This window comes from Paraglaciecola sp. (genome assembly GCF_051252315.1).
Taxonomy (GTDB): Bacteria; Pseudomonadota; Gammaproteobacteria; order Enterobacterales; family Alteromonadaceae; genus Paraglaciecola.
Window position 1 is genome coordinate 1 of sequence record NZ_JBPOFP010000021.1, and the last position, 50,947, is coordinate 50,947.

The 50,947-nt window shown below is 39.4% G+C and carries 42 protein-coding genes; 20 read left to right on the plus strand and 22 right to left on the minus strand.

Annotated features, from left to right (window positions below):
* Positions 1-315: GTPase-activating protein (locus tag ACSHXM_RS06050; protein WP_435687844.1), on the minus strand; the 315-nt coding region annotated here is incomplete at its 3' end.
* Positions 316-789: 474 nt separating this feature from the next.
* On the minus strand, positions 790-1,413 hold the full coding sequence (locus ACSHXM_RS06055; protein ID WP_435687845.1) for a c-type cytochrome: 624 nt from the start codon (positions 1,411-1,413) through the stop codon (positions 790-792).
* 278 nt (positions 1,414-1,691) lie between these two features.
* Between ACSHXM_RS06055 and yihA the strand changes: the two genes are divergently transcribed.
* Complete coding sequence (gene yihA, locus ACSHXM_RS06060; protein ID WP_435687846.1) at positions 1,692-2,294, plus strand: ribosome biogenesis GTP-binding protein YihA/YsxC; 603 nt, start codon at positions 1,692-1,694, stop codon at positions 2,292-2,294.
* A 409-nt stretch (positions 2,295-2,703) separates the two neighbouring features.
* On the opposite strand, the gene polA is transcribed toward yihA, so the two are convergent.
* The gene (gene polA, locus ACSHXM_RS06065) at positions 2,704-5,448 is read right to left on the minus strand and encodes a DNA polymerase I (RefSeq protein ID WP_435687847.1); all 2,745 of its coding nucleotides are present in this window, start codon (positions 5,446-5,448) and stop codon (positions 2,704-2,706) included.
* Between the two features lie 582 nt (positions 5,449-6,030).
* Between polA and ACSHXM_RS06070 the strand changes: the two genes are divergently transcribed.
* On the plus strand, positions 6,031-7,482 hold the full coding sequence (locus ACSHXM_RS06070) for a TrkH family potassium uptake protein (protein ID WP_435687848.1): 1,452 nt from the start codon (positions 6,031-6,033) through the stop codon (positions 7,480-7,482).
* A 59-nt stretch (positions 7,483-7,541) separates the two neighbouring features.
* On the opposite strand, the gene ACSHXM_RS06075 is transcribed toward ACSHXM_RS06070, so the two are convergent.
* From ACSHXM_RS06075 to def, 5 genes are all read right to left on the minus strand, one after another.
* A complete protein-coding gene (locus tag ACSHXM_RS06075; protein WP_435687849.1) occupies positions 7,542-8,900 on the minus strand; it encodes a CsgG/HfaB family protein in 1,359 nt (452 codons plus the stop codon).
* Between the two features lie 189 nt (positions 8,901-9,089).
* Positions 9,090-10,469 carry a Trk system potassium transporter TrkA gene (gene trkA / locus ACSHXM_RS06080; RefSeq protein ID WP_435687850.1) on the minus strand — a complete coding sequence of 460 codons (1,380 nt, stop codon included), beginning with the start codon at positions 10,467-10,469 and terminating at the stop codon, positions 9,090-9,092.
* A 28-nt stretch (positions 10,470-10,497) separates the two neighbouring features.
* Positions 10,498-11,814 (minus strand): 16S rRNA (cytosine(967)-C(5))-methyltransferase RsmB, encoded by a 1,317-nt coding sequence (gene rsmB, locus ACSHXM_RS06085; RefSeq protein WP_435687851.1) that lies wholly within the window; start codon positions 11,812-11,814, stop codon positions 10,498-10,500.
* Between the two features lie 9 nt (positions 11,815-11,823).
* On the minus strand, positions 11,824-12,783 hold the full coding sequence (fmt, locus tag ACSHXM_RS06090; protein ID WP_435687852.1) for a methionyl-tRNA formyltransferase: 960 nt from the start codon (positions 12,781-12,783) through the stop codon (positions 11,824-11,826).
* A gap of 8 nt (positions 12,784-12,791) precedes the next feature.
* Entirely contained in the window at positions 12,792-13,301 is a 510-nt protein-coding gene (def, locus tag ACSHXM_RS06095) for a peptide deformylase (protein WP_435687853.1), read from the minus strand.
* A 211-nt stretch (positions 13,302-13,512) separates the two neighbouring features.
* Between def and ACSHXM_RS06100 the strand changes: the two genes are divergently transcribed.
* From ACSHXM_RS06100 to ACSHXM_RS06135, 8 genes are all read left to right on the plus strand, one after another.
* Positions 13,513-14,592, plus strand: coding sequence for a LysM peptidoglycan-binding domain-containing protein (locus ACSHXM_RS06100; RefSeq protein WP_435687854.1), 1,080 nt, complete (start codon positions 13,513-13,515; stop codon positions 14,590-14,592).
* Between the two features lie 15 nt (positions 14,593-14,607).
* Positions 14,608-15,750, plus strand: coding sequence for a DNA-processing protein DprA (dprA, locus tag ACSHXM_RS06105; protein ID WP_435687855.1), 1,143 nt, complete (start codon positions 14,608-14,610; stop codon positions 15,748-15,750).
* A gap of 1 nt (position 15,751) precedes the next feature.
* Positions 15,752-16,228 (plus strand): DUF494 family protein, encoded by a 477-nt coding sequence (locus ACSHXM_RS06110; RefSeq protein WP_435687856.1) that lies wholly within the window; start codon positions 15,752-15,754, stop codon positions 16,226-16,228.
* 42 nt (positions 16,229-16,270) lie between these two features.
* Complete coding sequence (locus ACSHXM_RS06115; RefSeq protein WP_435687857.1) at positions 16,271-16,849, plus strand: topoisomerase DNA-binding C4 zinc finger domain-containing protein; 579 nt, start codon at positions 16,271-16,273, stop codon at positions 16,847-16,849.
* A gap of 66 nt (positions 16,850-16,915) precedes the next feature.
* On the plus strand, positions 16,916-17,479 hold the full coding sequence (locus ACSHXM_RS06120; RefSeq protein ID WP_435687858.1) for a Sua5/YciO/YrdC/YwlC family protein: 564 nt from the start codon (positions 16,916-16,918) through the stop codon (positions 17,477-17,479).
* 4 nt (positions 17,480-17,483) lie between these two features.
* Positions 17,484-18,401, plus strand: coding sequence for an oxygen-dependent coproporphyrinogen oxidase (gene hemF / locus ACSHXM_RS06125; RefSeq protein ID WP_435687859.1), 918 nt, complete (start codon positions 17,484-17,486; stop codon positions 18,399-18,401).
* The gene (aroE, locus tag ACSHXM_RS06130; protein ID WP_435687860.1) at positions 18,401-19,252 is read left to right on the plus strand and encodes a shikimate dehydrogenase; all 852 of its coding nucleotides are present in this window, start codon (positions 18,401-18,403) and stop codon (positions 19,250-19,252) included. The genes hemF and aroE overlap by 1 nt, the downstream gene beginning before the upstream one ends.
* 7 nt (positions 19,253-19,259) lie before the next feature.
* On the plus strand, positions 19,260-20,042 hold the full coding sequence (locus ACSHXM_RS06135) for a PhzF family phenazine biosynthesis protein (RefSeq protein WP_435687861.1): 783 nt from the start codon (positions 19,260-19,262) through the stop codon (positions 20,040-20,042).
* 153 nt (positions 20,043-20,195) lie between these two features.
* Here ACSHXM_RS06135 and ACSHXM_RS06140 read toward each other — a convergent pair whose 3' ends face one another.
* Genes ACSHXM_RS06140 through ACSHXM_RS06155 form a run of 4 tightly spaced genes read right to left on the minus strand, consistent with a single transcriptional unit; the run spans position 20,196 to position 27,497 of the window.
* A complete protein-coding gene (locus ACSHXM_RS06140; RefSeq protein WP_435687862.1) occupies positions 20,196-21,299 on the minus strand; it encodes a Gfo/Idh/MocA family protein in 1,104 nt (367 codons plus the stop codon).
* Positions 21,299-22,678 (minus strand): divalent metal cation transporter, encoded by a 1,380-nt coding sequence (locus ACSHXM_RS06145; protein ID WP_435687863.1) that lies wholly within the window; start codon positions 22,676-22,678, stop codon positions 21,299-21,301. Before ACSHXM_RS06145 ends, ACSHXM_RS06140 begins: the two co-directional genes overlap by 1 nt.
* A 41-nt stretch (positions 22,679-22,719) precedes the next feature.
* A complete protein-coding gene (locus ACSHXM_RS06150) occupies positions 22,720-23,871 on the minus strand; it encodes a Gfo/Idh/MocA family protein (protein WP_435687864.1) in 1,152 nt (383 codons plus the stop codon).
* A gap of 5 nt (positions 23,872-23,876) precedes the next feature.
* Positions 23,877-27,497: a PVC-type heme-binding CxxCH protein gene (locus ACSHXM_RS06155; RefSeq protein WP_435687865.1), complete on the minus strand. Its 3,621-nt coding sequence runs from the start codon at positions 27,495-27,497 to the stop codon at positions 23,877-23,879.
* Positions 27,498-27,724: 227 nt separating this feature from the next.
* Between ACSHXM_RS06155 and ACSHXM_RS06160 the strand changes: the two genes are divergently transcribed.
* The 5 genes from ACSHXM_RS06160 to ACSHXM_RS06180 all read left to right on the plus strand — a co-directional run bounded on the left by ACSHXM_RS06160 (position 27,725) and on the right by ACSHXM_RS06180 (position 32,482).
* Positions 27,725-29,188: a sulfatase gene (locus tag ACSHXM_RS06160; protein WP_435687866.1), complete on the plus strand. Its 1,464-nt coding sequence runs from the start codon at positions 27,725-27,727 to the stop codon at positions 29,186-29,188.
* 9 nt (positions 29,189-29,197) lie between these two features.
* The gene (locus ACSHXM_RS06165) at positions 29,198-30,148 is read left to right on the plus strand and encodes a 3-keto-disaccharide hydrolase (protein WP_435687867.1); all 951 of its coding nucleotides are present in this window, start codon (positions 29,198-29,200) and stop codon (positions 30,146-30,148) included.
* A gap of 8 nt (positions 30,149-30,156) precedes the next feature.
* Positions 30,157-31,662, plus strand: coding sequence for a sulfatase family protein (locus tag ACSHXM_RS06170; RefSeq protein ID WP_435687868.1), 1,506 nt, complete (start codon positions 30,157-30,159; stop codon positions 31,660-31,662).
* Positions 31,663-31,756: 94 nt separating this feature from the next.
* Positions 31,757-31,918 carry a DUF2986 domain-containing protein gene (locus ACSHXM_RS06175; RefSeq protein ID WP_435687869.1) on the plus strand — a complete coding sequence of 54 codons (162 nt, stop codon included), beginning with the start codon at positions 31,757-31,759 and terminating at the stop codon, positions 31,916-31,918.
* Between the two features lie 75 nt (positions 31,919-31,993).
* Positions 31,994-32,482, plus strand: a complete 489-nt coding sequence (locus ACSHXM_RS06180; RefSeq protein ID WP_435687870.1) for a DUF4274 domain-containing protein — start codon at positions 31,994-31,996, stop codon at positions 32,480-32,482.
* Between the two features lie 104 nt (positions 32,483-32,586).
* On the opposite strand, the gene ACSHXM_RS06185 is transcribed toward ACSHXM_RS06180, so the two are convergent.
* Positions 32,587-33,630 (minus strand): helix-turn-helix domain-containing protein, encoded by a 1,044-nt coding sequence (locus tag ACSHXM_RS06185; protein WP_435687871.1) that lies wholly within the window; start codon positions 33,628-33,630, stop codon positions 32,587-32,589.
* A gap of 114 nt (positions 33,631-33,744) precedes the next feature.
* Here ACSHXM_RS06185 and ACSHXM_RS06190 point away from each other — a divergent pair, with 114 nt between their 5' ends.
* Positions 33,745-35,211, plus strand: a complete 1,467-nt coding sequence (locus ACSHXM_RS06190) for an amidohydrolase family protein (protein ID WP_435687872.1) — start codon at positions 33,745-33,747, stop codon at positions 35,209-35,211.
* A 116-nt stretch (positions 35,212-35,327) separates the two neighbouring features.
* Here ACSHXM_RS06190 and ACSHXM_RS06195 read toward each other — a convergent pair whose 3' ends face one another.
* Positions 35,328-35,876 (minus strand): DUF4760 domain-containing protein, encoded by a 549-nt coding sequence (locus tag ACSHXM_RS06195; RefSeq protein WP_435687873.1) that lies wholly within the window; start codon positions 35,874-35,876, stop codon positions 35,328-35,330.
* Positions 35,873-36,097 carry a hypothetical protein gene (locus tag ACSHXM_RS06200; protein WP_435687874.1) on the minus strand — a complete coding sequence of 75 codons (225 nt, stop codon included), beginning with the start codon at positions 36,095-36,097 and terminating at the stop codon, positions 35,873-35,875. The genes ACSHXM_RS06195 and ACSHXM_RS06200 overlap by 4 nt, the downstream gene beginning before the upstream one ends.
* Before the next feature lie 92 nt (positions 36,098-36,189).
* On the opposite strand from ACSHXM_RS06200, the gene ACSHXM_RS06205 reads away from it, so the two are divergent.
* Positions 36,190-37,032, plus strand: a complete 843-nt coding sequence (locus tag ACSHXM_RS06205; RefSeq protein WP_435687875.1) for a hypothetical protein — start codon at positions 36,190-36,192, stop codon at positions 37,030-37,032.
* Positions 37,033-37,048: 16 nt separating this feature from the next.
* Here ACSHXM_RS06205 and ACSHXM_RS06210 read toward each other — a convergent pair whose 3' ends face one another.
* Positions 37,049-37,846, minus strand: coding sequence for a caspase family protein (locus ACSHXM_RS06210; protein WP_435687876.1), 798 nt, complete (start codon positions 37,844-37,846; stop codon positions 37,049-37,051).
* Between the two features lie 344 nt (positions 37,847-38,190).
* Here ACSHXM_RS06210 and ACSHXM_RS06215 point away from each other — a divergent pair, with 344 nt between their 5' ends.
* Together ACSHXM_RS06215 and ACSHXM_RS06220 are read left to right on the plus strand one after the other, a co-directional pair.
* The gene (locus ACSHXM_RS06215) at positions 38,191-39,387 is read left to right on the plus strand and encodes an aldo/keto reductase (RefSeq protein WP_435687877.1); all 1,197 of its coding nucleotides are present in this window, start codon (positions 38,191-38,193) and stop codon (positions 39,385-39,387) included.
* Between the two features lie 362 nt (positions 39,388-39,749).
* Positions 39,750-40,454, plus strand: coding sequence for a FadR/GntR family transcriptional regulator (locus ACSHXM_RS06220; RefSeq protein ID WP_435687878.1), 705 nt, complete (start codon positions 39,750-39,752; stop codon positions 40,452-40,454).
* 23 nt (positions 40,455-40,477) lie between these two features.
* On the opposite strand, the gene ACSHXM_RS06225 is transcribed toward ACSHXM_RS06220, so the two are convergent.
* The 5 genes from ACSHXM_RS06225 to ACSHXM_RS06245 form a co-directional block, all read right to left on the minus strand.
* Positions 40,478-41,668: a hypothetical protein gene (locus ACSHXM_RS06225; protein ID WP_435687879.1), complete on the minus strand. Its 1,191-nt coding sequence runs from the start codon at positions 41,666-41,668 to the stop codon at positions 40,478-40,480.
* Between the two features lie 165 nt (positions 41,669-41,833).
* Positions 41,834-43,270, minus strand: a complete 1,437-nt coding sequence (locus tag ACSHXM_RS06230; protein ID WP_435687880.1) for a DUF1501 domain-containing protein — start codon at positions 43,268-43,270, stop codon at positions 41,834-41,836.
* Positions 43,271-43,285: 15 nt separating this feature from the next.
* The gene (locus ACSHXM_RS06235; protein ID WP_435687881.1) at positions 43,286-46,537 is read right to left on the minus strand and encodes a DUF1553 domain-containing protein; all 3,252 of its coding nucleotides are present in this window, start codon (positions 46,535-46,537) and stop codon (positions 43,286-43,288) included.
* Between the two features lie 4 nt (positions 46,538-46,541).
* Positions 46,542-47,756: a 6-bladed beta-propeller gene (locus ACSHXM_RS06240; protein ID WP_435687882.1), complete on the minus strand. Its 1,215-nt coding sequence runs from the start codon at positions 47,754-47,756 to the stop codon at positions 46,542-46,544.
* Positions 47,756-49,186 carry a c-type cytochrome domain-containing protein gene (locus ACSHXM_RS06245; RefSeq protein ID WP_435687883.1) on the minus strand — a complete coding sequence of 477 codons (1,431 nt, stop codon included), beginning with the start codon at positions 49,184-49,186 and terminating at the stop codon, positions 47,756-47,758. The genes ACSHXM_RS06240 and ACSHXM_RS06245 overlap by 1 nt, the downstream gene beginning before the upstream one ends.
* A gap of 315 nt (positions 49,187-49,501) precedes the next feature.
* Here ACSHXM_RS06245 and ACSHXM_RS06250 point away from each other — a divergent pair, with 315 nt between their 5' ends.
* On the plus strand, positions 49,502-50,104 hold the full coding sequence (locus tag ACSHXM_RS06250; RefSeq protein WP_435687884.1) for a PEP-CTERM sorting domain-containing protein: 603 nt from the start codon (positions 49,502-49,504) through the stop codon (positions 50,102-50,104).
* Between the two features lie 84 nt (positions 50,105-50,188).
* Here the strand turns inward: ACSHXM_RS06250 and ACSHXM_RS06255 are convergent, their stop codons facing one another.
* The gene (locus ACSHXM_RS06255; RefSeq protein WP_435687885.1) at positions 50,189-50,728 is read right to left on the minus strand and encodes a gamma carbonic anhydrase family protein; all 540 of its coding nucleotides are present in this window, start codon (positions 50,726-50,728) and stop codon (positions 50,189-50,191) included.
* Positions 50,729-50,947 lie beyond the last annotated feature (219 nt).

Here is a 50,947-nt window from a genome sequence, read left to right on the forward strand (position 1 = left end):
AGTAAGTACAGTGTCTTTATCTATTGCTTCTAATTCTTTTGCAGGAGAAAAGTGTTTAACTTTATTCGTTGTTGATGATTTTTTAGGTTTAGTCGAATCGGCAAACAAATCGATAGGCTTTTTACTGCCATGGCGTGGATCTTTTTGCACTTTAGTATTAGTCGAGTTAGAAGATATGACCGCTTCACTATTTCTATTACCAGCTGGTTTACCTTTGTGTTTTCTAACTCGTTGTTCTTTAGGTTTACGTACATTTGAAGTTATTTTAGGTGTGCCTATTTGACCAACCTTACGTGACTTTTTCTTTCTTGGCATTATGTAACTCACTTACCATGCATAGCTATAATAGGTCGTGATTCTACATTAGTTTTAATGGGAACATTGAATTTTTAGCAGAAAAAAAGCGATAGCCGAAACTATCGCTTTTTCAAAAATAAGAGTGTCAGCAGACACTTCTCCCAAGATTTGCTCTTCCTGAACAATTATTCCTTTTAATCTTCACTTTATATTTTTATTTACGAAGACTAATTGTGATCATCCTGATGCATTATTATTCGTCCGTGTCTTTTTCTCAAAGACATCAGTATCTAAGGTCAATTAGTATTGCCTTAGCTCTTCCTTGACAAGCTAGTGCTTGCATTTCCTTGTTGTTTTATTCGGTCGAAAGAATACATGATTAACAAATATTTACAACTTATTTACAAATTTTACTGGTAAATAATTCTATAGGGTAATTTTAGTTCTCTTACGCTTGCTGTTTCGAGGTTAATTACCCTTTATTTACGTTATTTAATGTAAACCTGCAACATAGTGTGACAGAACATCTATATCGTTATCTGTCATCTTTTTGGCAATATCTTCCATCATTCCGTTAACAGAGTTTGCTCTGTCACCACTTCTGAAAGCTTTTAGTTGTGCATTAATATATTCAGAATGTTGACCGCTAATATCAGGGAAGCCTGAAAGGCTTGTTCCATTTCCTCTTGGACCGTGACAAGCGATACAAGCAGTAATGCCTCGTTCTAGGTCTCCACCTGTATATAACTTAGATCCTAAAGCAACTGCATCTTCAGGTGTTTCTCCAGCAGTAGCCGTTTGGCTAGAAAAATAGGCTGAAATATCTAATATGTCTTGTTCAGAGAGCGGGGCGGCCATTCCATTCATTACTGCATTATTACGACCTTCTTTGCCACCGGTTTGACTGGCTAGTTTAAATTCAGTTAATTGTTTAACTAAATAATTAGCATGTTGTCCAGCAAGCTTTGGATTCATAGCTATTAAACTATTACCATCAGCGCCATGACAAGCACCACAAGCTACAGATTTAGCTTTACCTTTCTCGGCATCGCCTTGAGCAATTGATGGGGCACTAAATCCCATAAGTAAACAAACTAGTAGGCCTATATTTTTCATTTTTATCTCATTAAGCATTTGATTAGTGGATTAATCTTTAGTTTATAACGGAGTATTTTACACATTTACACGACGAGTAAAATATATTCGTGAGATAAGTTGTGTTTTTGATACATTTATAATGAATAATTTTTGTTAAAAGTGCATTAATTGATTAATTAGCACTTAATAAAAACAACCTTCAATTTTGCAGTAGCGCGGATTTTGACGTAAGACGAGTATATAATAGTGGGAATATAATTTAAGGCGATGCAATTTATCGCTTGTTAGGAGTTTTTGTGAGTCATTACAGTCAAGTTAAGTTTAGTATTAGTGCACCGGACATCACTCATTTAGGGCCTGATGAAGGAATTGAAATTGCTTTTGCAGGACGTTCCAATGCGGGTAAGTCAAGTGCTCTTAATAAGTTAACTAGACAAAAAAGTTTAGCCAGAACCAGTAAGACCCCGGGCCGAACACAACTAATTAACGTTTTTGAATTAGATGAAGGCAGGCGACTAGTCGATTTACCTGGTTATGGCTTTGCGCAAGTGCCAATGGAAGTTAAGAAAAAGTGGCAAAAGTCTTTAGGTGAGTATTTACAAAAACGTGAAAGTATAAAGGGGCTGATTGTACTAATGGATATTCGGCATCCCTTTAAAGATTTAGATCAGGAACTGATTCACTGGGCTGTTGCTGCAAATTTACCTGTCTTAGCCTTGTTAACTAAAGCCGATAAACTGAAATCAGGTAAACGTAAAGCGCAAGTTTTAATGGCGAGAGAAGCTGCAATGGCTTTTTGTGGGGATGTAACGGTTGAGGCATTTTCTTCTTCAAATGGTATTGGCTTAGAACATCTACAACAAAAATTAGATTTTTGGTTCGGTATTTCTAGAGATTGATTTTTTTCAAAAAAAAGCCCTAAACAGAAATTTAGGGCAAGCACTTTGAGAAACACATAAAAACCAATAATACTGACCTTACAATTTCAAATTTGTTCCCTCATCTATGGTATTTTTTTTAAATAAAAAAAAGCCCTACTAATTTAGTAGGGCAAAACACATAGAGACACACAAAAACTAATAGTAAGAGTGCCAGTAAATCATTAAGTTCAAATTTAATTTAACTTTTTTTAAGACAAAAAAAACCTCGGCAAATGCCGAGGTTTAAGCAAAGGTTAGATAAATCTTACCTCTGTACCCTACATTTCTAAGTTTAATGGATAATCACTAAATAAGCCAAGCCGTTTTGTAATTAAATTACAAAAAATAGCGTGTTTTTTGTAATTTAATAAACGATTAGTGGACTTTTCTAGTGCGCTTGATCCCAATTTTCACCCTTTCCGGCTTCGACAATTAGAGGTACATCAAGGGATACAGCGTTTTCCATTAGTTCAATTATGGTTTTCTGGTGGTCCTCTAAATTTTGTTGTTTAATTTCAAATACAAGTTCATCGTGTACTTGCATAATCATAGTCACCTCGTTATTGCCTAAACTTACTATCCATTCATCTACTGCTAACATCGCCTTTTTTATAATATCCGCTGCTGTACCTTGCATTGGTGCGTTAATGGCGGCTCTTTCTGCTGCTTTTCTGCGCATCCCATTACTAGCGTTTATTTCAGGTAAATATAACCTGCGACCAAAAACAGTAGAAACGTAGCCTTTTTCTTTAGCTAATATTCGTGTGTCTTCCATGTAGGTTAAAACTGCTGGGTAACGTTCAAAGTATAGATCCATGTATTTTTGAGCATCATGACGTGGAATGTTAAGTTGTCGGGATAAACCAAAAGCAGACATTCCATAAATTAATCCAAAATTGATAGCTTTTGCGTTTCTTCTTTGTTCTATAGTCACTTCATTTAGAGGGGTATCAAAGACTTCAGATGCCGTAGCGGTGTGAATATCTTTTCCTTCAGCAAAGGCTTTGAGTAATCCTTTGTCTCCAGATAGGTGAGCCATAATTCGTAATTCAATTTGAGAGTAGTCAGCTGCCACTATTTCATAACCTTCTCTGGCTACGAACGCTTGCCTCACTCTACGGCCTTCCTCTGTGCGAATTGGGATGTTTTGTAAGTTGGGTTCGGTTGACGATAAGCGGCCTGTTGCCGCGATAGCTTGATGATAAGACGTGTGTACACGCCCTGTACGCATGTTTATCATCTTCGGTAACTTATCTGTATACGTGTTTTTTAATTTACTTAATCCCCTGTATTCCATCAAAATTTTAGGAAGTGGGTAATTGATGGCTAATTCTTGAAGGACTTCTTCAGCTGTAGATGGAGCACCTTTTGGCGTTTTTTTCAAAACTGGTAAATCCATTTTCTCGTATAGTATTTCTTGTAATTGTTTAGGTGAGCTTAAGTTAAACTCTTTTTCTGCTAATTCATGCGCTTCTTTTTCTAGTTTAATTATTCTTGAAGCTAAGTCTTGGCTTTGTTGAGCAAGTTTTTGACTATCAATCAATACTCCAAATTGTTCCATTTTTGCCAAAACTGAAGAGAGTGGTAATTCAATTTCTTCAAATACTTTGGCTAAATCGGGCTCTGCTTTTAATTTTTCCCAAATGACATTGTGTAGACGAAGCGTTATGTCAGCATCTTCGGCTGCATATGGGGCAGCTTTTTCTAAGTCAATTTGATTAAAAGTAAGTTGTTTTGCTCCTTTACCAGCAATATCTTCAAAATGTATGGTAGATAACCCAAGATAAGTATCAGCTAGCGCATCCATATTGTGTTTCGTGACCACACTATTTAATACGTAAGATTCAAGCATAGTATCAAAGGCGATGCCTTTTAGTTCTATGTCGTAATTTGCTAATACATTTTTGTCATACTTAAGGTGTTGGCCCACTTTTTTGATCTGGGTATTTTCAAGAATTGGTTTTAATTTTTCTAATACATACTCTTTATTTAACTGTTCAGGCGCATCAAGGTAGTCGTGACCAAATGGTACATAGGCTGCTTCATTTTCTGCAATTGAGAATGACACACCAACTAACTCTGCTTCCATATAATTTAAGCTGGTCGTTTCAGTATCAAAAGCAAATAATTTTGCTGATTGTAGTTTTTCTAGCCACAATTCAAACTCTGCTTGAGTAAGTATACAATGGTAATTTGTTTTAGTTGTAGCTGCTGTTGGTGTGGGTATCTGCTCCTTCGTCGAATCAGTATTTGCATTTTTTTCAGCATCTGCAACTAAGCGTTTTAATTCAAACTTTTTGCCAAGTTCAATTAATTGTTCAGTATTTTGAGCTGTCGCGGCTAAATCTTGAACTTGGGTGGGGAGATCTACATCTAATTTAATGGTGGCTAATTCATAAGAAAGTGGCAGTTGTTCTAGTGCTTCACGTAAATACTCACCAATTTTTCCTTTTACGTTATCCGCGTTTTCAATTACTTGGTCCAGCGTTTTATGTTCAGCCAACCATTTAACCGCTGTTTTTGGACCACATTTATTTACACCAGGAATATTATCGACTTTGTCACCCATTAGTGCCAAATAATCTATTATTTGATTGGGTTTAACGCCAAACTTTTCGAATACACCTGCTTCATCTAACTCAACATTTGTCATGGTATTAATTAGTCGCACATGGGGTGTGACTAATTGAGCCATGTCTTTATCTCCAGTTGAAATAACGGTTTCTATACCTAATTCAGAAGCTTGATGAGCATAAGTGCCTATTACGTCGTCGGCTTCAACCCCTTCAATTACTAAAAGGGGTAATCCCATTGCTTCTATTATTTGGTGTAATGGGGCTATTTGAGTTCTTAAATCATCCGGCATTGGTGGGCGGTTGGCTTTATATTCTGGATATAGATCATTTCGAAAGGTTTTGCCTTTTGCATCAAACACCACCACTACATTTCCATTTGGATAATCTTTTTGTAAGCTTTTGATCATATTGAGCACACCTGTGATTGCCCCCGTAGGCTGTCCATATGAAGTGGATAACGCTTGTAAATAAGGCACGTGATAGGCTCTAAACAAATAAGATGAACCATCCACTAAAATTAATGGACTGGATGGGGTCAAGTTTGTTTGGTTTGTCATAATAAAAGCTCAGTAAAAATTAAAAGGTTTATGGGTATAGTGCAGCATGCCACAAGAGATGTTTTGCATCTATTTTATTAATGGAGTAATTCTGTGGATAACTAAGTAGATAAAATTTAATTAGAGATATTAAATGTAGGATAACTGTTATAGTTAATGACGCGATATTGTTATGTAAATCAATGTATTACTATATAAATATTAGCTAGTGTATAAGTCATAATTGGTAAATGTAAAATGTGGATAACATTATTGCTAAATTTGTTCAGACTTATAAAGCGACGTAAAAGATACACACTTATTCATTCAGTTAATAGCTCTTTTTTAAAATATTTATGTCGTAATTAACAATAGATAAAATCAAAATATTATAAGGCCTTAATTCAAAGGTCTATAGAGTAGTTTAAGACTACTATTTATGGTTAAAATACATAGGGTGTATGTAAGTACTAACTACTTTAGGTGTCGCGAAATAATTCAATTTTCTCTTTTTATTTAGCGCTAGGCGGACAATAATTAACATTAATGAAAAATGTCATCTCAAAATTGAGTCAATTAATCAAAATGAGTCTGAGTTAAAGCATGCAGTATCGAACTATTATTCGAATTTTAGGATTATTAATTGCTTTACTTAGCGTCACAATGATCCCCCCAGCAATTGTTTCTGTTATCTATGAAGACGGTAGTGGTTTGCCGTTTTTACTTGCATTCGTTTTATGTTTGGCAACCGGGTTGATTATTTGGTATCCAAATAGAAGATTTAAGTTTGATTTAAGGGCAAAAGAAGGTTTTCTAATTGTCGTGTTATTTTGGACTGTATTGGCTAGTTTCGGCGCTTTACCATTTTTATTGCTAGAACAGCCTAATATGTCTACAACAGATGCCTTTTTCGAGTCTTTCTCTGGACTGACAACAACGGGTGCTACTGTCATTGAAGGTATCGACTACCTACCTAAAGCTATCCAATTTTACCGTCAACAATTGCAGTGGCTTGGCGGTATGGGAATTATCGTGTTAGCCGTAGCAATCTTGCCAATATTGGGTGTGGGAGGGATGCAGTTGTATAGAGCAGAAACACCTGGCCCTGTGAAAGATTCAAAAATGACGCCTAGAATTGCCGACACTGCTAAACATCTTTGGTATATCTATTTGTCACTCACTACAGCCTGCACAATATCTTACTGGGCTGTGGGGATGAATTGGTTTGACGCTATATGCCATGCGTTCTCTACCATCGCAATTGGCGGGTTTAGTACTTACGATGCGAGCTTGGGGCATTTTGATAGCGTGGGTGTAAATATTGTTTGTGTCGTGTTTTTATGGATCGCGGCTTTAAATTTTGCGTTACATTATGCAGCCGCTACAGGACGCTCTCTAAAAGGGTATATATATGATCCTGAACTCAAAACATTCTTTTTTATTCAGATCACCTTAGTACTTATTTGTTTTGCTGTGTTGATGAAATATGAATGGTTTGACTCACCTGGTGTTGCCTTTGACCAAGCGCTTATTCAAGCAGTATCTATAAGTACAACAGCCGGCTTTGCCACTACGGACTTTTCAGGCTGGCCTGTTTTTCTTCCAATTATGCTCATCTTTTCTAGTTTTATAGGTGGTTGTGCTGGTTCAACAGGTGGTGGCCTTAAAGTTATTCGTGTCTTACTTTTATTTGTACAAGGCAATAGGGAAGTGAATCGATTGATTCATCCTAAGGCAATTTATTCCGTTAAGCTGGGAGAGAGGGCTCTGCCAGACAGAGTGGTCGAGGCTGTATGGGGCTTCTTCTCAGCTTATGCGATGATTTTTGTCATTATAATGGTGTGTTTGATTGGTACGGGTATGGATGATGTCACTGCATTTACCGCAACGGCTGCAACATTAAATAATTTGGGACCCGGTTTAGGTGAGGTCGCCAGTACCTATGCAGATGTCACAGACAGTGGAAAGTGGTTACTTATTTTAGGCATGTTGTTTGGTCGTCTAGAAATATTTTCTTTATTAGTTTTGTTTTCCCCCACCTTTTGGCGAAGTTAAAAAAGCCAGCTATTTAAGCCGGCTTCTAGATTCTGAATAAATTTTCAGTAATGGGATATTTAAAGACCGAGTAGTGACTCTTTGGTGATTAGAGTGACACTTTGAAGCATACTCCGCACACCCGCTGCGAGGTGTTCATTTTCTAGGGCTAATTTTTTGTATTTTTCAAAAGACTTACTATGAGATTGAATACGTTTTCCCATAACTCGCCAGGCTTCTTGTTTCGCTTCCATTGGCCAAGCTTCTAGCTCAATTTTGTGTGACTCTAGTTGACTAGAGAACATATTTAAGGCTGTTCGAAACATACCTTTATGTTTGTCGCCCTCTGCCATAGAAGCTTCTGCAGTTGCTAATGCAGAAATCCAAGTGCCTGCACTTTTAAGTGAGTTGTAGTAGTCTTTAAGTGCGTCTTCATCATATTCTTCTACTTCAAAATTAAGGTTTTTCTTACGAGATACAGTGTGATTAACTTGCACTGGCGGTGCTACGTAGGTTGGTTTTGGCGCAGGAGCTGGTACGACTCTGGCTCCATTAGTAGCTTGTGGCATGGCATCATCGGCGCCGCCAACGGTTAAGCGACCACCTTTGCCTAACCCTCCCTTAACTTGTTGAGCCTTATAGTTACGCAAAGCTTTAACCATTTGGTTGAAAGAATCTGCAAAGGCCGCTGTTATAATTTTACCTTCGGGGGTTTTAGAAAAACCTCTAGCTCCACCAGCAACTGGACCTGCAAATAAACCACCAAAAATATTAAAATCCCAATTTCCGGCACTGCCTAATGCAGCAGAAACTTGTACACCAGAACGGTTTTCAATCAGCAACAAAGTTGTTGATGCTTCATTTTTCTTCAATCCACCACCCACTAATGAGCCTAAGCCACCTAAAAGTGCCCCTCCAATAGCTTGTAAACCTTTTGTTCCCTCTGCAGAAAATTGAATAGAAGGGCTTAATGTGTAATCTGCTGCAACCATTTGGCCGCCACCAATATTACTGCCAGCTCTCAATTGTCCTGATTGCATTAATTGTCTTTCTCTGTTCATAGCGGCCATGACAGCGCCACGCTCAACTACAACAAAACAATTTGATTGTTGGATCATTAATCTGACTACGGGAAGTGTACTGCCAAGTTTTGGATAACGAGAGCGATAGTCGCGCCACCAAGTCAGGCTGGTGTCTTCAAAAATAGATAATGTACCTAGAGTTTCATCACACTTTTCAAGTGAAGGGTTGCTTCCATCAGCATTTGCACCTCCGGCACCTCCTGTAACTGTATTGCCTTCAGTGTCGCCCATTTTGGGTGCCGTAGACATACAGCTTGAAATCATAGTGGTAAGTAATGTTGCAGCAATTAATTTGGTAAAGCAGGTTCGAAGATTGTTAGTTTTACCTAACTTTGCTCCTGAGCTGGTTTGATACATTGTGTTATTCCTTGGGTATTAAAATAGTTATCGTCAAATCATTAAAATAGCCTGATAAGCTTTAACTTTATTTCAACCCAAACAACATCCATGGTAATGCAAAAAGTCCGTTTTCAGAATATCAAATACTCGGCATAAATAAACTTTATCAACATTAAGTGGTTATGTATATGAATCTAGGATTAGTTTTTAACCAAAGAAAAATGCACTTGGTTGGAATAGTTTTTCTACGTGGCCAATGAATTTTTTATCAACTAAAAATAGTATGACATGATCATTGGGTTCTATTTTGGTGTTGCTATGAGCGATAATCACTTCTTCATCTCTGACAATTGCGCCAATTGTTGTGCCTGGAGGAAGTTTTATTTCTCGAATTTGTTTACCGACTACTTTAGAGGTGTTTTGGTCGCCATGAGCTATCGCTTCAATTGCTTCAGCAGCTCCCCTTCGAAGTGAGTAAACGTTTACTATATCCCCGCGTCTTACATGTGTTAAAAGTGCGGATATTGTTGCTTGTTGAGGAGAGAACGCAATGTCTATTTCTCCACCTTGCACTAGATCTACATAAGCACCACGTTGGATTAACACCATGGCTTTTTGTGCGCCTAAGCGTTTAGCTAACATTGCTGACATTATGTTAGCTTCATCGTCGTTAGTCACAGCAATAAATGCATCTACTTGTTCAACATTTTCCTCAGTTAACAATTCATGATCTGATGCGTCACCTGAAAATACTATGGTTTTATCTAAGTGAGCAGATAAATATTTAGCTCTTACGGGACTGTATTCAATTAGTTTTACGTTATGGTCATGCTCAAGTAATTTAGCTAAACCCGCACCAATCAGGCCGCCACCAGCAATCATTATTCTTTTATAACTTGATTCTAACTTTTGCAGTTCACTCATTACCGCACGGATATGTTTTGTAGCAGCAATAAAAAACACTTCGTCATCGGCTTCAATAATGGTGGTGCCAAGAGGACGAATAGGCTTACCTCTTCGGTAAATTGCAGCAACACGAGTATCAACATTAGGAATATGCTCTTTGATTGTCGATAAAGCGTGCCCCACCAACAAGCCACCATAATACGCTTTTACAGCGACTAAGCTTGCTTTGCCATCTGCAAATTCTACAACCTGCAAAGCGCCAGGGTAGTCAATGAGGCGTTTAATTGCTTGAGTAACAAGTTGTTCTGGGGCGATAAGATGGTCAACAGGTACATCTTGATGTTTGAATAATTGTTCTTGGTAAATGATGTATTGTTCGGATCTAACACGGGCTATTTTAGTGGGTGTTTTGAATAAGCTATAGGCGACTTGGCAAGCCATCATGTTGCTTTCGTCGCTGTTGGTTACGGCAATTAACATATCCGCATCTTCGGCACCGGCTTTTTTTAATACGTCTGGGTGTGAACCCATACCAGCTACAACTTGCAAATCTAAACGATCTTGTAATTGTCTTAGTTTTTCGTGATCAGAGTCGATGACGGTGATTTCATTTTTTTCACCTACCAAGTTTTCTGCTAATGTAGCGCCAACTTGGCCAGCACCTAGAATGATTATTTTCATGTGTTTTTGTGGTCTTAAAACCTTGTTATTAGATAGACTTTAGCAGTCTGGCATAGTAGAAACCATCCATTTGTAGGTCTCCTGGTAAAATTTGTCTGCCAGCTTTGTCTTTCGCGTCGTTACAAAAAGTCTCGTCTAAGCTTGCATCACTTGTATTACGTAAAAAATTATCAATTTGTTGTTGGTTCTCTTCTGGCAAAATTGAGCATGTGGCATATACCAATGTGCCTCCAGGTTTCAGTAAAGTCCAAATAACATTTAATATGTGTTTTTGGAGCTCAACAAGTACCTCAATGTCTTTGGCTTTTCTTAGCCATTTAATATCGGGATGCCGGCGAATAATGCCCGTTGCTGAACAAGGTGCGTCAAGCAGAATGCGGTCGTATAAATTCCCATCCCACCAAGTATCTGGTTGACTCGCATCACCCGTGACAATTTTTCCAGAATGACCTAAACGTTCAAAATTTTCTTCTATGCGTTTTGCTCGCATTTTGTCAATTTCTAGGGCAGTAATACTTTTTAAATTCGGTTGTAATTCTATGAGATGACAAGTTTTTCCTCCTGGTGCAGCACAACAGTCAAGTACTGATTCTCCAGCTTGAGGCATTAAGTATTCTGCAGCCAATTGTGCAGCGCCATCTTGCACTGCAAACCAGCCTTGATCGAAACCTGGCAAAGAAGTGACATCATAACCTTTGGTTAAAATCACACCCTGTTCATGAGTTTCTGGAATCTCGAATTGGATCTCTGACTGAGTTAATGTTTGTGTAAAAGCCTGACGGTCAACTTTTTGTGAATTCACTCTTAGCCAGATCGGTGCTTTTTGTTGCATATTTGCTAACAAGGTTGGCATTTTTTCGCCATAGGCTAGATTTAATTTTTTAAACAACCATTTAGGTAATCCAGAGGCAATTTGTTCATTGGGGGCTGGTTTGTCTTTTAGCTCCTCGCGGATGAAGTTGCGTAAAATTCCGTTAACCAAACCTTTCATCGCAATGGTATTTAATGATTGAGTAGCGGCAACCGTTTCTGAAACTGCAGCATGTTGACTAACTCTGCTAAATGCAAGTTGATAAAACCCCAACATAATTAAGTGCTCGACAATTTTATATCTATTTTTTAAAGGTTTATCTAATAGCTGTCTTAACCAAAACTGCAAAATAGGTAATTGACGCAACACGCCGTATACCATTTCTTGTAACCAGGCTTTATCTTGATCTTTTAGCTGGCTTTGAACTTGCGGTAAACACTCTCGAGCAGATTGACCTTCTTCTAGTATTTGGTGCAGTATTTTTGCTGCTTCAGCTCTAAGATTGGATGATTTCTTTACACTTTTCATTGTCATTTCAGCAACTTATTCCGCCATTGGAGATACTAAAATATCGCCAATTGAAAACCAATCGGCTCTGCCGTTTAAAATATCGGCTGCTGAATTTGGTTTTTTGCCTGGCAGCTGGAGTGTTTTCAATAATAGAGCGTTTTTACCCGTAGCAATCAAAATCCCAGACTTATTTGCTTCAATTATTTGTCCTGGCGCTTGATTAGTGTTTTCTAAAGCTACAACTTCTGCCAATTGAACTTTTACATTGTTACCTTGTACTTCAAAAAACGCGACCGGCCATGGATTAAACGAACGAATATTTCGTTCAATTTGGGCTGCATCTAATTGCCAATCTATCTTAGCTTCTTGTTTTGATAATTTATGTGCATAGGTGGCTAAGGACTCGTCTTGTACTTCGGCATTTAATTCTGGCAGAAGAGCCAGAGTTTCAATTAATGCCTTGGGTCCTATTTCTGCTAGTTTTTGATATAGGCTGGCACTGGTATCATCAGCTAAAATGGGCAAGCTGCGCTTTAGTAACATTTCTCCGGTATCTAAGCCTTCATCCATTTGCATGATAGTGACACCTGTTTCTTTATCTCCTGCCCAAATTGAACGTTGAATTGGAGCAGCACCTCGCCATTTTGGCAATAACGAACCGTGCACATTAAGACACCCTAACTTAGGTGTTTGCAAAACCACCTTAGGCAAAATTAAACCGTAAGCAACCACAATCATAATGTCCGCATCTAATGCAGCCAGTTCATTTTGTGGCTCTACTGTTTTAAGAGATTCTGGTTGGAATACCGGTAAATTATGTTCCAGCGCTAGTTTTTTTACGTCACTCGCTTGTAGTTTTTTCCCTCGACCGGCAGGGCGGTCAGGTTGACTATAAACTGCAATAACGTCATGTTCAGAATCAATTAAAGCTTGCAAATGTAAAGCTGCAAACTCTGGAGTACCTGCAAAGATAACTTTTAATGGTTCACTCAAGGTCGTCTTTATCCCCTAGCCATTAATTTAGCTTCTTTTTCTAATTTTTTCTTAATGCGCTGTCTTTTTAACGGAGATAAATAATCTACAAATAATTTACCTTTTAAGTGATCAAGTTCGTGTTGAACACATATCGCTAAAAGGCCATCAGCTTCAAGAGTAAAGCTTTCGCCTTTTTTATTTAACGCTTTTACCGTTATGGTTTCGGCTCTTTCTACCTGAGCATAATTGTTAGGAACAGACAAACAGCCTTCTTCGCTAATTGTTTTGCCATCCATATGAGTGATCTCAGGATTAATAAATACCAAAGGATTATCCTGTTCTTCCGATACATCCATTACAACGACTTGTTTATGTACGTCGATTTGGGTGGCAGCTAAGCCAATACCGTTTTCATCGCGCATGGTTTCAAACATGTCATCAACTAAATTTGTGATAGAGGTGTCAATTTTGTCTACTTTCTTTGCGACAGTGCGTAGTCTTTCATCTGGAAAACGCAAAACATCTAATATTGCCATTGTTTTATTCTACTATAATGGTCACGGGTATTAGTGTGACTCAGGAACAGATTTAACCAATATTTACCTTAGATTTAACCGAGTAATGATTGGCCGGTGTATTATTTACTATACGATTAAATAGATTGGGCTATTTAAACCGTTTCATCATGGGCTATTCTAGCTTAAATGGATCCAAAACATAACAGTGACTGCATCAAGGTATTAAACAATGATGATTAAAAATTTAGCTAGACTATTAATAATAGCTTTTTTGTTACCACTATCTTGTATAGCTGACGTGCTGCAGATAAAAGAATCTGCTCCTCAGTTATATGTGGTAAAAAAGGGCGATACTTTGTGGGATATTTCAAATTTATATTTGAGCAAACCTTGGTTATGGCCTGAGTTATGGCGTAATAACGTGCATATCATTAACCCTCATTTAATTTACCCTGGTGACGAGTTACGCTTAGTAAAAAATGGTAAAGGAGAAGTGTCGCTAGAATTAGTACGAGAAAGTTCTGACAAGCAGAGTATTAAGCTTTCTCCAGATGGTAAAAAGTCACTTAAACAGCTTGAGGCTATTCCCGCGTTACCTTGGTCAGTTATTAGCCCTTATATACAAAATGAAATGATAATGACTAATGAGTCATACGAGCGCCACCCTTATGTATTAGGCAATGGTGAAGGGGCTGTGCGGTATGCAACAGATAATTTGGTAGTGGGTAAAGCATTAAGGCGTCGCAGTGATGAATTACGGATCGTGCGCAAACAAAATGAAATAATCGATATGCAAGGAAATGTTATTGGCGTACAAGTCAGGCATTTAGCACGAGCAAAAGTCGTCAAAAGTAAGTTAAAAAAACAAAGTTTGATAAAAATTAAAGAATCATCATTAGAAGCTAAACGTGGTGACCGTATCATTCCTTTTAAAGAATTAGGCCAAGATGAAATTTCTTTAAGTGCAGCTGATGAACAAACAGGGTTTATTATTGACGACCTTGAACAGCACAACCTTTTAGGTAAATTTAATGTTGTGGTATTAGATCTTGGAGAGGCAGATGTGTCAGCTGGCACCGTAATGGGAATATATGCGCAAGGCCCTAATATAATTGATGGTTATCAGCCTAAATACGAAGGCGAAAGTGACGTTATTCGTAGTGCATTTGAACGAGGCGACGAAATAGCTCAGCCAGCTTTGAAAGTGGGTGAAGTGGTTGTGTTTAAATCATTTGAAAAGGCCAGTTATGCACTTATCACTGAATCAGCTAAAGTTATTAAAAGAGGAATGATTGTAGCTAAACCGTGATCTAACAGGTGACATATGCAACAGGATGTTGAATATAATGATAAGGACATCGATAAAAATTCTTTAATAAATTGGTTAAAGTTGGCACAGATACCTAATTTTTCTGTGGCCAAATTATTAAAGTTGCAAAAGTGTCAAAACATTTTGCTAGAGCAACTTTTTTCTACCCCTAGCTCTCAATTAAAAAGCTGGGGATTTAACGCTAACCAAGTTGCTGTTATTAACCAGCCCAACGAGACGCGAATTAATCGCAGTCTCGGTTGGTTAAACGAGGCTGACAATCGTTTTATATTGTACTTTTCTCATCCTTTATACCCAGAACCACTAAAACAAATATCTAGCCCTCCAGCATTATTGTACGGCTATGGAAATCCTGAAAATTTAAGTCGTTATCAAATTGGCATGGTGGGCAGTCGTAATCCGAGCCCACAGGGCAAAGAAAACGCAAAATCATTTGCCAATCAACTAAGTGAATACGGTTGGACCGTTACCAGTGGATTGGCAATTGGAATCGATGGCTTGTCACATCAAGGGTCGTTGGTCGGAGAACATATTACTATTGCTGTTTTGGGTACGGCCATTGATAAAATGTATCCGCGACGCCATATAAAGTTAGCGGAACAAATTTTACAGCATGATGGTGTGATTATTTCTGAGTTTGCTCCGGGCACTCCAAGTAGGCCTGAGAACTTTCCGCGGCGAAATCGAATTATTAGTGGTTTGTCACTAGGTACCATTATTGTTGAAGCTGCAATCAAGAGCGGTTCCTTAATTACTGCTAGATACGCATTAGAGCAAAACAGAGAAGTGTTTGCTATACCAGGGAATATACATAATCCAATGTCGGCCGGATGCCATTATTTAATTCAGCAAGGGGCAAAGTTGGTCACCAACATACAAGACATTAATGACGAGTTTGCACATTTAGTTTTTCAAAACTTAGTAAATACGCAAATAAATTCACAAAAAAAAGAGTCACAAAGCTTGGCATCAGACAAATTGTTAGATAGTGTAGATTTTGAAGTTACGCCAATAGATATAGTGGCGCAACGGAGCGGCATTTCAATCGAAAATGTAATGTCGAAATTATTAGAGTATGAGTTGTGCGGTTTAGTCAGTGCTGTACCTGGCGGTTACATTAAATTGGGGGAAAAATAGTATGTTCGATATCCTCATGTATTTGTTTGAAAACTTCATTCACAACGAAACGGAAATCCGTGTCGATCAAGATGAATTAACGGATGAGCTAATTAGGGCTGGTTTTCATCATGATGAAATATACAAAGCGCTTTCTTGGCTAGAAAAACTTGCAGCCTTGCAAGAAACAGACATCAAACCTTATTTTGCCAAAGGACCTACTTCTTTTGTTACTCGTGTGTATACACAAGATGAAGAAATGCGTCTTGACGTAGAATGCCGAGGTTTCTTAATGTTTCTTGAGCAAATAAACGTCTTAGATTCTGCTACTCGTGAAATGGTGATTGACCGTGTCATGGAGATTGATTCTAAAGAGTTCTGCTTAGAAGACATGAAATGGGTTGTTCTTATGGTGCTATTTAATGTACCTGGAAAAGAAAATGCCTATGCTCAGATGGAAGACTTGTTATTTGAAGAGCCAGAAGGGCCGCTTCATTAAATCATTGTCTAAAATGAGCCAAACAAAGTGTGCTTAAAATAAGTGTCTAAAATAGATCATTCTTTGTTTTCTGCACACGAACATGCCTCAGAGCAGGCGTTTGGGCCGTGCCCTGAATGTAGTGGAAAATTAACCATTCGGCGTGGTAAGTCTGGACCTTTTATCGGTTGCAGTGAATATCCTAAATGTGACTACTCTAAGCCCTTACACGAGCATGAAAATGCCGATATAAAGGAAATAGAAGGCTCCTCATGTCCTTTATGTTCGTCACTACTGGTCATTAAAAAAGGCCGATTCGGATTGTTTATTGGTTGCAGTGACTTTCCAACTTGTCATTACATTGAGTCCACTAAAAAAGCAGAAGACACTCATGTAGATTGCCCTCAATGTAAAAAAGGGCATTTAGCTAAACGGGCCAATAAATTTGGTAAATCCTTCTATTCCTGCAGTTTATACCCTAAATGTAAGTATGTTTTAAATTCTCCACCTATTGCCCAAACCTGCCCAGAATGTCAGTGGCCTGTTATGATCAAAAAAACGTCGGCTGGTAAAAATACAGTGCAGTGCCCTCAAAAGCGTTGTGGTTATAAAAGCAGCGATTATAAAAATACAGTAGAATGAAGTATCATTACTTCATAACAATTACCTCATAATAAATACTTCATAACAAATACCGCATTATAAATTATGGAAATAACCCAAGATTCAGAATCATTATTGGCAAGCTTTGAAGCTGGTGAAATATTTGCCTATCCCACTGAGGCCGTATTTGGATTAGGTTGCGATCCTGACCAAAAACAGGCAGTTTTGAGTTTACTCGCACTTAAAAAGCGACCTATTGAAAAAGGTCTAATTTTAGTTGCTAAAACCTATTCTCAAGTTTTACCTTATGTAAATGATGCCGCTATTCCTATGCATAAACGCACTGAAATTTTTTCTAGCTGGCCTGGACCGAATACTTGGTTGTTGCCAGCAAGTAAAAATGCCCCCAAGTGGATTACGGGTGGTTCTGATTTAATCGCGATTAGAATCAGTGCCCATCCAACAGTACAAGGTTTGTGCACGTTATTTAATAAACCATTAGTATCCACAAGCGCTAACGTAACAGGTAATCCGGCGGCCAAGTCTGCCCTAGAGATTGAACAAGAGTTTGCTCAACAAGTTATTATAATTGCGGGTGAATTAGGAAAAAGAACTAAGCCAAGCACTATACGCCACAGCTTAACTGGTCAAATTATAAGAGACAATTAGTCAAATGACAGATGAAATACTCCCCGATTTAGAAAAGGTTAAAAAGTACCTGCTTAAATTACAAGACAACATTTGCCAAACACTAGAGCTGGCTGATGGTAAAGGTAGTTTTGTTGAAGACAATTGGCAGCGAGAACAAGGCGGGGGAGGTCGTACTCGTGTCTTAACCAATGGCAATGTTATTGAGCAAGGTGGAGTGAACTTTTCACATGTGTATGGTGGTGAATTGCCTGCTTCAGCTACTGCGGCTCGCCCAGAGTTAGCAGGCAGAAGTTTTCAGGCAGTTGGAGTGTCTTTGGTTATTCATCCACATAATCCTTTTGTGCCAACAACCCACGCAAATGTGCGCTTTTTCATAGCTGAAAAACCGGGCGAAGAGCCAGTTTGGTGGTTTGGTGGCGGTTTTGATCTAACGCCTTTTTATCCATTTGAAGAAGATGTAGTGCACTGGCACACTGTTGCTAAAAACGCCTGTGAGCCCTTTGGTGATCAGGTCTACCCAGAGTACAAAAAGTGGTGTGACGAATACTTTTTCTTAAAACACAGAGGTGAAACCCGTGGTGTAGGTGGTTTGTTTTTCGATGATTTAAATAAGCCTGGTTTCAAACAAAGTTTTAGAACCATGAAAGCCATTGGTAATGCTTTCTTGGACGCTTACGTACCTATTATTGAAAAACGTAAAGACACGGCATTTAGTGAAAAAGAGCGAGATTTTCAACTTTATAGACGTGGGCGTTATGTGGAGTTTAATTTGGTTTGGGATCGAGGCACCTTGTTCGGTTTACAAACAGGCGGACGTACTGAATCTATTTTAATGTCTATGCCGCCTTTGGCTCGATGGGAATATGATTTTAAGCCTGAAGCTGGTAGCAAAGAAGCAGATCTTTACGACAATTATTTAAAACCAAGGGAGTGGTTGTAGTGACAGATTCAACAAAAACAACAAGTCAGACTGACAAGTTTTTGGTTTACGGTAATCCTATTGCTCAAAGTAAATCGCCACAAATACATCAAATGTTTGCGCGGCAAACCAAACAAGATCTTATTTATGATAAGCAGCTAGCCACTATTGAAGATTTTAAAAGCTCCCTTGATGACTTTTTTGCTGATCCTAGTGCCAAAGGGTGTAATGTCACAGCGCCATTTAAAGAGCAAGCCGCACAATGGGTTGATGAGCTAACTTCTGGTGCTCAACTAGCTGAAGCCGTGAATACCATTATTCGTCAAGACAATGGTAAGTTCTTGGGTGATACCACTGATGGGCCAGGTATAGTGCAAGACTTATTGCGTTTAAAGGCGGTAAAAAAAGGCGCGCGTATTTTATTATTGGGTGCTGGTGGAGCAGCACGTGGAGCGTTGAAATCTCTGTTGAGCTTAGAGCCTGAGTTATTGCTGGTGGCTAATCGTACGCAAGCAAAAGCAGAACATTTAGCCTCGTTAATCCCCCAAGACAATGTAAAGGCTTGCGGCTTTGATGATTTAATTGAGATTGCATTACCTTTTGATTTAGTGATTAACTCAACTTCTTCCAGTCTATCCGGTGAATTACCCGCAATACCTGACACTCTGTTAGCTCAGACTGGTTTTGTCTACGATATGAGCTACAGCGACAAGCCCACTATATTATTGCAGCATGCATCTAAGCTAGGTGTACAACACTATTCAGACGGTTTAGGCATGTTAGTGGGGCAAGCCGCCGAAAGTTTCTATTTATGGCGAGGTGTTAGGCCAGACGTAGAGCCGGTGATTGATGCGTTAAGAGTGGAATTATAATCCGTCTATGCAGTTACCTATTTATCAAGTTGATGCCTTTGCTACAAAAGTATTTGAAGGTAACCCAGCGGCAGTGTGTCCATTAAACGAATGGTTGTCAGACGAACTATTACAAAAAATAGCCCAAGAAAATAATTTGTCAGAAACGGCTTTTTTTGTCCAACAAGAAAACGGATATCAATTACGTTGGTTTACCCCTAACGCTGAAGTCGATTTATGTGGTCATGCAACGTTAGCGGCTGCTCATGTTCTGTTTCAGCACTTAGGTTATTCCAAATCAGAAATTGTCTTTACGACTCGTAGTGGAGACTTGGTTGTTAGCAAATACTCCTTTGAGTATGTTATGGACTTTCCAGCAGATGTGCCTGAACCAATTGAACCTCCTACTAGTCTTTTATCCGGTTTAGGACTCGAATCTGCCTCGGAAATACTTGCTGCTTACGATTTTATTGTTGTGTTAAAAGATGAGAAAGCAGTACACCAAGTTAAGCCTGATTTTAATTTACTTAAATCACTCGATTTAAGAGGCGTGGTAATCACCGCTAAAGGTGACGATACAGATTTTGTTAGTCGCTGTTTTTTCCCAAAGCTCGATGTGAATGAAGATCCCGTAACCGGTTCTGCTCATTGCGAGTTAACTCCCTACTGGGCAAAACAATTAAACAAAAATCAGTTAACTGCAAAACAATTATCTCCACGTACTGGGCAGATAAAGTGTGAACTTCAAAAAAATCGGGTGAAATTAGCCGGGCAGGCCGTTGATTATATGCAAGGCGAGATCTCGATTTAACCTCATGTGCTTTTGTAGCAGCCAAGCCCTTGTTTAATGGGCAGCAAGAATTATAAAAATATTGTAGTAGAGTAGGCTATAAGTATTTTCGTTTAGAAAGTGTGGTTACACCTCTAAGACGCCAATTAGACATACCTAATTGGCTATGATGTCTTATTGGTTGTTTTCTTCCGCTATCTTCTGCGCCAACATACTGAGTTCAGCGGCTTTAAAGGTATGGGCTTGGGTCATTGCGGTTTCTGTACGATTGATCACATCTAAAATGAGTTGACCAAAAAATGGGAAACTAGATTGCCCTAAGCAGTCAATCTCTTGTTCTTCTTGGTTGTTAGTTAAAAACAATTTGGATGCAGGTGCCTGTCGAGCCACGTCGTTGTATTTGCGACATTCAATATTGCCTTGGGTGCCAATAATAATGGTTCGTCCGTCACCCCAGGTGGCTTGGCCTTCTGGAGTAAACCAATCTACCCGAGTGTAGAAAGATGCTCCGTTATTGCCCCGCATAGATATTTCACCAAAATCTTCAAGACCTGGTTTGTCATTGTTGTTAAAGTTTTCAACGCGGGCGTAGTTTATTTCGGCGTCACTGACATCGGCGTAAGTTAGAAATTGTTCAACTTGGTGAGAGCCTATGTCGGTTAAGATGCCACCATAGCTGCTTTTATCAAAAAACCAGTCTGGGCGTGTTGCTTTAGCTAAACGATGTGGTGCTAGATTAACGACTTGTAAAACTCGGCCAATGGCGCCTTGTTTAATCAGTTCGCCTGCTTGCCATGCCGCTTCGTTGTGTAAGCGTTCTGCATAATAAACTGCGTATTTTTGCCCTGTGTCTTGAACGACCTCTTTAACTGCTTCAAGTTGCTCTAAAGTTGTGAAGGGAGACTTGTCGGTAAAGTAGTCTTTACCCGCTTCCATGACTCTAATGCCAATATCTGCTCTTAAGTGTGGAATGGCCGCAGAGGCAACTAACTTGGTATCTTGGTCATCTAATATTTGCTCTAAAGATTCTGCCACTCGTGCGCCTGGGTATTTCTCACAAAAAGCCGTCAAGCGAGCAGGGTCGGTATCGAATACATATTTGAGCGTGGCTCCTGCTTGCAACAAGCCATTGGTTTGGCCATTAATATGGCCATGATCTAAATAGGCTACCGAAAAGTGAAATTCTCCTGGTTGCACAACCGCTTCACTTTTACCCACTGGCGCATAATTAGCGCCATCTTTCATATTTGCTTTTTTATTAAGGTCTGAATTAGCCACTAGATATAACCCATTTTTACTGCTGTTGAATACACCACACTGGCTAGTACGGTAATGATACAAATTGCCATGGCTAGATTAACCAATAAACGTTTATTGCCCGTAGGCATGGCGTCACCCATGTAGTCTTTTTTGTTATTAAGTACAGCCCAGCCTATGTAGGCAATAGGTAATAAAAATCCACAAATTGCAGAGGTAGGGAGTACCACATAGGCGCCCATGGTTTGCCACACAAATACACCTAAAATAGCCGGAGTAGGGGCAAGTAACGCAAGTTTGTATTTAAAGCTGTTTTCAGACCAACCAAACATAGCGGCGGCGGCAGAACCACAACACAACATATGCATAACCAAAGAACCTACAGCCATACCTAAAATACCAAAGGCAAAGATTAATCGACTGGTTACTTCGTCAAGGCCTGCAGACATAAACATAGTGCCAGCCTGTGTTGGGCTAAGTTTGCCTTGAATATCCATGTCTGAACCAAAGAACGCGCCGGCCGCTGCAATGGAAATTAAGCTAGTCACCAAAATGTAAGGCACAACTAAACCTAAACCTATGTCATAACGAGACAATTCAGCGTGGTCTTTTGTCCATTTTTTGTGTAATAAGGTGTAGCCATAAATAAAGGTCATATTGATGCCTACTGCGCTACCTAATGCTGCCATGACAACTGTGACGCCTTGTGCGTCAGTAGGTAGAGAAGTTGGAATGTAACCGGCTGCTACAGCGCCCCAGTCTACTTTGCCATTCATTGAGGCGCTAATAACTACCCAAGCAAATGCAATGATGATTAAACCACTGAGTATTTTAATGCCGTTTTCGAAATATTTAACCGCATTATTCTTTCCCCCGTCGGTGTCGTGATCACCATATTTCCAAGCGGTAAATGCAACGCCAGCCCAGATAATAATGGCAAGTACAAGTAAGTACATATCACGGGCGGTTCCAGAATCTTTATCAACAGAAAAGCCTGTGCTGACGACTATTATTTCTTCTAACATAGCTGCACTTAAGGGGTAATGAGCAAAGCCCCAAATAATACTTGATGCAAAAGCCGCTATCGCCCAACCCCAAGCAATAGGCGCATTAACGTGTTTTTTCATGGCTTCAAAAGGTTTGTCTTGGGTATTGAGGGTTTGATGTGACAAGGCAAACAACATTATACAACCAATGATCATAGCAACCGGCTGTACCCACAATAATTCGTAGCCAAATAATGCTCCTATGGTTAACGATGTTACGGCGCTACCGCCACCTAACGTCATAGCGCCTTGCAACCAACCTGGGCCACTTAATTTTACGTAACTTGGCACACGGCCATACCAAGGTTTACTGGCCAAGGCTTGTAGCTGAGCTATTTCATTGTTGTTATTCATAATTATTGCTCTTTATTTTTATAGTAAGGGGCGATGGATGATTAGCGATAAGACGCGTTCATATCCACTTTAGCTTCTGCATTAGATTTTTTTCTTAAACTAGAACTTTGGGCTTTTTCATTTAACAAAGCTTGATATCCTGCTCGGTCTAACGGTAAAGATACCGTTTGTTTGTTCCAAGAAGATTGCAAAATACCGTTGGCAATATCTAATGAGGCCAAACCGTCTTTTGCTGGCGCGATTAACGCTTCATTATTATGAATGGCATTAACAAAGTTATTCATAATTATAGCGTGTTGGTTCACGCTTTCGTCAGTGCTTAGGTCACTAACAGTGACTTTAGGCATGCCAAACATTTCATCCGTATTAGCACAGAATTCAGCTGTACTTTGATCATTCAATTTTTGGGTCAATTTGCCATTTTCAAAATGAATAGAACCATTGTCTCCAATAATATCAAAGCGGTTCACTCCCGGAGCTTCTCCAGTTGAACCTACAAATACACCAGTGGCTTTGTTTTCATACCTTAAGTAAGCAGTTACTTCATCTTCTACTTCAATGTTGTGGTATTTACCAAATTCGCAAAAGGCGGTGATTTCGCTAGGAATTCCACACACCCACTGAAAAATATCTAAATTATGAATACACTGGTTAACTAACAAACCGCCGCCTTCACCTTTCCAAGTGGCGCGCCAATCACTGACTTGAAAATAAATGTCCGGTCTAAACCAATTTGTCATGGTCCAGTGTGTACGCTTTATTTCACCTAAGATCCCACTTTCGATAACCTGTTTCATTTTGGCAAAAGTAGGGTCAGTGCGTTGGTTAAGCATTAAGGCAAATTGTGACTTTTCTGGCGCTAGCTTGACTAACTCTTCACCTTCCCAGCTAGATAAGCCAATTGGTTTTTCGAGCATCACGTGTAAGTTTTTTTCTAAGGCATATTTGGTAATCTCGAAATGAGATAAAGTTGGCGTAGCGATTAATACTGTGTCGACTTCACCTGAATCAATGAGGTCTTGATATCGAGTAAAGTGTATTGCACCGAGCTCCTTAGCCTGTCCGGAATCATTTCGGGCACAAAGTGCAGTAATTTTGCAGTTTTTTACAGCGCCTGAAATTACATTTTGAATATGTTGCTGGGCAATATTGCCTAAGCCAATAACGCCAAGTTTAATGTTTTGAGTAGCCATAATGCTTAATGTGCCTTGATCTTCTGTACCGTTTTATTGGTATAGGGTAATGATTGTTGTTGGGTATGGTGACGAACACTGCTCACTTTAGATGACTTGATTGCAGAAGTTGAGTTGTCCCATGCATTACGAATATAGGATGCGATATCTGCTATATGTGCATCTGAAAAATGCGAGTTTTGCCCTAAACCAGGCATCACCATTCCGTTGTTATAGGTTTTTCCCCTGACTTTAATTGGGCCACTGTATCCGTGCAATAAAATACCAATAAGTTTATTTGGATCACCTGTTACCCATTCACTTTTATTCAGTGGTGGGATCATTGGGTTGCCTTCACCGTTTGCGCCATGGCAACCAAAACATCCAGCTTCGCCATTGTAGAGTTTTTTACCACGTGCAACACTTTTGCTTACCGTGCTATTTAGTTTTTGTTTCGTTTGCTTGACTGTGTTGTTAAGAGCGGTAAGCGTTTTAACTACGTCGGTTGATAACTCATTTTTTTGCGAGGCTAAAAATGCTTTTCCTTTGTTGCCTAAACTGGCCACAATAATTGGATTGTTACCGTGTTGTTGAATAATGTTAGCCGTTGCTGTCCAAACGTTATGAGTACCGGCAGCAAGAGCTAGAGCGTTAGCCGCTTCTGCGCTCACCTTAACGCTTTGTTCGTGTAGCCAATTGTTTAGCTCTGGCGTGGTGCTAAATAACTCGGCCAATCGATACACGCTGCGCAGCACTTTTGAATTGGTTGAGTTGGACGCCATAATTAAGGTATTCAGGCTAAGTTCTTCTAAGCCTTCCAATGCCCAGAGGGCTTTAATTTGTGCTAGCGGGTTAGGGCTTTCAGTCGCTATTGAAATTAATTCAGTCACTACAGATTTATCTTGAGCCATGACCAACAATTGCTGAGCCATATCTCTGTGCCAACCATTGTCATGGCTTAAAAATGGCACCAGTTGTTGGGCAGTCAAATTATGTAAATATTCTACCTTTGGCATTGGATTCGTTTTATGTTTTAGTCTGTAAAGACGACCAATGTGTTTACTGCGCTCTAAATCTCGAGATTTAATTTGATCCGATAAATAACTGGTTAAAAATGTACGGTGTTGTAAAACGCCATGATAAAAGTCTACAACCATCACGGTTCCATCGGGTGTATTGTTTAGGCTCACAGGGCGAAATCTCTCATCCGTGGAAGCAATGATGTCCTTTTTATTAAATAGATTGGCTCCAGTTACTTTGCCTTCGGATTCGCTAATTTTTGTGGCTTTAACTAAATTGCCCGCTGACTCTGTGACTAATCCAATGTTTTGGTATGGTGCAGGAAATTGATTTCCACGATAAATCACCGGGCCACCAGCAGCAGTATTGCGTTTTAGTTTATATTCTTTGTCGTACATGCCTTCCATATAACCACGGTTAATACCCGGTGTGACACGGATAGGGAAAACTTCGTTACTTCCCACATTTTGATTCAATAACTCTTTAGGAAATTCTTGTTGTGGATTTCTAAAGGCCACATTGGGTAAGAAAGAGGTGGTTTGTAAAGGAGACGAATTGCCTAAAAAGTAATGGCGTCCATAATCATCTTGAGTGATCCCCCATTGCCCACGAAATTCAGTGTGGGCAACAATCATTTTCCAATATTGGTTTTTGTAGATTTCTTTACTACCTTTTGGCAGTTCAGCGTTAAGTGGGTATGGGCGATAACGTTTGTTAGCTTTAGCGCTGTAATACCAGTTGTCTAAGCTAAATAACAAACCATTGGGTTTATGTTCCACATTGCCGCCTTTGGCGTAATCTTTGTCTACCATTTCAGTTTTGACTACTGTGACTTGCCCTTTATCTTCTGTTAATTCAGAAAAATACATACTGCTGTTGTCTGCCCAAATAATTCCTTTAGGTACAAAAGCCAAGGCTCGAGGTAACACTATGTTCGGGATCACCACTTGGCGAGTGTCCATAGTGCCATCATTGTTTGTGTCGGATAACATAACAATTTGACTGTCGTGTTTCATTTCGCCTGTTGCTAAAGTGTCCATCATGTAAGTGGTCATTTCTAACGCCCACACCCTACCCGCAGCATCATAAATTGCATAGACAGGATCATAAACTAATGGGCTATCAGCGATAACCTCTAAGGCAAAATCAGGGTGTACTTCAAAAGATTGTAAGGCTTGTTCTATGTTCAAAATGGGCGCTTCAGGAATAATCTCTTCAGGCACCACTTTTTTCATCACGTGGCCTTTTCTGTCACCTGGGTTTGATGCCTTGAATGGCTTGTCTGCTTTAGGTTTAGTTAATTGACGCAGTTTTAGGTTTTTAACAGATAATGTGCCTTTGCTGTTTTCAATTTTGATAGGAGTCAGTTGCTCTGGGATAGGTGACAAAAACTGTTGTTCTGCGACTTTTATATTGTTTATCCAATGTTCAACTTGGCTACCTTTAACCACTAAACGTACTCGGTTCCAGCCTTTATTAATACGCAATGAACGCCAACCTTTAGGCTCCGTTAGGTTGGTAGGAGGCGTAATGCCATAAATCGCGCCCATGGCTTTGGTATTGTTAGCGGTTTGCTCTAGGCTGGTTTCCTCTGATAGCTGAAATTCATAACCTTTATTGTCTTTTTGTAATAAATAATGAATACCGTTGTCGGCTTGTTTGGAAGATTTAACATCCAGTTCTAATTCAAAATAATGGTCCTTTATCGGCAAAGACAAGGTGTTATCTTGTTTTGCTGCATTGGCGGTAAGTGCGCCATCTTTAACTTGCCACTGACCTGTTTGAGCAAGCGGAATGTTTGTTTGGCCGTCCCACAACAATTGCCAACCCTGTGAAGCTTGATAATCAGTTAGGTTATTATTTAAGTAGTTAAATTGTGCAATCTTAGAAGGTGCGCTTAAATGGGCTTTGATATTGGTAGTCAATATTTTTGGAGCGCGCCACTTAATAGTTTTGTTGGCTTTATCTGCGCCGGCACTATGAATTTGTAAGGCGATAAACCCCTCTTTACTCCAGTCGTCGACTATTGAACTACAAGGCACACCATTAATAAATGTACGTACTTGACTACCCACTGCTTCAATACGATATTTATTCCAATTATCGACCTTAAAGGTTTTTTGGCAATCGGGATTTCGATTCATGGTGTATAACCAGCCACGGCGACCTTGATCATAAATGCCGCCACTCCATGCACGCTTAGCAGTGTCTATTTCCATTTGATATCCAGCAACGGTTTCGCCTTTTTTGCCTAGTATCTTTTTGCTTCTAAATTGCACACCGGAATTTAAAGGGGCTTGAGCTTGTACATCCACTTCGAATATAAAATCAGTGAATACTTCGCCCGTGGTGAAATAGGTGCTATGGGGCGTTTTAATACTGGTGCCAACTATCGTTTGAGCTTCTAGTTGATAGTCTGCTTTACCGCCTATTTTATACCAATCACTTAAGCTGTTTTCATTGATCAAACTTCGCCAATGGTTTTGTTTATTTGCTGGGGGCTGATGATGAGCAGATTTTTTTTGCTCGGATTGTTCGTTCATTGAACAAGAATATGTACCTAGCATGATCAGACCAATTGAGGCTGTTTTGGCAACTAACGAGAGATTGTGACGATATAATTTCATAAATAGGTAGCTCAATTGTTAACTAGTTGTGTTTTGGACTGACCAATTTAGTATAAAATAGCCAGTTAGCTTTTCATAGTGTAAATTCAGCCTAGTGGCTAATTTTAAATAGCAATACCAGTGTTTTTAAGTATGAATATGTCATTTCAAATAGGGATTTGTCAATATTATGTTATTCTGAGTTGAGATACGTTCATTTTGGTCTGATAGGTTATGGGATATTTAAAATGCTAAAAATGCTAAAAATGCTGGTTAAATGTTTAATCGTTAGTTTGTGCACGGCATGTGCTCAGCAAAGTTTTGAAAAGCAAACGGCCTCAGAGCCTAACCCAGTTAAGAATGTTCTATTTTTGTTAGTTGATGATTTACGACCAGAGCTAAAGTCATTTGGTGCACAGCATATTCATTCCCCCAATATTGATGAATTGGCTAAAAATAGCCGAATTTTTTTAAACCAATATGTGAATTCTCCCAGCTGTGGGCCGTCCCGTTATTCTTTGTTAACAGGCCGATACGGTCCTAGTAACAATAGCGCCTTACAACTAAGAGGAAGGGCTATAACTCAAGGTAAAACTGGTATCCCACCTAGTATGCCAGAGTGGTTTAAACGGCACGGGTATTCAACCGTCTCGGTAGGTAAAGTGTCTCATCTACCCGGTGGACGTGGTGGTAAAGGCTGGGCAGATGATACTCAATTGGAGATGCCTAATGCTTGGACTAGGCACTTAATGCCTGTGGGAGAGTGGAATACGCCATCAGGCATGATGCACGGCCTAGCTCATGGTGAAGTTCGAAAAAATGCCAAAGACATGGACCTATTTCAAGCCATTGAAGGAGACGATAACATTTACCCTGATGGCTTAATTACCGAGGAAGCGCTCAAACAATTAGGCTTGCTCAGCCAAGATAAACAAACTCCATTCTTTTTAGCTGTAGGGATCATCAAACCTCATTTACCCTTTGGGGCACCGAAAAAATATTTAGATTTGTATGACGGGGTTGAGTTTCCAGACAACCCATATCCTAATAAACCTGAAGGCTTGTCTACTTGGCATAAATCTGGCGAGTTCATGAAATATAACCGTTGGGGTAAAAATCCAAATACGGATAAAGCTTTTGCTGAAGATGTGCGCCGTCATTATGCTGCCAGTGTGAGTTATGCCGATGCCCAAGTAGGAAAAGTACTGCAACAGCTAAAAGCATCAGGGGCTGACAAAAATACCATAGTAGTACTTTGGGGCGACCACGGTTGGAACTTAGGTGAACATGCTATTTGGGGTAAACACAATTTATTTGAAGAAGGCTTACGTTCACCGTTACTTATTTCTTATCCTGATATGCCCAATGAAGGGGAAAGCACCAAGGCTGTGGTAGAAGCTGCAGATGTTTTCCCAACTGTAACTTCACTAGCCGGTATTCCTCAGCCAGAAAATATTCATGGTCAATCTATCGTTTCTCAAGTCAATAACCCTAATGCTGGTGGCCACTATGCCTATTCATATCGAGGAGCTAACCATACATTACGCATGAATGGTTATCGGCTGACATCTTTCGGTAACAAAGGGGTGGCCTTGTATGACCATAACAGTGCAAAAAAAGAAACCAAAAATGTAGCAAATGAACATCCAGAAATTGTTAAGCAAATGCTGCCTATTCTAAAAGCCCGTATGTTGAAAAATGACAAATTCTGAGGAATAACAATGAAACACATAAAGCACTACCTTAATAAAATTACATTCGTATCGTCTGCATTATTGCTTGTGTCTTCTGCTGCAATTGCAAAACCTGAAGCCACGCCCACTTGGACAGATCCTGTGCTCGCCCAAAAAGAGCATAGTGGTTTTAAATATCTAGGTGAATACACAAATAAAAACAGAGCTATACAAGTGAGTCCTGAAGGTAACAAATTCTATGTGGCTAATTATTCAGGTGGCTTGCCCGGTGCTGGTTGGGATGGTAAGTCAGTCGATTATCAACGATTAGATGAAAACCAACTCAAACAATTGTTAACTGAATTTAGCAAAGTAGATCGTGGCGTGAAGACTGGCAGTTATCCAGCGCCTGACAATGCGACCGTTATTTTTGATGGTAAAAAATCTAAAGCTTTAGGTAATGCGAAAGTGGTTGATGGTTCGCTACTTGCCGGAGCATTGATTAACGAAGAGCTGACTGATTTCCAACTGCATATTGAATTTCGCACACCATACAAGCCTGAAAGAGAAATAGGTCACCCAGATCGAGGCAACAGTGGTTTGTATATGCTAAAGCGTTACGAAGTGCAGGTTATGGATTGTTTTGCCTTACCTTACGATGAAACCGAATGGAAAAAACAAGGTTTGATGAAATCGCCAGCAGGTTGTAATGGTGCAATTTATAAAGTGAACACGCCAGCAACTAACATGAGTTTCCCCGCGCTCACTTGGCAAAGTTTTGATATTGATTTCACCGCAGCCCATTTTGAAGGAGGTAAAAAGATTAAGAATGCACGTATGAGTGTTATTCATAATGGTGTCAAAATCCATAATGATGTAGAGGTGAAAAAAGGCACAGGAAATCAAGGTAAAAACCCAGAGCTAGCTAGTGGCCCAATCTACATCCAAAACCATCACAACCCTGTGCAGTATCGTAATATTTGGCTTGTTAAGCATTAGGAAATGATATGAATATAAGCAGGCGAGTTGGACAAGGAATATTCTTGGTATTTTGTTTATTGATCAGCACTATGGGTGCTGCTGAGCAAGATAAACCAAATATTTTATTTGCCGTGGCAGATGATATGTCTCACGCCAGTGCTTATGGTTATAAGTTTTTAAATACGCCTAATTTTGATTCTATTGGTGAACAAGGTATTCGATTTAACCGAATGTATACCCCAAGTAGCAAGTGTTCTCCCTCTAGAGCGGTAATATTGACTGGGCGTAATCCTTGGCAATTAGAAGAGCTAGCCAATCACAAGCCCACTTGGCCAGAAAAATACATAAGTGTTATTGAAGTACTAGAAAAAAATGGATACTTCACCGGCTACACAGGGAAAGGTTGGAGTCCAGGTATTCATCCCAAAAATCGCACTTTAACCGGCAGGCAATACAATCAGATAAAGATGGATAAAACTCCTACTAGCAAAATGTTCACCTCTGATTACACTGCAAACTTCAAAAAGTTTATGCAAGACAAACCTAAAAATCAGCCCTTTTTCTTTTGGTATGGCGCCAAAGAGCCGCACAGAGGTTACGAATACAAATCGGGTGTTAGGTTAGGTAAAAAACTGGAAAACCTAGATTTTACGCCCTCATTTTGGGGCGGCTCAGAAGCCTCTAAACACGATGTTTTAGACTACGCCATTGAAGTGGAATATTTCGATAACCACCTTGGCAAAATACTCGAACATATAAAGTCCATAGGCGAGTTAGACAACACTATTGTGATAGTGACATCAGACAATGCTATGCCTTTCCCCCGCTACAAAGGTCACCCCCATGAGTTTGCTACTCGAGTACCCTTTGTTGTGGCTTGGCCCGGCAAAATTGTTAATCCAGGGCGCGAAGAAAACCACTTTGCTAGTTTTATCGACCTTGCTCCTACCTTCTTAGACATTGCCAACATAGATGTTACCAAAACTAAGATGTTGCCCTTTGAAGGTAAAAGTTTAACTGACATATTCGCAGCAAAAATAACCGGTCGAAACACAGTGTTAACTGGCCGAGAGCGTAATGACATGGCAAGGCCTAATGGTTGGAGTTACCCCGTACGTAGTTTACATAAAGGGGAATTTGTATATATGCATAACTTTAAACCTGAGCGTTGGCCTGTGGGTACATGGGAAGCAGGTTTGAAAGACACAGACGGCAGCCCGACAAAATCAGATTTAATGTTTAATCAAAAACACAGCAAAGCTTATGCACTGTCGTTTGGTAAACGGCCCCAAGAAGAGTTGTACAATATTGCCAAAGATCCTGAATGTATAAATAACTTAGCTGAAGACCCCCAATACGCAGCTGTTAAGCAGTCCATGCAACAGGACTTATTTAGCCAATTAAAACAACAGCAAGACCCAAGAGTTTTGGGTAATGGCGATATTTTTGACCAGTACCATCCCTATAGACAAAAAGAGTATCCACAAAACCTGAAGAAAATGGCCGACATATTAAAACGCCGAAGCAAATAAGTAGCCTAGCGTGTTTGGGTTGCGTTAGGTGAGTGCGAGCACGGCCTGATGTTACATGTTATTATACCCATAGAATAATGTGGGATAGTGAACTATGAATCGTCGTAAAAAAGGCAACCAAATCTTAAAAGCCCGGGCCAAAAAAGCCAACGCCAAATTGTCGGGTAAAAAAAAACCAAAATATATCTGCAAAGCAGACCGTGAAAAAATGGCCCTTGAAGAACAACAACAAAACCAAGAACCTTTGAGCGAGTAGTCTAGCATACAAAGACTATGGCGTTATGTTGCCGTGATATTAACTGTTATGTTTTTTGAGGAAACTGGAAAAAGGATGTATATCTACACTATTAATCAAGATCAGATTGATTTTATTGAACAAAACTTCTTTGAATTTTCGTTTGATAATGAAGACGAAATACCAGATAAATCACTTTTCGATCAATTGAGTCATCCCGCAGAGTTATTTTATCTCGCTCATATTTACAACTGGGATGACGGCACAGACGTATTGCAATGGGTAGTCGATAGTCCGCTTTGCTCTAAGGCAACTGCATGTCTAATATTCTGGCGGTCACAACCAGACTATTATCGTCGCTATACGTTAGCTGGCGATTCAAATGTTGCTCTAAATGATGGTGAGATTTTATCCTTATTGCATTCTATTGTTCAAAAATATGAAAACAACGATTTCTGTTCAATCGCCTTGGCTTTTGACCCCGAGCCAGAATTGGAATCGCTAACGGCTAAAGATCCAAAATGGGATGTACCAGAAGAATTGTTCAAAAAGCTAGAAGGTATTGAAATACATGGTCCTTCGTAGCGGCCGCTCCAACTGACTCTGTAATGTTTGCACGGTGAGCTGGGCGTTAAGCTTGGCATGCTTTGAGTCATGGACTGATTCATCATTTAAGTTTTATTACCCACCTACGGTTTTTGAGATAAGTGCTGTGCATACTCTGAAGGTGATACACCTTCAATGGCTTTAAACTCTTTATTAAAGCTGGATTTTGTACGAAAGCCGGCGTCAAACATTACCACTGTCATAGAAACATCGGGTTGTTTGTGCATTATGTCTTTAGCCAGTAACACTCGTTTTCGGTTTAGGTATTTTGAGTAACTTTCACCCTGTACTTGATTTACTGCTAGCGACAATTTTTTGATAGGGACATTTAAGTAGGTGGCCATGTCTTTTAAAGACAAGGGCGATGCCAGTAAAGCCGGATCAGCTAAGGTCTTGTCTAATGCTGCAATGATGGCAACAAATTCGGTTGTATCTTGTTTATTGGTGGTTTTTGTCTGTTGGTTTGACAGCCCTTGATAATACCAATCAAAGTATTCAGAGCCTTGCATCGCCGCCCATAATGCCCAAGATACCACTATCAATTTAATGATTATCTCCATTAATAGGGGGATGGAATCAGACAATTGGGTGCCTCGCGCTAATTCCATATTGATCAGCATTTCAGACAAAAATGAAATGGATAAAAGTGCACTGCTGATTATCAACCATCGATAAGCAATGTGTTGGTGGGGTCCTAAAAATTGAAACTGCTGTTTTCCTTTAGTTAGCTTTACTAACAAAGCCAGACTATAACCGCCAAAGCTAGTCAAAATAATTATGTTAATTAGGTCTAAATGTTTGTTTGTCACCATCAAAATAAAAGTGATACAGGCAGGAATAAAGTGCCAAGTATTTTTTAGCTTAAACTTTTGTTCAGGCGTCGATAGACATTGAAAATAAAGCAAAAACAGTGGGCCAAACACTAAGGCAAAGGTTGGCATTAACACTTTGACGAGTGGTGGACGCCCAAATTCAAGAGATAGAACTAGAAAAACAGACTGGATGGCAAACAGTAAAAAACAGCTGGCTAGAATGAGAGGCGCTAATGTTTGCCGTGGGCGACTTTTGAATAAATGTATGGCCAATATGGCACAACAAAAAGCTGTGATGATGCTTAGATAATGCACAAAAACACTTACTCACTAATAAAGGTATAAAAAAACTAGACCGAAAACGCGTTTTGAGTCGTTCAGCCTGTTCTAAATAGTTAAAAAAGCACTTTAAACTAAATGGAGTGACAAATGAAATTACGTTTTACAGTCTTGGTTATTTTTGTTTTGTGGTGGCATGGAGCTGGGGCAAATACGCCGCTTTTAATTAAAAATGTGTCTGTGGTTAATCTTGATAAACACCCCATTATTAACAAACAAGACGTACTTATTGAAAATGGATTGATCGCCAAATTAGGCAAAAACTTGTCTGCGCCACAAGGGCAGATTATAGACGGTACAAATAAATACCTAATGGCTGGGCTAATTGACGCACACACGCATTTAGGTGGTGTGCCAGGCATGACTTATCAACAAATGTCGGCGTTTCCTGAAGTTACTAAAGAAGCCCAAACACAAATCCCTAAAAGTTATTTGTATCACGGCTTTACTACTGTGATTGACGTCAATTCTGGTAAAAACGTGATGCAAGGTTGGAATAGTCAAAAAATTCGTCCTAACGCTTATTTTTGCGGTGGAGCCCCCTATATGGATGGTTACCCAATGAAATATATGTCTAAGCCTTTACGTTATCAGATTTATGAGTATTTTCTGATTGGAGACAATGAGGTGCCAGAAGGAGTAGAAGGAATAAATAAGCAAAATCACACACCTAAAGGTGTGATTACTCGTATGGTAAATGACGGCGCAATTTGTGTTAAAACTCACTATGAAAAAGGCTTTGGTAAAGATCAAAGCTCTCCGACCCCAGAAGTGGCGTTGATCAAAGAATTGCGCGAAGAAGCTCATCGCGCTGGGATACCTATTTTAATTCATGCCAATAACGAAGATGCGCAAAGGTTTGCCATTGAAGCTAATGTGGATGCCCTTGCCCATGGAATGTGGAAAAAGAAGGCTCAGACTGAGGGCATCGAAGGCTCAGTTAAAAATGTGCTCGACGACCTCATTCGTAAAAAAATCGCGGTACAACCCACCATACAAGTGCTTTATGGTGAGCGCGATTTACATGACCCTAATTATTTAAACCAAGAAGCCATGAAACATGTACTACCTGAATCATTGTTGAAGTGGTATGCCTCAAAAGATGGCCAACAACATCGTACGAGAATGGCCAAATTTCCATTTGTAAAAGACTTATTAGAAAATGAAGGCTGGCAACAGATTAATGCTGAAGGCATTGTGTTAGTTAAACAAACCTTGAGTTATTTGGCAGCCAATGGCGGGACATTACAATTTGGCACCGATACCCCTAGCGATATTACTTTTGCCAACCCGCCCGGATTAAATGGCCGAAAAGAAATGCAGCATTGGCAAGAGGCGGGTGTAACACCTATACAATTTCTCAAATCTGCCACTATTGCGAATGCCAAATTCTTTAATTTAGATAAAAAAATAGGCAGCGTTGAAGCGGGTAAATCCGCAGATTTATTACTTCTTAATCAAGATCCCACTAAGAGTTATTCTGCTTACGATGCTATAGACATGGTTATATCTAATGGTGTCGCTCATAACAGAAATTCTCTTTCAGCAAATCATTAACAGCTGCGTTTATTTAACTGTGTCATAGCTCACGACACCTGCTATTAGGTAGAATGATTAGCTGGTGGCACAGCGTTTTATTGTTATACCAATCTCGTTATTTAATGAGATTGGTATTAGTTGCAATCTAAATTAGGACTATAAAATGCAGTGATCTTTTTATATTGGTTTGGGTTATGCCATTCTTTTCGAAGATTACATATATACGGATAATAGGTATTCACAAAGCCTAGTGCGTCAGTATCAAAAAACTGTTTAGCTACCTCTTCTTCACATAATTCCATTTCACGACACAGTAATATTTGTTCGTAAAAGGTAAACAATTGTTCGAGTGAGCCACTTATTTTGTCTTCTTTAATTTGATTTAGCACCGCTTTATCGTAGTTGGCTTGTAACTTAGCTGGAGAAGCGTTAGGTACTTGCAATATTTTGTTGAGCTCTACAGCACGACCACTCATGGATTCGGTGATCTTTAGTCGAGCCTCTACTAACATGCTATTACCATGGTACCTTTCGACAAAAGCCATTGAGCGATCGACTCGTACCGCAGACTTATGTTCAAGATATTGATAAATACCAAATAAGCCGCCTATTACTACGGATAAAGCGGCAACCCAAGTACCGGCAACTTCAGCTAGTTGAAGCTTGAGTTCTTGGTCTGTCATTTTCTACATACAGGTAGAGACTTGTTAACTAAGCAGGGGTTGTATGCGCGATCTTCACCGTTATCTTCAGTGTCTGGACAATTTGGTGAGCCTTCAACAGAGCAGTCTGGTTCTGGGTTTTCGGGTTGAGTACTTTGACAGCTACTTACACCTACAAAAATAAGGCTAGCTAAAATTAATACTATTAGGGAGCGTGCTCTATTTACTGATAAATATTCCATAAGCTTTCTCGGTCTAAAACATTAAAGTTAGCACTATACTAATATTTATGGTTAATTGATGAAATACTAAACACAAAATAAAAGGAATATTCATGGGTTTAAGGAAATTAGTCTCAATCTCAACCCTACCATTATTGTTCTCCTCCCATTATTCTAGTGCTGAAGGCGTGTTTGACAATGCTCGAGTCGTGACAGGCATGTCACTTGGTTATAGCGATTTTTCGTTCCCAGAAAAGTTAGATCACAATATTTCGTTTCCTAGTGCCAGTATTCCCGTCGCTTTATCTGTAGGCAATTGGCAGGTATCCCTAAATGCGACTACGACGCTCGCTGATGCTGAAATTGCTGAAGAGGAAGATGTAGGTGAAGCGTCTCGTAGAGATTTAGATTTAACCTTAGGGTATAGAGTTACTAAAAGTTGGTCAGTATTTGCGGGTTATAAATATGGCAAAACTGACATGCATTTTACACCTAGAGATTTTGGTGAGGAGATGGAAGACTTTGAGGAAGAAAGTGATAAAGACGAGCCTGAAGATGGTGAAACGATATTTGCGCAGACTAACGAAAGTTATCAACAAAAGGGGCCATTTCTTGGCGCTAGTTATAGCTGGCAATTTGAAAAGGCAGGTAGGTTAAGTTTGTCTTTGGCTTACGCCTCTTTGAATGCAACCAATCAATTCGCAGCTAATACAGATGAAGATGAGGGCGATGACGAGCCCACTGAGTTTGATGATTTAACCGGGCGAGTTAAGGGCGACACTAAAGGTTTTAGTTATGGATTGAGTTGGACAATGCCATTGTCGAGTAATTTACTTTTTCAAACACGATTTAAAATAAATGATTATCGTCAAGATATAGTGTTGGAGGGAGCTCGTTTTAAAGATATAGACGAAACTTTTACCACTTTACATGTGGGTTTAGCTTACGTGTTTTAGGCTCTAATTAACCCGGCTAAAATACCGTAAAATCAGGTATATCACGATTTTTCGGGGGGCTAAAAAACACCTCGCTTAACAAGGATGAATGCTCCCATGGGATTTGTTTGTTGCGAGTTTGTTTAGATACGCCCTGTCTGACTTTTTTAAACACCTCCTCGACACTGATTTGTGTACCAATGTGACGTAACAAATGTTTAGTATAAACACCATTCTTACCTTTACCGTCAGCGGCGACGCCATCGGGTTCTGTGGCAAAAGCAATCAGTGTGTTTGTTGGGGCTTTAATGGGAGATAACCCATCGTCAACATTGATACTGGCGGTAGAATTTATCTTGGCAAAAGGGTTAGTTCGGCAAGCGTCGAGAATAATAATGTTTTGCAGGTTTTTTGATTGTTGTATTTGGCTAAACAGATTGTTGATCTTGTATAAACCCGAAACAAATTCTTGCTGATTTTCAAATTGCATATCTAATGGCACCAAATAATTTTGGTGATTTATTTGTAATGCGTGCCCAGCATAATAAACAAGAGCCAGCGTTGGTTTGTCTGCTGCCCTCTGTACATCGAGGTAAAACTGTTGGATCTCTGCGTGTAATGTATCTAATTTTGTATCTTGTAATAGGCTCACCTTATATCCCAGTTCGGTTAAATTATCGGCGATAGCTGTCGCGTCATTTATGGTGTTTTTTAAGGGAGCGGTTTTATAGTTTTGGTTACCTATAATTAAGGCGTAGCGCTGCATATCTTGCGCGAACGTTATGTTTTGGCTAAGAACTAGGCAAATAAAACTAAGTATTATTCTTTTTGGCATAGGATTCTTTTTAATAGTGGTGCCTTAATAGTAAAGGTTATTTTTCGTACGCTTAAAAGCTTAGCTTACTGAGATTTAAGGGAAAGCTTTTTATTACTATGTTAACTATTTTGATATTGGACTGACCAAATATAGCTGAATTAACCTATTTATCCCGAGCTCAGGTTATTTAATCTGAATTGGATAAACAGACTACAGATATTAAAAAATGATAATAGTTTTTTTGATACCCGAGAAATACAAATCGATTTAATGTATATTGTTTATTGTAGAATGTGTAATATTCGAAGCGTCGAATAGTTCCTAATATACTAAGTTAGGTTGTTAAAAAAAGGGTTACAGGCATGGCTAATCAGGATAATTCCCGCAGAGATTTCTTTAAAAAGACTGCAGCAGCTTCGGTTGGGCTAGTACTAGCGCCAGGGTTACTCTCAGCATCAGAACCACAGAATAAAAAGACGCCTTTAACAGCTGTTCAACCAGAATGGCGAAATAAGCAATCTGGCGCCAGTTACCGCATGTTAGGTCGAACAGGCATGATGGTTTCTGAGTTAGTAGTGGGGACTTATCCATACAAAAACGAATCTTTTTATCCGGTGCTGGATTACGGTATTGAAAGAGGAGTTAATTATTTAGATACCGCTGCAGCTTATACTCAAGGTCAAGTTGAATCGAATTTAGGTAACTACTTGAAAAAAACGGGTTATCGAGAAAAGGTTTTTTTATCGACAAAACTAAGTGGTTATGGTGGTTATCTATATGGTGTGCTTAATGACATAAACAAAGGACTTCCTCAAGGTAAAAAAGATGCTTTAAGAAAAAAGGCAGACCAAATGATTGAAGACAGAGCTGTTTTGAAACCCGGTTATCATATGAACTTTTGGGACGGCCAAGAGAAGCAGGTGTTTGATGCATATTATTATCATGTGCTTATGCAAGAACATGGTTTCAGGTCTGAATGGAAGAGTAAAATTAAAAAACATACCTACGGGTTATTAGAAAGTGGGTTAAAGCGCTTACAAACTGATTATGTGGATGTATTACATTGTCCCCACGGTATCGCTATGCCGGAAATGATGGAGGATGAAATCCTTGAAGAGTTATTTTCAGAGTTCAAACAAAAAGGGCTGATTCGCGCTTCAGCCGTTTCATTTCATAACGATGTAGCAGGCAATTTATCTAAAGTTATTGAAGTCGGATATTATGATGCCACTATGTTTGCATACAATATTGCCAATCATGCAGCGTTAGAGAACTTGATATATAAGGCTAAAGAAGCGGGCATTGGTATGGTGGCCATGAAAGTGGCCAGACTATTATGGATGGAAGATCAGCCAGCGTGGAAGAATGAAGATAGTTGGAGATTGAAAAAGCTCACTAGAACTATTCCAGACTCGGAAATATCTAAATTTGCTAAAGCTTACTTATGGGCTTTGCAAAACTCAAACTTATCTTGTTGTGTTGCGCAAATGGAAACTGTAGATATGTTTGCTGATAATATACAAATAATGGGTCGCAAAGTAGAACAGCAAACAGTCTAAAAAAACTTCTATCTAAATCCAAAGTTCAATGGCCCCTAGTATCTCTGTTAGAAGTGAGATTGGCGTATAGAATAGCAGTTAAAAAGTTGGCTTTTTTGAGCTGTTCAGTGAGTACTTGCAATATTCGTTCGATTTTTTATAAATGTTTATAATGCTGCCATCAGCTCATAATGGCGCCATCTCGACTTTTTCTCTCAAATAAATTTACTGCCTCCAGTTATTTAATGGAATTGGTATAAGTATAAGCTAAATTGGTCAAGCCAAAATAAAATTGGTTGTGATTGTCCAGACCCATTTATATAATTCGTTGAGTTTAGTATTTAAATATTCCTGTAATAACTTAATGAGTATCATTTTTAATCATGTCAAAAAATCAAATTGCTAGTCAAAGGTTGTATCTACAGGTTGCCAGTCAGCTTGCTGATTTGGTTAAAGATGGCACTGTAAAAGTCGGTGCTCGATTTGCGGCTGAACGTGATTTAGCTGCTGATTTTGGCGTAAGCCGTTCAACAATCCGTGAAGCTATGATAGCCCTTGAAGTGAGTGGGCTGGTGGAAATTCGTTCGGGTTCAGGTATATATGCACTAGAGCCATCACGTAAAATAAACTCAGCATTGGCCATAGAGGATTTGCCTGGACCATTTGAAGTGTTAGAAGCGCGCATGTTAATTGAATCCGAATCAGCCAACTTGGCGGCTCAGCGCATTAGTAATGATGAATTATTGCAGTTAAAGCAACTACTACATTCTATGGCTAAAGCCGTAGAAGAGGACAATATAGAAGAAGCGGAACGTATTGACCATGCTTTTCATTTAGCCATTATAAAAGCGACGAGAAATAGTGCGCTTTTACCAATCTACGAATGGTTATGGGAGGTGCGTGAGTTATCTGAGGTGAGCAAAAGGTTCCACCTTAAGCTCAGAAATAAAGGCTCAACGCCTAAAATTGAAGAACACGAAGCGGTATGTAATGCCCTCATGCAAAGAGATGGTGAGCAAGCCAAGAAGTCTATTCAATCACATTTAACGAATGTGATGAGTCGGCTAACCGATTGTAGTTTAGTCTAGAATTTTTGGGGGGTATAAGACCCTTACTTCCAGATTTTTCTGTGGTTTACTTTATTGGCATGCACTAATTCTTGGTTTAAATGCATATTTTCTAATGAAGAAACTTTAAATAACATTTCAACGTTGTCAAAAGACTCAATCTTATGTTCAGCCAGTTTTTCTTTGAATTGTAGTGACGTGGCTCCCCATCTAGCGGTGAGAAATCGACTGAAATTTCCTAATGCGGCATCGGTAAAGCCGGCAATTAAGAAAACTTTGGTTTTATTTGGTCCGTTAAATTTAGCGAACAAGCCGTAATCTGTATATCGACCTTCTGTGTTCTGGGGTGACATAAACATCTGAGTCGATTCTTCAGTGGCTAATGTGAGCTGATTTTCTGTAATTGCAAAGCCCGAACCTTTAAAAAAGCTACCAAGTTTGGACATCGAACGGTAATCCCCTATGTAAATTATATTATATTGGCGGATATCTTTGACCGTAAGCTGAGAGCTTACTCGCACAGATACTGTATGTGGGTCTTCGAAAGTTAGCAGTACGTGTTTATATGCTTGAGCCACGCCATTAGAAACCTGGTTATATTCATTGCCAAGGACTATCAATACGTCTTTTTTCTCTTGAAGTTTTAAGTCAGCCCACAAAGCATCCGTGCTGTTTCGAGATACCTTACTTTGACTAATTTGAGCTTGATTGGGATACAAAACAAGCCCAAAGTGTATGACTAAAGAAAAAGCAATTAATAGAGTCATTGCATAAACGTACTTGGGTTTGGTTGGTTTGGCTTTTTCAGTATCATCTATTTGAGGCGTAGTAACGACCTCTGGATTAGTTGGTTGTGATTTAGCACTGGTGTTAACCGCTTTAAACACCAAGCGATATTCGCCAGTTGGCAGTAATATGCGAAAACTTTCTGTGTTGCCAGCTTGATCAAAATAAGTATCGAGTTTCTTTCTTAGATTTGAAATATGCACCCTGACTGTTGAGTCATCCGCCGAATTAAAATCGGTAGACTTATTAAATACGTCGATTGCAATTTCAACTTCTTTAGGCGGCTTAGTGGGTGAAGATGTGTCTTCAATTGCCTGTAATTCTTTTTCAACTAAGTAGGCCAGTAACTTGCTGTAATTTTTAGAACGGCTAAAAATTGGACTTTGTTGAATCCTGTCTAGCAATGCCAAAATGGCAGCTTTAGACGGAGTAAAAGGTGTCTCAGGCACTTCGAAGTTTCCAATAAAATAACTAGCTCTATACTCGCTCTTATCCTACAGATAATTAACAGAGTTTTGTACGTTTTTTTAACAGGTTTGCTAGTTAGCCCCCTTAAGCTGAGGGCCTTAATATTAATCGAAGTGCCACTTATAGGGTATCGAGTGGCAATTTAATTAAGCCAAAATACCTTTCACAATTTTACCGTGTACGTCAGTTAATCTAAAACGGCGACCTTGATATTTAAAGGTGAGTTTTTCATGGTCTACACCCATTAAATGCATAATGGTGGCGTGTAAATCATGTATATGTACAGGATCTTTAGTTACGTTGTAGGCGAAGTCGTCGGTTTCACCATGAGTATGACCAGCTTTTACGCCGCCGCCTGCCATCCACATGGTGAAAGCATTCGGGTGATGGTCTCGGCCATAGGCTTTTTCTGTAAACTTGCCCTGACAGTAACTTGTACGACCGAACTCTCCACCCCAAACGACTAAGGTGTCGTCTAATAATCCTCGTTGTTTTAAATCTGCCACTAGTGCAGCCGAGGCTTGATCTGTTTCTCTGCACATTTGTTTAATGCCACCAGGTAATCCACTGTGGTGATCCCAACCACGATGGAAAAGCTGAGTAAATTTAACGTTCCTCTCAGCTAATCTGCGAGCTAATAGGCAATTGGCTGCAAAGGTTCCTGGGATGCGAGAATCTGGACCATACATGTCGAAAACCCAGTCTGGTTCATCTGAAAAGTCATTCACGTCTGGTACGGATGTTTGCATGCGTTGAGCCATTTCGTATTGGGCTATACGAGAGTGGATTTCGTCATCCATGGTTTTAGCGTGCTGAATGCCATGTAATTTGGTTAAATAGCTTAACATTTCACGTCTGTCATAACGGCTTAATCCTTTAGGATTATTCACGAATAACACAGGATCTTTTCCGGCTCTGAAACGCACACCTTGATGGATAGAAGGTAAGAATCCATTTCCCCATAAACGAGCAAAGATTGGCTGGCCTTTATTTTGGTTAGTTAACAACACAATAAAGGGGGGAAGGTTGTTATTGTTGCTACCTAGACCATAACTTAACCATGCGCCTAAACTCGGCCGGCCGGCTATCGGGAATCCTGTTAAAATAAAGGTGGCAGCAGGGTCGTGGTTAATTGCGTCAGTTTGAACAGATTTAACAAAACATAAATCGTCGGCTACTTTAGCTGTGTGGGGTAATAATTCGCTGACCCAAGCCCCTGATTCTCCATGCTGTTTGAAGTCGAATACTGATTTAACTAAAGGTAAAGATGTTTGTTGAGCGGTCATGGTGGTCAATTTAGTGTCACCACGTACTTCACTGGGTATTTCTTTACCGTGCATTTTATTCAACATGGGTTTGTAGTCGAATAATTCCATTTGAGATGGGCCGCCACTTTGAAATAAGTAGATCATCCGTTTAGCTTTGGCTGGAATGTGCGGCTTGCCTAACACTCCATTTAAGCTGTCATCTGGCAATATTAATTTTTTGTCTTCGGCTTTGTCAGCAAGAGCAAGGCCAGACAAACCCGATAAACCTGCGGCGGAAGCTGCTTTTAAAAACTGTCTGCGGTCTAATTGATTCACTTTTTTATCTCCAGCTTATCGTTTAATAACGGTGGCGTCATGATTGATAATTAAGTTGGCAACAGTACTTAATGCAGCAACTATGGTTTTGTCTAAGGTCGACTGTGGTGGTTTTTCACCAATTTCTAACAGATGGTCAGCTTCTTCTGGCGCTTGAGTGTATTTGTTTAAAAATTGGGTATACATTTCGTTCATGACATTTAATTCTTGTTCGTCAGGGTATTGGCTGGTTAACAATCGATAAAGTTGAATTAAACGTTGTTTGTTATCGTCAGAATTGGCCATTACTTTTTCAGCTAAAACACGACCGGCTTCAACAAACTGAGGGTCATTCATCATGGTTAAGGCTTGTAATGGTGTATCGGTAGCTTGACGTGCTCCAACTGTATAAGTACGTGTAGGCGTGTCGAAATTGTGCATGCTAGGTGGCGGAGCATTACGTTTCCATACCGTGTACATACTTCGGCGGTATAAATCATCGCCTTCACTTTGTTTGTATTCAGCACGGTTCATTTTCCATAAGCCTTCAGGTTGGTATGGATAAACACTTTTGCCGCCCAATTTATTCACTAATAAACCACTTGCTGCTAAGACATTGTCTCTAAGCATTTCAGCGGTTAGCCGAACTCGAGGACCACGAGCAAATAGTGTATTTTCTGGATCTGTGGCTTTTAAGTCTTTATCTGCCACAGAGCTTTGTTGATATGTGGCTGACATGGCAATTGTTTTTAAAAGATGTTTAACATCCCAACCAGAATCGATAAATTCACGACTCAGCCAATCAAGGGCCTCTGGATGAGTGGGAAGTTTGCCTTGGCTACCAAAGTCTTCTGGTGTACGCACAATACCTTCGCCCATTAACATCGCCCAGTAGCGATTACTCACTACTCGAGAAACTAGCGGATGTTTAGGATCCGTTAGCCATTTAGCTAAACCAATGCGGTTTTTGGGTAATGACTCGTCGAATGGATAAACGGCTTCTGGTACACCGGGTTCGACTTTTTCACCATGATTGGAATATAAACCACGATCCAATATGTAACTTTGACGACGCTCACCCTTTAATTCTTGCATGATCATCATTTCATTGATGGGTTCATTTAAGGTGTTATGTTCATTGCGTAATTTAGTGAGTTGTTCAACCTTTTTAAGATAGTCCTGATTGTAACGTTTGTTGTAAAAACCCTTTAATGCTGAGGGTTCGTTTATCTGTGATTGACTAAAGGTTTCGCCAAATGCTTGTTTAGCGTTGGCTTTTATTTCAACCTTAGATAAATCTCTAGACCAAACTTTTAGGTCACTCACTAGCGCATCGGCTGCGCCTCTATCACGCCATCTGGCGCCGATTTTTAATCCAGCAACTAAGCCGAGGGAGTCTTCTTTTGGATGACTGATATCTTTATAAAGGTTATCTCGTTCAACCAGTAATGGGATTGACTCGCCGTTAATATACAGATGAACACCATCTGCTTTTGATGAACCGTCATAGGTTATCGCTAGATGTTGCCATTGGCCTTTTTCAATTGGCTGCTTTGAGCGCTTGACGATGGCATTATAAGGATAGGTGTGGGCAAAACGTACTATCCAATGATCATCAACAACACTTAAATCAAACCCTTTGTATGCATATAAGGTAGAGGATTTATTGTGATGGAAAATCGCTGCTTCTGTTGTGGATTCAGATAACTTTGCCTTAATTGAAACAGTAAGGGGTGTTGCACGGTTGAAGTGATTTTCATCCGGGAAATATAAGGCATCGTCACCATTCAGTAATATTGCTTGGTGACCTTCGTCTTTTTGATGTAGTAGTTCAGCCCCCGTTTTAACGTTTTTATTTGAGCTAAATAACACTCGTCCATGTTTATCTTTACGAACTAAGTTTAAGATTTTTTTATTGTTGTCGTCAGAGGTTAATGGGTAGTGGGCTACCAATGCATCTGTGGCTAATAGGTCAACTGCTGCTCTTTGTTTTTGCCAAGCATTAAAAGCATTATCACTACTTTGTGCAACAGCAATAACCTCGGCTTCAGCTTGTTCTATTTTTGTAGTTATTGTTTCAAGTGCAGCTTTTTGTTCTCTGGTAGGTAGTAACATAGTTGGCACAGGCATATCTTTGGCATCCCAAGATATTTGCCCAGAGTCATCATTGTTATTAAACATAGCGAAGGTTTGGTAATAATCTTTAGTGGGTACGTCATCGTATTTGTGGTCGTGACATTGAGCACAATGTAACGTGAGTCCAAGTAAACCTGTACCAACTGACTGCACACGATCTTTTACGTATTCAACCCGGAACTCTTCTAGAACTAAGCCGCCTTCATTGTTTTGGGTATGCATGCGATTAAAGGCAGTTGCTAGTTTTTGTTCGTTGCTGGCGTTGGGTAATAAATCACCTGCAATTTGCCAAGTAATGAATTTATCAAAAGGCATATTTTGGTTAAATTTTTCAATAACCCAGTCACGATATGGAGACACATCTCTGAATGGGTCGGTCGCGTATCCGTGTGTGTCGGCGTATCGTGCTACGTCAAGCCACTCTGTGGCGACTCTTTCGCCATACGAATCGCTAGCTAATAAGCGGTCAATCACTTTTTCATAGGCAGTATCACTATCGTCAGCTAAAAACTGATCGATTTCTTCAATCGTTGGCGGTAATCCGGTTAAATCAAAGGATACTCTACGAATGAGTGTTTCTTTACTAGCTTGTGGCGAAGGAACTAGATTGTTGTCTTCAATTTGTTTGAGCACATAGTGGTCAATAGGGTTAACTGGCCAATCACTATTTTTTACTTCTGGGAGCGCTTGTTTCTCAGGTGTAATAAACGACCAGTGCTTTTTATATTCTGCCCCTTGCTTAATCCACTTTTTAATCATGGCTTTATCACGATCTGATAACACCAAATTTGAATTTGGAGGGGGCATGATTATGTTGGGATCTGTTGACGTGATCCTTTGTAATGCTTCACTGTCTTCAGGCTTACCTGGCACTATGGCGTGGTTACCAGATTCGAGTACATGGGTAGTGGCGCGTTCGAATGTGTTTAAACTAAGCCCCGCTTTGGCATTGGGTAAATCAGGACCATGACACAAGAAACAGGTATCAGACAAAATAGGTTTAATATGAAAGTTGTAGTCGACCACTTCTGGCAGGTCATGCAAAGCTGTTTCAGCTTCCATTTCTGCGTCACCACCACAGGCCATTAATCCGAAGGCTGAAACCAATACTGTTATGACTTTAAATTTTGAGGTCAATAATTTAGTAAACATCCGATTACACTCGCTCTAATTTAATGGGATAGGTCTGATTGGAATTCCATTGGCCAACATATAGATTTTCGTCATTATCTACACATACAGCATGGCAATGATTAAACACATCCCAAGTGGTATGCATATTTTGCAATTTACCTTCTTGATAAATAGGCTGCGTGCCACCTGGGTTAGACACTACTTTGTTGTTTTTATCTAAGATGGTGATAAAGCCAGAATTGCTTTTTCGCTTTCCATCCACAACTGACCAACACACTGGAATGTATGCGTATTCACCTTTAAAGATTGGACCCCCTACAAATGCTCCTGGTGTTTGTACGGTACTGCGATATTTACCATCCATTTCAAATAGTTTTAATTCATTTGCGGCACGTGAACTCACCACTAAGTGCGGATCTGCTGGATTGCGTAAATCAATACCAATTCCGTGAGTGTTACTTAGATTATAGTTCGAATCTTGGTTGTTTTTTCCGCCCCAATGGCGAATGTACTGACCATTGTGATTATACTGGATTACTCTATCTGAGCCGTAGCCATCTGTTACATACAAGTCGCCATTGGCAGCAATTGTGATGTCAGTTGGACGGAAAGGGTCATTGGCATTATAAATACCAATAGTTAAAGGGTGCCCGATTGTATATACAAGTTTGCCATCAAGTGTAAGCTTGCTAATAAAGCCTTGTTGGGGGATAAACTTGTTTTTGGGAGACTTCCAATTGCCGGTAGTCACACCATCCCAATTGCGATTGAGTACCCAGCCACAATCGACAATATAGATAAAGTCTTCACCATTTTCGTGGTTGATCTTCACCGAGTGGGCACCAGGGTGTTGGGTGCCCCAAGCATCTAGTAATTTTCCATCCTTGTTATAGATAACAAAGTTATTTTTATCACTGTCGGTCACCATCACGATGCGACCTTGAGAATCAAAGGCGAGACCATGACAGTTCTCTACTGGAACTTTGTGTGGGTCTAAATTACCCCAAAAGTAATTTACTTTATATTTAAAATCACCATGCCCGATTATTTTTCCGTGAGCAGCTTCTCGAGAGGCTTTGGGTAAAGGCTTTTTAGGTGGCTCATGGGCGCTAGAGTGTTGGCTAAAGGCCGATAACAACAATGCAGAGCTAATAGCTGAGCTATTCTTGATGAATTGACGTTTGCTGTCGTCAACGCCTGCTTCATTGTGTTTAATTGATGAGGTGTCTTGGGACATTATTTGGCCGCCTTTTTAGCTTTTTCGGCGAGAGCCGTTTGAGTAGATTTCTGAAATTCAGCTAGCTTGTTGGATAAAGCAATAATTTGTAGCTCTGGCTTTAGGGCTGCTATTTCTGTAATAGTTGGTTTTGTCACGCTCGTTTGACCCACGTACACCTGCTTTAGACTTGGGAATTGAGTCAGGGTATGTAGGCTGTCATCGCTAATTTGGGTGCCAAATAAATTTAAGTATTCTAAATTTGGTAACGCTTTTAATAACTCGATAGCTTCATCTTTAACGGGGGTTTTATTTAATCGCAACCTGAGTAAGTTATTGAGTTGAGCAACTTTGGTAATTTGTTCAAGGTTAATTTGAGAATTAATTAAATTTAGGTAGGCCACGTAATCTTTTGCTGCGACTAGGGCCGAAATAGCTTCATTTGAAATGGCTTTTAAGTTTGACGAATAATCGATATCTAAATAATTAATATTGTTTGCGATCGTTTTTACTAAGAAACCATGTTGTTGTAATTGAGCTATTACTTGCCCAGGAATTTTGGTTTGTTTAGTCAGTGGCCAAGCGTTATCAGCAGGAGCCAAACCAAGCGTTTGTGAAAGTATTTTTTTATCTTGTTTAGATAAGGCGATAGTTTGCAAATTGCCAGTCATAGGAGCGCCAGCTTTTATCCACCAAGCAATAGTTTTGACTTGAGTATCTGTTAAAGGTGTTTTTCCTTCTGCAGGCATGAATTTTTTATCATGTTCGTCTAAGGTGATGCGTTTATATAACTCGCTATTATTTAATTTTCCATCGCCTAGAGTATGTGCTGTTTTACCTCCTTTATTTATACCCTCTATATTGGCTAGGTTTAATTTTCCTTTGGCCTTTGAATCGTTATGACAACTAATACAGTTGGCTTTAAATAGAGGTTGAATAAGATCGAGGTAAATATCTGCCTGTTCAATTTGGGTAATAGGTGGGCGAGGTGCTTGATGTGGTTCAAAACCGGCTAGGGTCCTGACAAAGTTAGGAGCATGTTCTACAAGGTAGGTTTCACCATGTGTCATGTTAGCACCGTAATGACCAGTGGCAAACAATAGGAATAATTGTAGGCTGACTAATAAACTGGTTGCTAGTTTTCCTACTTTCTTTTTATAAGAGAAAAGTAGTGTACAAATAATTGCCGTGATGGCTACTGAGATACCGAAAAGTTTATGGATGAATACTGCATCGTCATTATAGCCACCGCCTAATGACAGCATATAGCCCAGAATGCAGGCGAATATCGCAGAGATTGCCCCCCAAAACCAAACTTGGTTCAGTAGTTTTGCTCTTTCTTTTTGAAATAATGCAATATGCACTTCAATCAAAGCTGCTAGCAGCAATATACCGATAGGTAAATGCAACACCAATACATGGAAACGACCAAAAAATTGAATTAAATCCACAATAAACTCTAAATGCGACAGAATATATAATTTATATACTAATATATGATTCATATACGTATCAATGTTTATTGTTAACAATTTTGTATTATTTATAACTATTTTTGTGAATAAGGGTATAAGTGGTTACTCATATTTTTTTAATCGGCACTCGCCGCTACTTTTTAATGCGGGTTTTAAATATAGAAATTGGTGTCAGTATTTTTTACAATATTTTTGGTTCCAGCCCTTTTTTGTCCCTTAAACCCTTTAATATTAGGTTGGCACAACTTGTGCTTGCCCGTCATCAATGTTTATTAATAAGAAGTATATAATTTGAAAAATTTGATTGTTCTATTTGTTTGTCTATTCAGCCTATGTACTGAAGCTGCGATTATCACTTTGGATTTAGATAGTGACGATCAAGCGAGTTTTTCAGATGATTTGTTACAAAATGGCGAGCAAGCCTTTTCTGGACCTCTTGTAGTTACATTTAGTAATTTAATTACTTCGGATGGCAGCTCAGCTGCAGGAATTGACAGTGATGGCTTATATTTTAGTTCTGACCCTAATTATAGCGAGATTGTTTCAGTCACCTTGCTATTCAATATTGATGTTGTCCTGAGAAATGTTGACATCGATTATGACGAAAATAACCAAAATGGTAATTTTTGGTTTACCCAAGGTAGTCATCGTTCAGGTAACATGTTGGGAAAAATTGGAAATGTTAACTATGAGGCAGGTGCTATACCTTTCTTTAGAGCTAACACGGCTTATACTATTCATCATAATCTAACTGATGATAACTTTTTTCAAATAGATGAGCTTATTTTAGAAACGGTTAACGTACCAGAACCAAGTTCGTTAAGTGTTGTATTTCTTTCAATTACAAGTTTATTTTTGATACGACGTAGGTCTTTTCGTATTGGTAAACAATAAGGTTATTTCTAATTTGATTGATAAAACAAGAAGGGCTGTTCGGCCCTTTTTGTTTATATAAATTGATTAATTTTAGGTGTGATTTTAACTATTGCACTCTGCAAGATACTCATCTTTTAGTTTGATATAGTTTAAAGCTGATTGTTTTAGAAATTGTATTTCTGCTTCCTTTAATGGCCTAGCTTGTTTTGCGGGGTTACCTACATATAAGTAGCCACTTTTTAGGGTCTTGTTTGGAGGTACTAAAGTACCACCACCGATAAACACATCATTTTCGACTATAACGCCGTCCATAATAATGGCACCCATACCTACTAATATGCGATCACCTAGCGTACACCCGTGTAACATGCATTTATGTCCAACTGTTACATCTTCACCAATTATTAATGGAAAACCACCAGGATTGCTTTCACTAGTCCTGGTGACATGTAGCACTGTACCGTCTTGTACATTTGTTCTGTGCCCAATCTTTATGAAATTTACATCGCCCCTAGCAGCGACTAATGGCCAAATACTCACGTCATCCCCGCAAGTAACCTCACCCACTAATACAGCAGAATCGTCTATATAAGTGTTTTTACCTAATGTAGGTAAGGTATTTTTATATTTTCTAATAGTCATGTGGTGCTCTAAGTATTTATACAATTATCTTTATATTACCAAAATTAGAATACCTTTTAGCTCCAAATTGCTGTTTAACTAGCCCATTTGTTCGATAACTAGGCAGTCAGTAAATTAATTTAAAAAAGGAGTTGCAGTGGGAGAAGTTATGTCTATAATGCGCACCTCGCTTCGGGGAGTCACTTAAAACGGCTTTCCAGAAACAAGATTTATCTTGTT

What these genes read in the sequence shown, in the direction of transcription:
- ACSHXM_RS06055 (WP_435687845.1), bottom strand. Translation starts at nt 1,413, where the DNA reads ATGAAAAATATAGGCCTACTAGTTTGTTTACTTATGGGATTTAGTGCC.
- polA (WP_435687847.1), bottom strand. Translation starts at nt 5,448, where the DNA reads ATGACAAACCAAACAAACTTGACCCCATCCAGTCCATTAATTTTAGTG.
- ACSHXM_RS06070 (WP_435687848.1), top strand. Translation starts at nt 6,031, where the DNA reads ATGCAGTATCGAACTATTATTCGAATTTTAGGATTATTAATTGCTTTA.
- ACSHXM_RS06075 (WP_435687849.1), bottom strand. Translation starts at nt 8,900, where the DNA reads ATGTATCAAACCAGCTCAGGAGCAAAGTTAGGTAAAACTAACAATCTT.
- trkA (WP_435687850.1), bottom strand. Translation starts at nt 10,469, where the DNA reads ATGAAAATAATCATTCTAGGTGCTGGCCAAGTTGGCGCTACATTAGCA.
- rsmB (WP_435687851.1), bottom strand. Translation starts at nt 11,814, where the DNA reads ATGACAATGAAAAGTGTAAAGAAATCATCCAATCTTAGAGCTGAAGCA.
- def (WP_435687853.1), bottom strand. Translation starts at nt 13,301, where the DNA reads ATGGCAATATTAGATGTTTTGCGTTTTCCAGATGAAAGACTACGCACT.
- ACSHXM_RS06100 (WP_435687854.1), top strand. Translation starts at nt 13,513, where the DNA reads ATGATGATTAAAAATTTAGCTAGACTATTAATAATAGCTTTTTTGTTA.
- dprA (WP_435687855.1), top strand. Translation starts at nt 14,608, where the DNA reads ATGCAACAGGATGTTGAATATAATGATAAGGACATCGATAAAAATTCT.
- ACSHXM_RS06110 (WP_435687856.1), top strand. Translation starts at nt 15,752, where the DNA reads ATGTTCGATATCCTCATGTATTTGTTTGAAAACTTCATTCACAACGAA.
- ACSHXM_RS06120 (WP_435687858.1), top strand. Translation starts at nt 16,916, where the DNA reads ATGGAAATAACCCAAGATTCAGAATCATTATTGGCAAGCTTTGAAGCT.
- hemF (WP_435687859.1), top strand. Translation starts at nt 17,484, where the DNA reads ATGACAGATGAAATACTCCCCGATTTAGAAAAGGTTAAAAAGTACCTG.
- ACSHXM_RS06135 (WP_435687861.1), top strand. Translation starts at nt 19,260, where the DNA reads ATGCAGTTACCTATTTATCAAGTTGATGCCTTTGCTACAAAAGTATTT.
- ACSHXM_RS06145 (WP_435687863.1), bottom strand. Translation starts at nt 22,678, where the DNA reads ATGAATAACAACAATGAAATAGCTCAGCTACAAGCCTTGGCCAGTAAA.
- ACSHXM_RS06150 (WP_435687864.1), bottom strand. Translation starts at nt 23,871, where the DNA reads ATGGCTACTCAAAACATTAAACTTGGCGTTATTGGCTTAGGCAATATT.
- ACSHXM_RS06155 (WP_435687865.1), bottom strand. Translation starts at nt 27,497, where the DNA reads ATGAAATTATATCGTCACAATCTCTCGTTAGTTGCCAAAACAGCCTCA.
- ACSHXM_RS06160 (WP_435687866.1), top strand. Translation starts at nt 27,725, where the DNA reads ATGCTAAAAATGCTAAAAATGCTGGTTAAATGTTTAATCGTTAGTTTG.
- ACSHXM_RS06165 (WP_435687867.1), top strand. Translation starts at nt 29,198, where the DNA reads ATGAAACACATAAAGCACTACCTTAATAAAATTACATTCGTATCGTCT.
- ACSHXM_RS06170 (WP_435687868.1), top strand. Translation starts at nt 30,157, where the DNA reads ATGAATATAAGCAGGCGAGTTGGACAAGGAATATTCTTGGTATTTTGT.
- ACSHXM_RS06175 (WP_435687869.1), top strand. Translation starts at nt 31,757, where the DNA reads ATGAATCGTCGTAAAAAAGGCAACCAAATCTTAAAAGCCCGGGCCAAA.
- ACSHXM_RS06180 (WP_435687870.1), top strand. Translation starts at nt 31,994, where the DNA reads ATGTATATCTACACTATTAATCAAGATCAGATTGATTTTATTGAACAA.
- ACSHXM_RS06190 (WP_435687872.1), top strand. Translation starts at nt 33,745, where the DNA reads ATGAAATTACGTTTTACAGTCTTGGTTATTTTTGTTTTGTGGTGGCAT.
- ACSHXM_RS06195 (WP_435687873.1), bottom strand. Translation starts at nt 35,876, where the DNA reads ATGACAGACCAAGAACTCAAGCTTCAACTAGCTGAAGTTGCCGGTACT.
- ACSHXM_RS06200 (WP_435687874.1), bottom strand. Translation starts at nt 36,097, where the DNA reads ATGGAATATTTATCAGTAAATAGAGCACGCTCCCTAATAGTATTAATT.
- ACSHXM_RS06205 (WP_435687875.1), top strand. Translation starts at nt 36,190, where the DNA reads ATGGGTTTAAGGAAATTAGTCTCAATCTCAACCCTACCATTATTGTTC.
- ACSHXM_RS06210 (WP_435687876.1), bottom strand. Translation starts at nt 37,846, where the DNA reads ATGCCAAAAAGAATAATACTTAGTTTTATTTGCCTAGTTCTTAGCCAA.
- ACSHXM_RS06215 (WP_435687877.1), top strand. Translation starts at nt 38,191, where the DNA reads ATGGCTAATCAGGATAATTCCCGCAGAGATTTCTTTAAAAAGACTGCA.
- ACSHXM_RS06220 (WP_435687878.1), top strand. Translation starts at nt 39,750, where the DNA reads ATGTCAAAAAATCAAATTGCTAGTCAAAGGTTGTATCTACAGGTTGCC.
- ACSHXM_RS06235 (WP_435687881.1), bottom strand. Translation starts at nt 46,537, where the DNA reads ATGTTTACTAAATTATTGACCTCAAAATTTAAAGTCATAACAGTATTG.
- ACSHXM_RS06240 (WP_435687882.1), bottom strand. Translation starts at nt 47,756, where the DNA reads ATGTCCCAAGACACCTCATCAATTAAACACAATGAAGCAGGCGTTGAC.
- ACSHXM_RS06255 (WP_435687885.1), bottom strand. Translation starts at nt 50,728, where the DNA reads ATGACTATTAGAAAATATAAAAATACCTTACCTACATTAGGTAAAAAC.